This window comes from Halovulum sp. GXIMD14793, assembly GCF_054457435.1.
The window spans coordinates 1-55,968 of record NZ_JBTLNE010000019.1 but is presented as its reverse complement, the minus strand read 5'-3'; the positions used below and the strand labels follow the sequence as shown (position 1 = coordinate 55,968).

55 protein-coding genes and 1 pseudogene (1 of these 56 only partly in view) are annotated in these 55,968 nt (G+C 58.5%); 28 read left to right on the top strand and 28 right to left on the bottom strand.

The genetic code is table 11. The features are described from left to right. On the top strand, positions 1–910 hold the 3' portion of the coding sequence (locus ACW9UQ_RS07290; RefSeq protein WP_458930346.1) for a hypothetical protein. The gene continues 1,067 nt to the left of window position 1, outside the view; the window shows 910 of its 1,977 coding nt (coding positions 1,068–1,977); the start codon falls outside the window, past its left edge; its stop codon occupies positions 908–910. Positions 911–1,079: 169 nt separating this feature from the next. Here the strand turns inward: ACW9UQ_RS07290 and ACW9UQ_RS07285 are convergent, their stop codons facing one another. The 4 genes from ACW9UQ_RS07285 to ACW9UQ_RS07270 form a co-directional block, all read right to left on the bottom strand. Continuing rightward, a complete protein-coding gene (locus tag ACW9UQ_RS07285; protein WP_458930345.1) occupies positions 1,080–1,307 on the bottom strand; it encodes a DUF2842 domain-containing protein in 228 nt (75 codons plus the stop codon). Beyond that, complete coding sequence (locus ACW9UQ_RS07280) at positions 1,307–2,599, bottom strand: adenylosuccinate synthase (RefSeq protein ID WP_458930344.1); 1,293 nt, start codon at positions 2,597–2,599, stop codon at positions 1,307–1,309. The genes ACW9UQ_RS07285 and ACW9UQ_RS07280 overlap by 1 nt, the downstream gene beginning before the upstream one ends. Before the next feature lie 139 nt (positions 2,600–2,738). Next, positions 2,739–4,331 carry a phosphoglycerate dehydrogenase gene (gene serA / locus ACW9UQ_RS07275; RefSeq protein ID WP_458930343.1) on the bottom strand — a complete coding sequence of 531 codons (1,593 nt, stop codon included), beginning with the start codon at positions 4,329–4,331 and terminating at the stop codon, positions 2,739–2,741. Between the two features lie 68 nt (positions 4,332–4,399). Further along, positions 4,400–5,566 carry a phosphoserine transaminase gene (locus ACW9UQ_RS07270; protein WP_458930342.1) on the bottom strand — a complete coding sequence of 389 codons (1,167 nt, stop codon included), beginning with the start codon at positions 5,564–5,566 and terminating at the stop codon, positions 4,400–4,402. Positions 5,567–5,781: 215 nt separating this feature from the next. On the opposite strand from ACW9UQ_RS07270, the gene ACW9UQ_RS07265 reads away from it, so the two are divergent. Then, positions 5,782–6,690 carry a DMT family transporter gene (locus ACW9UQ_RS07265; RefSeq protein ID WP_458930341.1) on the top strand — a complete coding sequence of 303 codons (909 nt, stop codon included), beginning with the start codon at positions 5,782–5,784 and terminating at the stop codon, positions 6,688–6,690. Between the two features lie 144 nt (positions 6,691–6,834). After that, a complete protein-coding gene (locus ACW9UQ_RS07260) occupies positions 6,835–7,296 on the top strand; it encodes a hypothetical protein (protein ID WP_458930340.1) in 462 nt (153 codons plus the stop codon). 247 nt (positions 7,297–7,543) lie between these two features. Here ACW9UQ_RS07260 and cobT read toward each other — a convergent pair whose 3' ends face one another. Beyond that, positions 7,544–9,445, bottom strand: coding sequence for a cobaltochelatase subunit CobT (cobT, locus tag ACW9UQ_RS07255; protein WP_458930339.1), 1,902 nt, complete (start codon positions 9,443–9,445; stop codon positions 7,544–7,546). A gap of 165 nt (positions 9,446–9,610) precedes the next feature. Between cobT and ACW9UQ_RS07250 the strand changes: the two genes are divergently transcribed. Next, on the top strand, positions 9,611–10,060 hold the full coding sequence (locus ACW9UQ_RS07250; RefSeq protein ID WP_458930338.1) for a hypothetical protein: 450 nt from the start codon (positions 9,611–9,613) through the stop codon (positions 10,058–10,060). Positions 10,061–10,126: 66 nt separating this feature from the next. Here the strand turns inward: ACW9UQ_RS07250 and ACW9UQ_RS07245 are convergent, their stop codons facing one another. Then, entirely contained in the window at positions 10,127–10,579 is a 453-nt protein-coding gene (locus ACW9UQ_RS07245) for an Lrp/AsnC family transcriptional regulator (RefSeq protein WP_458930337.1), read from the bottom strand. Between the two features lie 74 nt (positions 10,580–10,653). On the opposite strand from ACW9UQ_RS07245, the gene ACW9UQ_RS07240 reads away from it, so the two are divergent. Beyond that, positions 10,654–11,250, top strand: a complete 597-nt coding sequence (locus ACW9UQ_RS07240; RefSeq protein WP_458930336.1) for a LysE family translocator — start codon at positions 10,654–10,656, stop codon at positions 11,248–11,250. A gap of 10 nt (positions 11,251–11,260) precedes the next feature. Here ACW9UQ_RS07240 and ACW9UQ_RS07235 read toward each other — a convergent pair whose 3' ends face one another. The 12 genes and pseudogenes from ACW9UQ_RS07235 to ACW9UQ_RS07180 form a co-directional block, all read right to left on the bottom strand. Further along, positions 11,261–11,485 carry a hypothetical protein gene (locus ACW9UQ_RS07235; RefSeq protein WP_458930335.1) on the bottom strand — a complete coding sequence of 75 codons (225 nt, stop codon included), beginning with the start codon at positions 11,483–11,485 and terminating at the stop codon, positions 11,261–11,263. After that, on the bottom strand, positions 11,485–11,775 hold the full coding sequence (locus ACW9UQ_RS07230; protein ID WP_458930334.1) for a hypothetical protein: 291 nt from the start codon (positions 11,773–11,775) through the stop codon (positions 11,485–11,487). The genes ACW9UQ_RS07235 and ACW9UQ_RS07230 overlap by 1 nt, the downstream gene beginning before the upstream one ends. Then, a complete protein-coding gene (cobS, locus tag ACW9UQ_RS07225) occupies positions 11,775–12,758 on the bottom strand; it encodes a cobaltochelatase subunit CobS (RefSeq protein ID WP_458930333.1) in 984 nt (327 codons plus the stop codon). The genes ACW9UQ_RS07230 and cobS overlap by 1 nt, the downstream gene beginning before the upstream one ends. A gap of 102 nt (positions 12,759–12,860) precedes the next feature. Then, positions 12,861–13,550 carry an ABC transporter ATP-binding protein gene (locus ACW9UQ_RS07220; protein ID WP_458930332.1) on the bottom strand — a complete coding sequence of 230 codons (690 nt, stop codon included), beginning with the start codon at positions 13,548–13,550 and terminating at the stop codon, positions 12,861–12,863. After that, positions 13,547–13,684, bottom strand: coding sequence for an ABC transporter ATP-binding protein C-terminal domain-containing protein (locus ACW9UQ_RS07215; RefSeq protein ID WP_458930352.1), 138 nt, complete (start codon positions 13,682–13,684; stop codon positions 13,547–13,549). The genes ACW9UQ_RS07220 and ACW9UQ_RS07215 overlap by 4 nt, the downstream gene beginning before the upstream one ends. Before the next feature lie 99 nt (positions 13,685–13,783). After that, positions 13,784–14,230 (bottom strand): annotated as a pseudogene (locus ACW9UQ_RS07210) (ATP-binding cassette domain-containing protein); the annotation flags it as partial. Between the two features lie 64 nt (positions 14,231–14,294). Next, entirely contained in the window at positions 14,295–15,278 is a 984-nt protein-coding gene (locus tag ACW9UQ_RS07205; protein WP_458930331.1) for a branched-chain amino acid ABC transporter permease, read from the bottom strand. A gap of 1 nt (position 15,279) precedes the next feature. After that, a complete protein-coding gene (locus ACW9UQ_RS07200) occupies positions 15,280–16,197 on the bottom strand; it encodes a branched-chain amino acid ABC transporter permease (protein WP_458930330.1) in 918 nt (305 codons plus the stop codon). A gap of 57 nt (positions 16,198–16,254) precedes the next feature. Then, positions 16,255–17,391 (bottom strand): ABC transporter substrate-binding protein, encoded by a 1,137-nt coding sequence (locus tag ACW9UQ_RS07195; protein WP_458930329.1) that lies wholly within the window; start codon positions 17,389–17,391, stop codon positions 16,255–16,257. A 72-nt stretch (positions 17,392–17,463) separates the two neighbouring features. After that, on the bottom strand, positions 17,464–17,868 hold the full coding sequence (locus ACW9UQ_RS07190; protein WP_458930328.1) for a MarR family winged helix-turn-helix transcriptional regulator: 405 nt from the start codon (positions 17,866–17,868) through the stop codon (positions 17,464–17,466). A 206-nt stretch (positions 17,869–18,074) separates the two neighbouring features. Then, on the bottom strand, positions 18,075–18,893 hold the full coding sequence (locus ACW9UQ_RS07185; RefSeq protein WP_458930327.1) for an alpha/beta hydrolase: 819 nt from the start codon (positions 18,891–18,893) through the stop codon (positions 18,075–18,077). Continuing rightward, positions 18,890–20,035, bottom strand: a complete 1,146-nt coding sequence (locus ACW9UQ_RS07180; RefSeq protein ID WP_458930351.1) for an acyl-CoA dehydrogenase — start codon at positions 20,033–20,035, stop codon at positions 18,890–18,892. Before ACW9UQ_RS07180 ends, ACW9UQ_RS07185 begins: the two co-directional genes overlap by 4 nt. A 229-nt stretch (positions 20,036–20,264) precedes the next feature. Here ACW9UQ_RS07180 and ACW9UQ_RS07175 point away from each other — a divergent pair, with 229 nt between their 5' ends. The 11 genes from ACW9UQ_RS07175 to ACW9UQ_RS07125 all read left to right on the top strand — a co-directional run bounded on the left by ACW9UQ_RS07175 (position 20,265) and on the right by ACW9UQ_RS07125 (position 31,232). Then, entirely contained in the window at positions 20,265–22,574 is a 2,310-nt protein-coding gene (locus ACW9UQ_RS07175) for a bifunctional salicylyl-CoA 5-hydroxylase/oxidoreductase (RefSeq protein ID WP_458930326.1), read from the top strand. Continuing rightward, entirely contained in the window at positions 22,571–23,290 is a 720-nt protein-coding gene (locus ACW9UQ_RS07170) for an SDR family NAD(P)-dependent oxidoreductase (RefSeq protein WP_458930325.1), read from the top strand. Before ACW9UQ_RS07175 ends, ACW9UQ_RS07170 begins: the two co-directional genes overlap by 4 nt. A 21-nt stretch (positions 23,291–23,311) precedes the next feature. Then, positions 23,312–24,112, top strand: a complete 801-nt coding sequence (locus ACW9UQ_RS07165) for an enoyl-CoA hydratase family protein (protein ID WP_458930350.1) — start codon at positions 23,312–23,314, stop codon at positions 24,110–24,112. Positions 24,113–24,207: 95 nt separating this feature from the next. Further along, positions 24,208–25,362, top strand: coding sequence for an acyl-CoA dehydrogenase family protein (locus ACW9UQ_RS07160; protein WP_458930324.1), 1,155 nt, complete (start codon positions 24,208–24,210; stop codon positions 25,360–25,362). A 3-nt stretch (positions 25,363–25,365) separates the two neighbouring features. Beyond that, on the top strand, positions 25,366–26,985 hold the full coding sequence (locus ACW9UQ_RS07155; protein ID WP_458930323.1) for an AMP-binding protein: 1,620 nt from the start codon (positions 25,366–25,368) through the stop codon (positions 26,983–26,985). Beyond that, the gene (locus ACW9UQ_RS07150; RefSeq protein WP_458930322.1) at positions 26,982–27,821 is read left to right on the top strand and encodes a tryptophan 2,3-dioxygenase; all 840 of its coding nucleotides are present in this window, start codon (positions 26,982–26,984) and stop codon (positions 27,819–27,821) included. Before ACW9UQ_RS07155 ends, ACW9UQ_RS07150 begins: the two co-directional genes overlap by 4 nt. A 2-nt stretch (positions 27,822–27,823) precedes the next feature. After that, positions 27,824–29,011, top strand: coding sequence for a kynureninase (kynU, locus tag ACW9UQ_RS07145; RefSeq protein ID WP_458930321.1), 1,188 nt, complete (start codon positions 27,824–27,826; stop codon positions 29,009–29,011). A 17-nt stretch (positions 29,012–29,028) separates the two neighbouring features. Then, complete coding sequence (locus ACW9UQ_RS07140; protein ID WP_458930320.1) at positions 29,029–29,265, top strand: Lrp/AsnC ligand binding domain-containing protein; 237 nt, start codon at positions 29,029–29,031, stop codon at positions 29,263–29,265. Positions 29,266–29,270: 5 nt separating this feature from the next. Next, positions 29,271–29,678 carry an acyl-CoA thioesterase gene (locus ACW9UQ_RS07135; RefSeq protein ID WP_458930319.1) on the top strand — a complete coding sequence of 136 codons (408 nt, stop codon included), beginning with the start codon at positions 29,271–29,273 and terminating at the stop codon, positions 29,676–29,678. Then, the gene (locus ACW9UQ_RS07130) at positions 29,675–30,088 is read left to right on the top strand and encodes a RidA family protein (protein ID WP_458930318.1); all 414 of its coding nucleotides are present in this window, start codon (positions 29,675–29,677) and stop codon (positions 30,086–30,088) included. Before ACW9UQ_RS07135 ends, ACW9UQ_RS07130 begins: the two co-directional genes overlap by 4 nt. A gap of 124 nt (positions 30,089–30,212) precedes the next feature. Then, on the top strand, positions 30,213–31,232 hold the full coding sequence (locus tag ACW9UQ_RS07125) for an alpha/beta hydrolase (RefSeq protein WP_458930317.1): 1,020 nt from the start codon (positions 30,213–30,215) through the stop codon (positions 31,230–31,232). 574 nt (positions 31,233–31,806) lie between these two features. Here the strand turns inward: ACW9UQ_RS07125 and ACW9UQ_RS07120 are convergent. From ACW9UQ_RS07120 to mazG, 6 genes are all read right to left on the bottom strand, one after another. Then, a complete protein-coding gene (locus tag ACW9UQ_RS07120) occupies positions 31,807–32,229 on the bottom strand; it encodes a cupin domain-containing protein (protein ID WP_458930316.1) in 423 nt (140 codons plus the stop codon). 4 nt (positions 32,230–32,233) lie between these two features. Then, positions 32,234–33,511 (bottom strand): phosphopyruvate hydratase, encoded by a 1,278-nt coding sequence (eno, locus tag ACW9UQ_RS07115; protein ID WP_458930315.1) that lies wholly within the window; start codon positions 33,509–33,511, stop codon positions 32,234–32,236. Positions 33,512–33,862: 351 nt separating this feature from the next. Beyond that, complete coding sequence (locus ACW9UQ_RS07110) at positions 33,863–34,231, bottom strand: hypothetical protein (RefSeq protein ID WP_458930314.1); 369 nt, start codon at positions 34,229–34,231, stop codon at positions 33,863–33,865. A gap of 20 nt (positions 34,232–34,251) precedes the next feature. Continuing rightward, positions 34,252–35,499, bottom strand: coding sequence for a cation:proton antiporter (locus tag ACW9UQ_RS07105; RefSeq protein ID WP_458930313.1), 1,248 nt, complete (start codon positions 35,497–35,499; stop codon positions 34,252–34,254). A 35-nt stretch (positions 35,500–35,534) separates the two neighbouring features. After that, entirely contained in the window at positions 35,535–36,074 is a 540-nt protein-coding gene (locus ACW9UQ_RS07100) for a hypothetical protein (RefSeq protein WP_458930312.1), read from the bottom strand. Positions 36,075–36,315: 241 nt separating this feature from the next. After that, positions 36,316–37,134 (bottom strand): nucleoside triphosphate pyrophosphohydrolase, encoded by an 819-nt coding sequence (mazG, locus tag ACW9UQ_RS07095; RefSeq protein ID WP_458930311.1) that lies wholly within the window; start codon positions 37,132–37,134, stop codon positions 36,316–36,318. A gap of 97 nt (positions 37,135–37,231) precedes the next feature. Here mazG and ACW9UQ_RS07090 point away from each other — a divergent pair, with 97 nt between their 5' ends. Continuing rightward, positions 37,232–38,398 (top strand): M20 aminoacylase family protein, encoded by a 1,167-nt coding sequence (locus tag ACW9UQ_RS07090; RefSeq protein WP_458930310.1) that lies wholly within the window; start codon positions 37,232–37,234, stop codon positions 38,396–38,398. A 74-nt stretch (positions 38,399–38,472) separates the two neighbouring features. Here the strand turns inward: ACW9UQ_RS07090 and ACW9UQ_RS07085 are convergent, their stop codons facing one another. Together ACW9UQ_RS07085 and ACW9UQ_RS07080 are read right to left on the bottom strand one after the other, a co-directional pair. Then, positions 38,473–39,657: a calcium-binding protein gene (locus ACW9UQ_RS07085; protein WP_458930309.1), complete on the bottom strand. Its 1,185-nt coding sequence runs from the start codon at positions 39,655–39,657 to the stop codon at positions 38,473–38,475. Between the two features lie 387 nt (positions 39,658–40,044). Further along, complete coding sequence (locus ACW9UQ_RS07080) at positions 40,045–41,199, bottom strand: trans-sulfuration enzyme family protein (protein WP_458930308.1); 1,155 nt, start codon at positions 41,197–41,199, stop codon at positions 40,045–40,047. 174 nt (positions 41,200–41,373) lie between these two features. Here ACW9UQ_RS07080 and ACW9UQ_RS07075 point away from each other — a divergent pair, with 174 nt between their 5' ends. From ACW9UQ_RS07075 to ACW9UQ_RS07065, 3 genes are all read left to right on the top strand, one after another. Then, positions 41,374–42,372 carry a DctP family TRAP transporter solute-binding subunit gene (locus ACW9UQ_RS07075; RefSeq protein ID WP_458930307.1) on the top strand — a complete coding sequence of 333 codons (999 nt, stop codon included), beginning with the start codon at positions 41,374–41,376 and terminating at the stop codon, positions 42,370–42,372. A gap of 79 nt (positions 42,373–42,451) precedes the next feature. Next, positions 42,452–43,135 (top strand): TRAP transporter small permease, encoded by a 684-nt coding sequence (locus ACW9UQ_RS07070; RefSeq protein WP_458930306.1) that lies wholly within the window; start codon positions 42,452–42,454, stop codon positions 43,133–43,135. 3 nt (positions 43,136–43,138) lie between these two features. Next, positions 43,139–44,527, top strand: a complete 1,389-nt coding sequence (locus tag ACW9UQ_RS07065; protein ID WP_458930305.1) for a TRAP transporter large permease — start codon at positions 43,139–43,141, stop codon at positions 44,525–44,527. 3 nt (positions 44,528–44,530) lie between these two features. Here the strand turns inward: ACW9UQ_RS07065 and gpt are convergent, their stop codons facing one another. Beyond that, positions 44,531–45,037 (bottom strand): xanthine phosphoribosyltransferase, encoded by a 507-nt coding sequence (gene gpt, locus ACW9UQ_RS07060; protein WP_458930304.1) that lies wholly within the window; start codon positions 45,035–45,037, stop codon positions 44,531–44,533. A gap of 155 nt (positions 45,038–45,192) precedes the next feature. Here gpt and ACW9UQ_RS07055 point away from each other — a divergent pair, with 155 nt between their 5' ends. Then, the gene (locus ACW9UQ_RS07055) at positions 45,193–45,921 is read left to right on the top strand and encodes a L,D-transpeptidase family protein (protein ID WP_458930303.1); all 729 of its coding nucleotides are present in this window, start codon (positions 45,193–45,195) and stop codon (positions 45,919–45,921) included. A gap of 117 nt (positions 45,922–46,038) precedes the next feature. Then, positions 46,039–47,211, top strand: a complete 1,173-nt coding sequence (locus tag ACW9UQ_RS07050) for a glycosyltransferase family protein (protein WP_458930302.1) — start codon at positions 46,039–46,041, stop codon at positions 47,209–47,211. Between the two features lie 5 nt (positions 47,212–47,216). Here ACW9UQ_RS07050 and fabI read toward each other — a convergent pair whose 3' ends face one another. Then, a complete protein-coding gene (fabI, locus tag ACW9UQ_RS07045; protein WP_458930301.1) occupies positions 47,217–48,041 on the bottom strand; it encodes an enoyl-ACP reductase FabI in 825 nt (274 codons plus the stop codon). A gap of 85 nt (positions 48,042–48,126) precedes the next feature. On the opposite strand from fabI, the gene pdxH reads away from it, so the two are divergent. From pdxH to ACW9UQ_RS07015, 6 genes are all read left to right on the top strand, one after another. Beyond that, on the top strand, positions 48,127–48,735 hold the full coding sequence (pdxH, locus tag ACW9UQ_RS07040; RefSeq protein WP_458930300.1) for a pyridoxamine 5'-phosphate oxidase: 609 nt from the start codon (positions 48,127–48,129) through the stop codon (positions 48,733–48,735). A gap of 283 nt (positions 48,736–49,018) precedes the next feature. Next, entirely contained in the window at positions 49,019–49,567 is a 549-nt protein-coding gene (locus tag ACW9UQ_RS07035) for a cold-shock protein (protein WP_458930299.1), read from the top strand. Beyond that, entirely contained in the window at positions 49,564–50,034 is a 471-nt protein-coding gene (locus ACW9UQ_RS07030; RefSeq protein WP_458930298.1) for a DUF192 domain-containing protein, read from the top strand. Before ACW9UQ_RS07035 ends, ACW9UQ_RS07030 begins: the two co-directional genes overlap by 4 nt. A 123-nt stretch (positions 50,035–50,157) precedes the next feature. Then, on the top strand, positions 50,158–51,168 hold the full coding sequence (locus tag ACW9UQ_RS07025) for an aldose epimerase family protein (protein ID WP_458930297.1): 1,011 nt from the start codon (positions 50,158–50,160) through the stop codon (positions 51,166–51,168). A gap of 469 nt (positions 51,169–51,637) precedes the next feature. After that, on the top strand, positions 51,638–55,273 hold the full coding sequence (locus tag ACW9UQ_RS07020; protein ID WP_458930296.1) for a vitamin B12-dependent ribonucleotide reductase: 3,636 nt from the start codon (positions 51,638–51,640) through the stop codon (positions 55,271–55,273). Between the two features lie 498 nt (positions 55,274–55,771). Then, positions 55,772–55,968, top strand: a 197-nt coding sequence (locus tag ACW9UQ_RS07015; RefSeq protein WP_458930295.1) for a transposase, incomplete at its 3' end; no start/stop codon positions are given.

The window sequence follows — 55,968 nt, the reverse complement described above, 5'->3', positions numbered from 1 at the left end:
ACCGCTGCAGCTTACACCGGCTGAGGAAATTCCTGAGGCACCCGCAAAGCCCCGAGGTGTTGAAGAAACGGTTGCCGATCGGGCCGAAGAAAACGCCCGACGCCGCCTGCGTATCATACGTAACGATGAGCCGCCGGAGGTCGCAGCTGATCCCGTAGCACCGGCCGAGCCGGTGGTAGAACCGCCGGCACCAAAGCCTGCGGCTGCAGAACCGCAAGCTCCACAGGCCCAGCCGCCGCAGCCTGCGCCGGTGCAGCCACAACCTGCACCCGCGGCAGAAGCGCCTCTGACGCTTACTCCTGCCGCTGCCGCTCAGGCCGAGGCACCGGCTGCCGAGCCACCACTGACGCTGACCCCGGCGGTCGCCGCACAGCCAGCGCCTGTTGCTGAACAGCCGCTGACGCTGACACAGGCCGCCCCAGCCCCAGCACCTGAGCCGGCCCCGGAACGCCAGCCTGCGCCCAAGAAAGCCGAGCCAAAGGTGGAGGCCAAAAAGCCTCGGGGAAAGGATGCTGGCGGCGACGCCATGGCTGATCGCCTGCATGCATCCTTTACCCATGAACCGCAATCGTCTCAGGTCTCGGTCGATCTGGGTAATGCTGGTTTCATCGACGATGGCGAGATGAACTTCCGCAACTTTGTCCACCGGCTTGGCGCATCGTCACTGCCGGAACTGATGGAGGCCTCGGCAGTCTATCTGACATTGATCGACGGTCAGTCCAGCTTTGATCGCAAGGCGATTATGTCGATGGTCGATGATGTTGCCAGCGGCCAGACCTTCAGTGCCGAGGCGCGGATCAAGTCTTTTGGCAAACTGGTTCGGGGCGGCCAGATCATCCGCATGGATGGCGGTGCTTTCGCGCTGTCACCGGAATTGCAGGCGAACTACGCGGCCGAGATCAACGGCTGACGTATGATACAGTTGATTTGCGGCGGCTCTTTTTGTGGCCGCCGCAAACCATTATCGCGTCTCGCGAAATACCTGAGACATCCAGTTACATCAAACGCGTTGAAATCTATGATTTCAGGCAGCGTTGGATGTGCGTTACCCTCTACCCTTGGTCAGTTCGGATTTGCAGCTATCGATCAACATCTTCGTTCGGGTCTGCCTTGCCAACCCCACGGAACACTGCCGGAAAGGGTAGGGCCCACAGAAACCCGAGCGCGACATAGATCAGCAATTCCGCCCATATAGGCGGGCGTCCAAACATCGGTACCACGGTCACAGCCACAATCACATAAAGCGGCAGCCAGACCAGCAGCAGGACCAGTGACCACCGGCGCCGCGCTTTGTAAGACATCGGCATCAGTCGGCAAATGGATCAGTGACAAGGACGGTGTCATCCCGCTCGGGCGAGGTGGACAACAGCGCCACGGGGCAGCCGATGAGCTCTTCGATGCGCCGGACATATTTGATCGCCGCCGCAGGCAATTCTGCCCAGCTGCGCGCGCCTTCGGTGCTTTCGCTCCAACCTGGCATGGTTTCATAGATGGGCGTAACCCTGGCCTGCTGGTCCGCAGCAATGGGTAAATAGTCGATACGCGTACCGTCCAGCTCGTAACCTGTGCAGATTTTCAATTCAGAAAACCCATCCAGCACGTCCAGTTTTGTCAGGGCGATACCGGACACCCCGCTTGTGGCACAGGTCTGCCGCACCAGCGCTGCATCAAACCAGCCGCAGCGTCGTTTGCGTCCGGTGACAACACCGAATTCATGGCCCCGCTCGCCCAACCGCTGGCCGTTTTCATCGTTTAGCTCGGTTGGGAACGGGCCTTCGCCGACCCGCGTGGTATAGGCCTTGACGATCCCCAAAACGAAGTCGATCGCACCCGGACCCATGCCCGAACCGGTGGCGGCCTGACCCGCAATAACATTGGACGAGGTGACAAACGGATAGGTCCCGAAATCAATATCCAGCAACGACCCTTGCGCCCCCTCAAACAGAATGCGCCGCCCGGCGCGCCGTGCCTCGTTCAGCACTTTCCAAACCGGTCCGGCATAAGGCAGCACCTGGTCTGCAATTTCGGTCAGCTGAGCCATCAATGCGCCCCGGTCAACCGGTGCGATCCCAAGTCCCGCGCGCAATGCATCATGATGCACCAGCAGCCTGTCCACGCGTTTTTCCAAAGTCGCAGCATCGGCCAGATCCGCGACACGGATCGCGCGGCGTCCGACCTTGTCCTCATAGGCCGGGCCAATGCCACGGCCCGTTGTACCGATCTTGGCAACGGAATTCTGGTTTTCCCGCGCCCGATCCAATTCCCCATGCACTGGCAGGATCAGTGGCGCGTTCTCAGCAATCATCAGATTGTCTGGGCTGATCTCAACCCCCTGTCCGCGCAGCTTGGCAATTTCCTCGACCAGATGCCACGGATCCAGCACCACGCCATTACCAATCACGCTCAGCTTGCCGGGGCGCACAATGCCGGAGGGCAGCAGTGACAGCTTGTAAACCTCTCCGTCGATCACCAGCGTGTGACCGGCGTTATGCCCGCCCTGAAACCGCACGATGACATCGGCGCGCTCCGACAGCCAGTCGACCAGCTTGCCCTTGCCCTCATCGCCCCACTGGGCACCGACCACGCAGACATTGGCCATCACATTCTCCCGCTCAGCCGAAAACCGCCCCTTCCTACGCCAAGCACCGCCAAACGGAAAGCGGTTTCCCCGCTTTCATTGTTCCAAAAATATCCCCGCCGGAGGCACCAGACCCACAAGCCAAGTGCCTCCGCTGGGGTCAGAAGCGCAGCGCTTTGGCCTGACGCACCTGCGGCAAGGTGGTGATGTCGGCCAATGCAGCCTCGCTGATAGTCTCATCCACACCCAATAGCGCAATCGCCTCATCATCCTTGGCGGATCGGCCAAGCGCAAAGGTGGCGATATTGATCCCCAACGCGCCCAGCTTGGTTCCCAGCGCCCCGATATAGCCCGGAGTGTCGGTATTGGTGGTGTAAAGCATGTGCGTTGTCGGCTCCGCTTCAAGGTTGATGCCCTTGATCTGGATAAAGCGCGGCTTGCCGTCGGAATAGATCGTCCCGGCAACCGACCGTGTCTGGCTTTCGGTGATCACCATCAGCCGAACATAAGAGCCAAACGCCCCTTGCGCATCCTTGCGCGTCTCGGCGATCTGAATACCACGCTCGCGCGCCACAACCGGGGCCGAGACCATGTTGACGCTGCCCTCACCCACCAAAGGCCGCAGCAGGCTGGCTGTGATGGCCGAGGTCAGTGGCTTCAGGTTCAAGTCGCCAACCTGACCGACATATTCGATCTCGATCTCCTTGATCGGGCTTTCGGTGACCTGCCCGGCAAACCCGCCCAAAAGCTCGCAAAGCTCAATCCAAGGCTTCAGCACCGGGGCTTCCCCGGCAGTGACCGATGGCGCGTTAAGCGCATTCGAGATCGCCCCATCCATCAAATAGGCCGACATCTGTTCCGCCACCTGCAAAGCAACGTTTTCCTGCGCCTCGCTGGTTGCAGCACCCAGATGCGGGGTGCAGACGACATTCGGTGCGCCAAACAGCGGGTTATCCGTCGCCGGTTCCTCAGCAAAGACATCAAAAGCGGCGGCAGCCAGTTGTCCGGATGTCAGCGCTTCTGCCACAGCAGCCTCGTCCACCAGACCGCCACGGGCGCAGTTGATCAGCCGCGCGCCGGGTTTGATCTTGGCGATCTTCTCCGCGCTCAGCAGATTGGCGGTTTTTTCGGTTTTGGGCAGATGCAGGGTGATGAAATCGGCGCGCGCCAGCAGATCGTCCAATTCTTCGATCTTTTCGATGCCCAAATCGACGGCCTTTTCCGCCGACAGGAACGGATCATAGGCGATCACCTTCATCTTCAGGCCAATAGCCCGTGCCGCCACGACCGAACCTATATTGCCTGCCCCGATCAAACCCAGCGTCTTGCCTGTGATCTCGGAGCCCATAAACTTCGACTTTTCCCATTTGCCCGCGCGGGTCGAGGCATCGGCAGCAGGGATCTGCCGCGCACAGGCAAACATCATCGCAATCGCATGTTCGGCAGTGGTGATAGAGTTCCCAAACGGCGTGTTCATCACCACAACCCCTTTGGCTGAAGCAGCGGGGATATCGACATTATCCACCCCGATCCCGGCCCGGCCCACAACTTTCAGGTTGGCAGCCTTGGCGATCAGATCAGCGGTGACCTTGGTCGCCGACCGAATGGCCAGACCATCATATTGACCGATCACCTCGACCAGTTTTCCAGGGTCCTTGCCAAGATCAGGCTGGAAATCGACCTCCACCCCTTTGTCGCGGAAAATCTGCACAGCGGCGTCGGACAGTTTATCAGAAATCAGTACCTTGGGCATACTTGTGATCCTTTGGAATTATATGCAGCGCACGCCCTTTCCCGTTACGGAAAAGGGGCGCTATGTTGTCAGAGATCGGCCTTGGTCGCGGCAAAAGCCCAATCGAGCCAGGGTGTCAGCGCCTTGATATCGCTTGTATCCACCGTCGCCCCGCACCAGATGCGCAGGCCTGCCGGGGCATCGCGATAGCCGTTGATGTCATAGGCGGCGGCCTCGGCCTCCAGCCGTTTCACCATCGCCTTGGTAAAGGCGCGCTGGGCTGCATCGTCCAGGGTCGCGATCGCCGGATCGGTGACTTTCAGACAGACGGAGGTGTTCGACCGAAGGGCCGGATCGGCGGTCAGGTTTTCCACCCAATCGGTTTGATCAACCCAATCCTGTAGGGCCGTGAAATTGGCATCAGCCCGCGCCATAGAGGCATCCAGCCCGCCGATTTCTTCCAGCCAATCCAGCGCGTCAATGGCATCGGCCACCGCCAGCATAGACGGGGTGTTGATTGTTGCCCCCTCAAAAATCCCCTCAATCAGCTTACCGCCCTTTGTCAGGCGGAAAATCTTCGGCAAGGGGTGGTCTGGCGTGTAGCTTTCCAGCCGCTCCACCGCGCGCGGGCTAAGGATCAGCACGCCATGCGCAGCCTCCCCCCCCATCGCTTTTTGCCAGGAGAACGTGGTGACATCGAGCTTGTCCCAGTCAAGATCTTGCGCGAAAGCGGCGGAGGTTGCATCGCAAAAGGTCAGACCAGTGCGATCTGCCGGGATCCAGTCCGCATCGGCTACCCGCACGCCGGATGTCGTGCCGTTCCAGGTGAAACAGATATCCGCATCGGGGCGTATGGTCGTTAGATCGGGCAATGCGCCATAAGGCGCTTCCAGCACCCGCGCATCATCAAGCTTCAACTGCTTGGTGACATCGCTGGCCCAGCCAGCGCCAAAGCTCTCCCAGACCAGCATATCCACCGGGCGGGCGCCCAGCATGGACCACATTGCCATTTCAAAGGCACCGGTATCCGAGGCCGGAACGATACCGACCTTGTAGCCATCGGGCACATTCAGGATGCGCGCCATGCGGTCGATAGCATCCTTTAGCTGTGCCTTTGGCGCGGCCGCCCGATGCGAGCGGCCCAGAAAGGCAATCTCGGCAATCGCGGCGGCGTTCCAGCCGGGGCGTTTGGGGCAGGGACCAGACGAAAATTCGGGGCGCGCAGGCTTGACCTGCGGCGGGGTAGGGAGGCTCATGGACGGCTCCGACGTCAGGGCGAAATTCCTGAGCGCGCCACCGCTCGCCCTTAACCCGGCGACGTGCCCACGGATCAGTTAGGCGATTGCGACCACGTCGCCAAGCTGCAAAATTGCGTAAATCGCGCATATTCGATTTCCCATCGGAAACCCGTGTTCCGCCCATCACCAATTTTGATGTTTCATTTCCCGCCCGCTGCGATAGGACGGTGGTTATGCCCAAACCAACCTTACTTAGCTGGATGCTTCTGACCTTTCTCGGCCTGATCTGGGGCGGGTCTTTTCTGGCTGTAGAGGTCGCGCTGGAGGGGTTTACCCCCGCCTGGATTGCCGCGATCCGTATCTCGCTGGCTGCGGTGATCATCACCATCGCCAGCTACGCGATGGGCCATGGCCTGCCGGATCATCGCACGAAAGAGGGCCGTCGTCTGTGGTTGCATTGTCTGGGTATGGCCCTGTTTTCCAACGCTATCCCCTTCACGCTGTTGTCCTGGGGGCAGACCGAGGTGACGGCAGGTTTCGCCGGGATCACGATGGCGATTGTGCCCCTTTTGGTTCTGCCGCTGGCGCATGTCTTTGTCCCGGGTGAGGTGCTGACCAAACGCAAGGCGCTGGGCTTTGTCATCGGGTTTGCCGGTGTTGTGGTGCTGATCGGGCCTGACAGCATCCTGAAGGCAGGGCAGGGCGATCTGGTGGGGCTGGCAAGACTGGCCTGCATCGCCTCCACCCTTTGCTACGCCACCGGCTCCATTATTACCCGCCGTGCGCCGCCCGCCCATTCCATGACGTTCAGTGCAGCGGCCTTGCTGCTTGCCACTGTGACGCTGGTGCCATTTGCCTGGATGACAGAGGGGATTCCTACTTCGACAGGTGCCGCCCCCTGGCTGGGCGTGCTGTACTTGGCGCTTTTGCCGACTGCAGCTGCAACCCTGTTGCTTGTCTATGTAATCAAAACTGCTGGCCCCAGCTTTCTGTCGATGGTGAATTATCAGGTGCCGGTTTGGGCTGTCCTGCTGGGCTTTATATTTCTGGACGAAACCTTACCTCAGGCTTTCTTTGGCGCGCTTGCGCTGATCCTTACGGGCCTTGCCATCGCTCAGGCTCGGTTTCGTGGAAGGTACTGATAGCATCGAGGCCACACGCCAGGATGCTATCAGTATGATAACTGGCAATCCTTAGCTTGGTTGTGGTGCCCGGCGCTTAACAACAAGAAGATGATCTAGGTCGGTAACGGCATAAGAGCCGGCAATCACCCCAAGGTAAAGCGAATGCTCCAGAAGCTCTGCGCGGTCACCTGCGATGACGTCCATAATAATGAATCCAAGGAAAACCACGAATGCGGCGATAAGCCCCTTATGCATGATATTCGCCCCTCTCAACCACCGGTCGGGATGAGCAGAGAGCAGCAGCGGGCCGCAGATCAGGAAGGGCACGGCAACGAGCAACTCTACAATTCCGGCGAAAGCCAGCAGCCCGTCAATCGGGGCATCAGGCATGCCGATATTGCTAAAGTACCGGTCAAACTGTTCATTCCGGTCTTTGCCGGCCCATCGAAACAGGCCCAGATCAGAGCCGTAGAAGAATTTATCCAGACCATTCAACAGCCAGAAAGTGAACCAATATGCAGCGAAAGCAGGGGCTTAAAGCGTTTCGGGATAAACCTGAGACAAAAGATTATCCTGAAACGCAGTGATAAGCCTATATGGTGTACGCGTTTCGATTTTATGTGATGTCTCAAGGTAAACTCGAAACGCTTTAAATTGCACGATGATCTCCGATGATGTTAGCGCTCACATTTTCGTGATTTCTAACTTTCCATTCAAGCTTGTCAATGATGCTATCTAACCACGGCGTGCATGTATGGAGCCTTGGTGACAAGTCCCGCAGGATTGTGCTGCCCGAATTACCTGCGTGTTGGTTGCTGACACGACCCTGATATGTCTCTCGATGACAGAAAATGTCGCTTCAATCAGGGGATCAAGGCGTTGGGGTTGGTAAGAACAACCAGTACCATTCCTGCCCCGCTTTAACTCGCCCTGCGCAGCCGGTTGTGGTGTCTTCGAACAGGGCGGCGAGTTGTTCGGTCATGGCACCGGCCAGTTGCTCGATATCGGTGATGGTGACGGCGCGGGCGTACCATTTGTTCACATCGTGACCGATGCCGATGGCGATCAGTTCCACCGCGCGGCGGCGTTCGATCATGGCGATGACGTCGCGCAGGTGTTTGTCGAGATAGCTGGCGGAGTTCACAGCCAGCGTGGAATCGTCCACCGGCGCGCCGTCTGAGATTACCATAAGGATGCGGCGTGCCTCGGGCCGGGAGGTCAGGCGGCGGTGGGCCCATTCCAGCGCCTCGCCATCAATGTTTTCCTTCAGAATGCCCTCTTTCATCATCAGGCCCAGATTGGGGCGGGCGCGGCGCCATGGCATGTCGGCGGCCTTATAGATGATATGGCGCAGATCGTTCAGGCGGCCAGGGCTTGCGGGGCGGCCTTCGGCCAGCCAGGCCTCGCGCGTCTGGCCACCCTTCCATGCGCGGGTGGTGAAGCCCAGGATTTCGCATTTGACCTGGCAGCGTTCCAGCGTGCGGGCCAGAACGTCGGCGCAGATTGATGCGATCGAGATCGGGCGTCCGCGCATAGAGCCGGAATTGTCCAGCAGCAGGGTGACGACGGTGTCGCGGAACTCTGTATCCTTTTCCTGCTTGAAGGACAGCGGGGTGGTTGGGCTGACGACAACCCGGGCCAGGCGTCCGGCATCCAGCGTGCCTTCCTCCAGATCGAACTCCCAGGACCGGTTTTGCTGCGCCTGCAGACGCCGTTGCAGGCGGTTGGCCAAGCGCGAGACAGCGCCTTTCAGCGGCTCAAGCTGCTGGTCGAGATAGGCGCGCAGGCGCTCCAGCTCCAGCGGATCGGCCAACTCCTCGGCAGGGATGATCTCGTCAAAGCGGGTGCTGTAGACGCGATATTCCGGATCGGCATCCGAGATCGGCACCTCTGGCCTGTCTTGGGGTGGTTCGCCGTCCTCCGCATCCATATCCTCAACCATTTCGGCATCGGCGTTTTCGTCGACTTCGACGCTGGCCTCCATCGCTTCGGATTGGTCGGAAGTTTCCTGCTGATCGTCGGTCTGGGCGTCGTCGGAACTGTCCTGATCTTCACCACCGGTATCGTCAGCGCTGTCTTCGGTGCTGTCCTCTTCGGCGGTTTCATCTTCCTGATCCTGGCTTTCGTCCGGGTCATCGCCCAACTGATCGCCATAGCCGAGGTCAGAGATGACCCGGCGAGCCAGACGCGAAAACGCCGCCTGATCGTCGAGCAGGTGGTCGACATTATCGAATTCTTCGCCCGCCTGCGCCTGAAAGTGATCGCGCCAGAGGTTCATGACATTGGCGGCATCGGGTGGCAGGTCGCGACCGGTGGCCAGATGGCGCACGAGATAGCCAGCGGCGGCAGCCAGCGGGGCCGAGGATTGCTCGGATATTTGGCCAAAGCCCAGTCGCTTTGCTTCTTCCGCGATCTTGGCGTCGATATTGCCCGCCGTTCCCGGCATGACACGGGCACCCAATGCCTCGCAACGGGCGGTTTCCATGGCTTCGTAGATTTCGGCCGCAAGCTCGCCCTGCGGGGCATAACGGGTGTGGGTTGCGGGGTTATGGAAACGATGGCGCAGGGCATAGGCATCTGCGGTGCCGCGGGCCTGCAGTACCTCGTCCCGTGTCATGCGCCGTGTGACCTGAGGCAGGCGCGCGGCAGCATTGGTCAGCGAGGGCGGGTCAACCGAATAGCTGACCTCAAGCTCGGCATCATTGGCAATGGCGCGAGTCGCTTCGGACAGCGCCTTTTTGAACGGGTCGGCCGGGTTGTCGCTTTTGGTCATGAAACGGCGGTGTCCTTGCGCTGTCGGGATGCCCGGCCCCCTGAATACGCCGTCGGGCCGGGGGGCGCAATGCGGCACTGCGATTACAGGCTTTGCGGATATCTGGCAGAAGATAACATTTTAGTGACACTTTTATGATACCCTAGACCGGGAAAGGAGTATCAAATGCGTTTTGTTGTTCTGTTGGTGTCTCTGGTTGTCGGTTTTGCAGGGCCTGCAGCTGCCCGTGATTTTCAGAAGACCTGCGATTACTTTACGAATGTTGCATTCAATGACCTGCATACCCTGAAAGAGGAAACATTTCGGGTGGCCCTGGCAAAAGACTGTGCGGCAGCTCTTGACCTTTATCACACGTCACGAACGGGCAGTGATGGCTGGACACGGGCCGAAACCTATCTGGTTACATTACAAAGCTACCGGCAGGCGCTTATGGATATGGCCAGCGCCCGGTTTGAAATTGCCCGTCCCACCGGTGGCAGAACAGATGGTCTATATGGGCGTCTGATGGTGCGTCAGGTCAGTCGGACAGGTGCTTATCTGATCGCCCGATCCATGGGGCTGGTGGGTGTGCAGCGGGACTGGCGGAATTGGATGGCGGCGCAGCTGGCGGACTAGCCACAGACCATCTTGTAGGTGGTGCGCCTCCTTCAAAGACGACCGGCGGCAAGCCCGGTCACGTCCTCAGGCGCGCATATCTTTGGGCGAGCCCATGACCACATAGGTTATGATCGAATTTACCTGGGGAAGGGTGCCCAGAACCTCGGTGTGAAAATGCTTGTAGGCGGCAAGGTCGGCGGCCTCTACCCGCAGCAGATATTCGATGCTGCCGGTGATGTTGTGACACTCCGTCACCTCGGGTGAGCGCGAGATGGAGCGTTCAAACGCCTCCTGCGCTTCTTTCGTATGCACCGAAAGGCCAACGCATATATAGGCGGTGAAGCCGATACCGCGTTTGATTGGGTCAAGTACGGCGCGATAGCCGGTAATGATGCCGCAGCGCTCAAGCTCCTGCACGCGGCGCAGGCAGGCGGATGGCGATAGGCCGACACGGTCGGCTAAGGCGGTATTGCTGATCCGTCCCTCGGTTGAGAGGGTTTGCAATATTCGGTCGTCAATTTGGTCTGTTGCAATCATATCGTGTGAATTTTTCGCTATATGCACACAGATTGCAAGGACATTGCTCTGCAATCAACACTAATCTACGCCTTATGACCTATGATCTGTTGACCGCCCTTATCGCCTTTGCCTTCGTCACCTCTGTCACCCCGGGGCCGAACAATCTGATGTTGATGGCCTCTGGCGCAAATTTCGGGTTTCGCCGCTCGATCCCGCATATGCTGGGTATTTCGATTGGCTTTGTCGGCATGGTGGCGCTGATCGGGTTGGGGTTGGGCCGTATATTTGATATCTTTCCGGTAAGCTACGTCATCCTGAAAGTCCTGAGTGTGGCCTTTCTTTTGTATCTGGCATTCAAAATTGCGACCGCCGCACCAATCGAAGAGGGCGCTGCAACGGGACATCCCCTAACATTCCTTCAGGCGGCGGCGTTCCAATGGGTCAATCCCAAAGCTTGGGCGATGGCGATCGGGGCGATCACGGCCTATGCTGCAGAGCAAAGCTGGCAGTCAGTGCTGATCGTTGCCGCTGTGTTTGGGGCAGTGAACCTGCCCAGCATCACCTTATGGACAACACTGGGGCGGGAGGCGAAACGGGTGCTGACCAGCCCAGAGCGTTTGCGGCTGTTCAACTGGACCATGGCCGGACTGCTTGTCGCGTCGTTGTGGCCTGTTTTAACTGGCTTATAACCCGTTTGATCTAAAGCTGAATAGCGTCTGACCGCCAGGCTTCTGCGGCGATCTGTTGCGGTGTTGGTTCAAAGTTTGTTGGCGTGGTGTCTGGCGCAACCTCTCCTGCGTCGATCAAACGGTCAATCCATGCTTGTGGCGGGTAGAAAACCAGATCACCCGCGCTGGAAAGTTTGGCGTTGCGCCGAAATAGGCGGAACCAATAGTCAAACCGGCCATTCAGAAGATTGTCCATCATGTGCGCGCATAGTTCTTCGAAATCGTCGAAGCTGAGGCCTTCAATCTTTCTTGGCTCAGGACAGAAGGCCAGCAAGGCCGCATCGCCATATCCGTTAGACCAGAAACCTCATGATATTGCTCGACGGTAAGCCGCGGGTTTGCTGTCAGATCACGCAGCTCCTGCAGTGCAGGAGACGAGAAGTCACCTTCGTCGCACGCATGCTCAAGCGTTTTGATCAGGTCGGAAGCCCTATCAAGTGCGGCCTGATCCGGGTCGGCTGGAAAGATGTCTGGCGGCAGCGCCATCAGCCAAGGCTGATGCTGGCGGCACTTTCCGGCAGTTCTTCGTCAAAGCAGCGCTGGTAGAATTCTGCCACTGTTTGGCGCTCCAACTCGTCGCATTTGTTGAGGAAGCTCAAGCGGAAGGCAAAGCCGACATCGCCGAAGATCTGGGCGTTTTCAGCCCAGGCAATCACGGTCCGTGGGCTCATCACGGTTGAGACATCGCCATTCATGAAGGCGGTACGCGACAGATCGGCGACGGTGACCATGCGGCTGAGCGTCTTGCGGCCCTCGTCCGAGGCGTAATGCGGGTTCTTGGACAGCGCGATATCAACCTCGGCGTCATGCTCAAGGTAATTCAGCGTTGCCACCAGCGACCAGCGGTCCATCTGGCCCTGGTTGATCTGCTGGGTGCCGTGGTAAAGCCCAGTGGTATCGCCGAGGCCAACGGTGTTGGCGGTGGCGAACAGGCGGAAATAGGGATGCGGGTGGATCACCTGGTTCTGATCCAGAAGGGTCAGTTTGCCGTCGCGCTCCAGCACGCGCTGGATCACAAACATCACATCGGGGCGGCCTGCGTCGTATTCGTCAAAGACAATCGCCACGGGATTGCGCAGGGCCCAGGGCAGGATGCCTTCCTGAAACTCGGTCACCTGCACGCCGTCGCGCAGCTTGATCGCATCCTTGCCGATCAGATCGATCCGACTGATATGGCTGTCGAGGTTGACCCGCACACAGGGCCAGTTCAGGCGGCTGGCAACCTGTTCGATATGGGTGGATTTCCCGGTGCCGTGATAGCCCTGGATCATCACCCGGCGGTTATGGGCAAACCCGGCCAGGATCGCCAGCGTCGTGTCGTGGTCAAAGCGATAGGCGCTGTCGCGTTCCGGCACGCGATCTGTGGCTTCAGCAAACCCTTTGACTGTCATGTCCAGATCAATGCCGAATGTCTCGCGCACATTGATGTCTACGGTGGGTTCACTGGGCAGATCGACAGTACCGTCCATGGCCTTAGTCCTTTGCTGGTCCGACCGATCTTTTGGAGGAAAGCCCGCGTGGGTGCAAGGGGGCTTTGCCGGATAAGGTGACATGGCGGGGGGCGCCGGGGATTATATGCCCAGATACTGGTCAGTGATCGCGGGTGTCAGGTCGCCGAATGGGCCGGCCCAGACCGATTGCCCCTTTTCAAGGATCACCGCCCGGTCGGCCACTGTGCCGAGTTCACGCAAGGATTTGTCGACCACTAGAATGGCCAGCCCGGCAGAGGTTTTCAGCTCTGCAATCGCGGCCCAGATTTCCTGCCGCACCACTGGGGCAAGCCCCTCGGTCGCCTCGTCAAGAATCAGGAGGCGCGGGTTGGTCATCAGGGCACGCCCGATGGCCAGCATTTGCTGCTCTCCCCCTGACAGGGAACCGGCCAGTTGGTTACGCCGCTCTGCCAGCCTTGGGAACAGGCGGGTGACGGCGGCGAAGTCCCAGGCACCGAGCCGCGCGGCGGCGATCAGGTTTTCGTGGACGGTCAGATTGGTAAAGCAGCGCCGCCCCTCGGGCACCAGCCCTATCCCGGCCTGTGCAGCCTTGTAGGACGGCAGCGGTGCAAGGTCCTGACCGTCAAACAGGATAGAGCCGCCGCGATGTTGCAACATGCGGCAGATCACTTTGACGGTGGTGGTTTTGCCCATGCCGTTGCGGCCCATCAGCGCCATGACTTCGCCGCTGTTCAGCGTCAGATGGACGTCGAACAGGGCTTGCGAGGGTCCGTAAAAGGCCGAAATATGCTCCAGACGCAAAAGGCTCATGCCGGGTCCTCCTCGCCCAGATAGGCGCTGCGGACCTCGGGGTTGGCGCGAATTTCGTCAACGGTGCCGGTCGCGATCACCGTGCCATAGACCAAGACGCTGATCCGGTCGGCTAGGGCAAAAACAGCATCCATGTCATGTTCCACCAAAAGGATCGGGGCGCGGTGGCGCAGATCGTCCAGGAACCCGATCAGCCGTTGCGAGCCTTCGGCCCCCAAGCCAGCCATGGGTTCATCCATCAGGAAGGCTTTGGGCTGCAAGGTTAGGGCCACGACGACCTCCAACTGGCGGCGTTGGCCATGGGACAATTCTGCGGTGCGGAAGTTTCGGAATTCCTCCAGCCCGACCTGTTGCAAGGCATCTTCTGCCGCTGTGACAAGCGATTGGTTTCGCATGGGCCTGTCCAGCAGCCGGAACACCTTGCCACTATGACCCAACGCGCCCAGTACGGTGTTTTGCAGAACCGTGTAGTCCATCGGCAGGGCCGAGATTTGAAAGGTCCGCCCCATGCCCATGCGCACGCGGGCAGCGGTCGGCAGGGTAGTGACATCGCGCCCGTCGAAACGAACCGTGCCGGCATCGGGGCGCAACTCCCCGACTATTTGCTTGATCAGAGTTGATTTCCCGGCCCCGTTCGGTCCGATCAGGGCGTGGATTTCGCCCGGACGCAGGGTCAGCGTGATGTCCTTGCTGGCCTGCAGCCCGCCAAAGCTTTTGCTGATGCCATGAATGTCGAGGATCGGCTCAGTCATGCGCACGCTCCTGTCCGGCAAGCAGGCCGTACAGCCCGCCACGGGCAAACAAAACCACGCCCAAAAGAATTGCGCCAAGATAGATGTGCCAGAAATCGGACAACCCGCCCAGAAGGTGTTCCAGCAGGATAAAGAACGCAGCCCCGGCAACCGGGCCAAAGACACGGCCAACTCCGCCAAGGATGACGAAGATCATGATCTCACCCGACATTTGCCAGCTAAGCATCGAAGGGCTGACGAAACGGTTGAGATCGGCTGACAGCGCCCCGGCCAGTCCGGTGATGGCCCCGGAAATGGTAAAGGCCATTAGGTACAGGCGATAGGGCACCTGACCAACGGCCAGAACCCTCGATTCGTTTTGCATTGCCGCGCGCAGCATCAGCCCGAACGAGGATCGGGCGGCGCGGGCGACAAACAGCAGGACCAGAAGCAGCAGCACATAGCAGATGGCAAAGAACTGGATCGGGTCCATGGTGTTGAGGCCCGGAAACTCGTTCCTGACATAGATCGACAGGCCGTCCTCGCCGCCATAGGCGGGCCAGGAGATGGCGAAGTAAAAGAACATCTGACCAAAGGCCAGCGTGATCATGATGAAATAGGCCCCGGTGATGCGCACAGATAATGCTCCGATGATCAGGGCAGCAAAGGCGCTGACCACAATGGCCACCAGCCAGATCACCGGCATGGATTTCGTGCCTTCGATAACAAACGGCCATTCCATCAGTGGCGTGTAACTTTGCGCGTGATAGGCCAGAACGCCCATGGCATAGCCGCCCAGCCCGAAAAACGCGGCATGGCCCAGGCTGACCAGACCGCCAAAGCCCAGGGCAAAGTTCAGCCCGACACCGGCAATCGCCAGAATGACGGCGCGGGTGGTCAGGGTGATCAGAAACGGCTCGTCCCAGATCCAGGCCAGCAGTGGAAACACCAGCAGGACCAGCAGCAGAGCCGTATTCAGTATGGTTTCGCGGGTCACCTCATGCGCCTCCGAACAGGCCCTTGGGGCGGAACAGCAGAACCAGCGCCATCAGGACGTAAATCGACATGGAGGACAACGACGATCCGACAGATGTTGCCGCCGACGGCTCCATGAAAGTTGCGAAAAGCTGCGGCAGCAGGAACCGGCCCAGCGTGTCGGTCAGGCCGACCAGAATGGCCCCGATAAAGGCCCCCTTGATGGAGCCGATGCCCCCGATAACAATGACGACAAAGGCTAGGATCAGAACTGGTTCGCCCATGCCGACCTGCACGGATTGAATGGCCCCGATCAGCGCCCCGGCCAGCCCAGCCAGCGCTGCGCCCAGGGCAAAGACCATCGTGTAAAGCTGGGCGATGTTGACGCCGAGCGCTGCGATCATTTCCCGGTCATTCTCACCCGCGCGGATACGGATGCCGATGCGGGTATAAGCAATCATTGCGAACAACCCGCCTGCGACCAGCAGACCGGCGACGATCAGCGTGAGCCGGTACAGCGAATATTCGATCCTCAACGGCAGGGAGACCGTGCCCGACAGCATGGCAGGTTTGTCGAGGTAAAGGGGGAACGAGCCGAATGCCCAGCGGGTCGCCTCGGAAAAGATCAGGATCAGGGCAAAGGTGGCCAAAACCTGATCCAGGTGGTCCCGGTTATAGAGCCTGCGGATCACCGTGACCTCAATCAAAACGCCTGCTATCGCAGCTGCGGCCAGACTGGCAGCAAGGGCCAGCGAAAATGAGCCGGTGGCCTTCGCCACAGCCGCTGCGGCAAAGGCCCCAACCATATAAAGCGAACCGTGAGCCAGGTTGATCAGCCCCATGACACCGAAAATCAGCGTCAGACCTGCGGCCATCAGGAACAGCATCACGCCAAGCTGCAGGCCGTTCAGCGCCTGCTCAACAAAAAGGGCAAGGGACATCCGGTGAACCCAGTGTTATCTGCGCCGCCCCGGCAGACCCGGGGCGGCCAGAAAATCTTACATCTTGCACTCAGCCGCATAGGCGTCGGCGTGATCCTCAAGACCGGTGGCGATGATCTTGTTGGTGAACACGTCACCTTCCTGGATCACCTCGCGCACATAGATATCTTGAACCGGATGGTGGTTCGGGCCGAACTTGAAGCCGCCGCGGGTGGAGGCAAAGTCAGCGGCCTCAAGCGCTGCGCGGAACGCATCCTGATCGGCCACATCCGCCTTTTCCATAGCCGAGATCAGCAGAAGGGCCGTGTCGAACCCCTGCGAGGCATAAAGCGATGGCAGACGTCCGTATTTTTCCTGAAAGCTGGCAACGAAGGCTTTGTTGGCCTCGTTATCCAGATCCTTGGACCACTGAGAGGTGTTCTTGATGCCCAGAGCCGCTGCGCCGACAGCCTGCAGAATGCCTTGATCAAAGGAAAATGCCGGGCCGACTACGGGCAGGTCAACGCCGCTATCGGCATATTGCTTCAGGAAGGAAATCCCCATACCGCCAGGCAGGAAGAAATAGACACTATCCGCATCCGAGGCGCGGATCTGCGCGATCTCTGCTGCATAATCGGTCTGACCGAGTTTTGTGTAAAGCTCACCGGCCAGCTCGCCTTTGTAAAAGCGTTTGAACCCGGTCAGCGCGTCCTGACCTGCAGGATAGTTCGGGGCAAGGATGAAGGCGTTCTTAAGCCCGGCATCATTGGCATAGGCCCCTGCGGCTTCGTGCAGGTTGTCATTCTGCCAGGCCACATTGAAATAGTTCTTGTGGCAGCCCTTGCCCGCCAGCGGCGACGGCCCAGCATTGGGAGACAGGTAAATCTTGTCCTGCGCAACGGCCCCCGGCACCACGGCCATGGCCAGATTGGACCAGATGATCCCGGTCAGCACATCGACCTTTTCCGACTGGATCATCTTGTCGGCCAGCTGCACCGCGATATCGGGTTTGCGCTGATCATCCTCGATCACCACTTCGATATCGTCACGCCCCGACTGTTCCACCGCCAGCATAAAGCCGTCGCGCACATCGATGCCAAGCCCGGCGCCACCGCCCGACAGCGTGGTGATCATGCCAACCTTGACCCCCTCGGCCTGCGCCAGTCCGGCCACCGCTGTCAGCGCGGCACACAGCATGAGTGATTTGAGTTTCATGTCTCTCTCCCGTTGTACATCACGGCCTTCAAGGACCGCGTTTGAACATGCCGTCGTTGCGGCATTTATTGTTTAGGCTCCTGCAAGCTGGTTTTCCATTTTGCTCTCGGCCAGTCTTATGATCTCTCTGATCTGGTCCAGTTCCTGATGCCCAAGCCCGGAAAAGAGCAGGCCGACCTCGCGCTCATGCGCGGTGGCCATGGTTTTGAACCAGTCTTTGCCGGTTTGCGTTAGTTCCACCAGAAAGACCCGGCGGTCGGATTTGCTGACGGTACGCTTGACTTGACCTTCCTTTTCAAGCCGGTCGACGATGGCGGTGGTATTGCCGTTGGACACCAGAAGCATCTGGCTCAGCTCGCTCATCTTCACCGGGCCTTCCTGCCGGTAAAGGGCGGCGGCAACATCGAAGCGGGGCAGGGTGGTGTCGAAATTGATGCGCAGAAATTCCCGCAGATGGTTTTCCGACCGACGCGTCATTCTTAGCAAGCGCAGCCAGGTGCGCAGACGACATCGGTCCAGCGGCATTTCATCTGGGGGCGTATCATGGCGCTGTTTCAGTTTTCCGATCCCTTTGTCGCGTGTCTAGTCGCACGCCTTTGCGTCTTGGCTACCATATTATGAAATTTACTTCAAACTTAAAGTAATTTTGTCAAGCCTATTGATGCGGAGTCTAGGGCCGTGCCTCAGCAGCCGGTAAAAGCCTGCGCCAGAGGATGCGCGGGATCTTTCAGGCCGTCGATAACGTCGAAATGATGCCGTCCCGGATCTGCTACGATTTCAGTGTTCACGCCTTTGCCGCCCCAGGCTTCGGCCAGCAGGGCGGATTGGCGCAGGAATTCAGGCCGTTCGCGGGCGCCGACCCATATAACAAGGTCTGTTTCCGAGCGCGGAGTTTGCAGTGCTGGGCTTTCGGCAGCGGCGGTGTCAGGGGTCAGCCGCAGCCCCTCATTCATCGAATGCAGCTGCAGAGGGCGCAGGTCATGCACGCCACTGATCGAAACGACGCGTTCGATGCGCCCGGCCAGTGTATCGCTCAAAGGGGTATCATCGCAGACCATCCGGGTCACAAGATGCCCGCCTGCGGAATGACCTGCAAGGTGAATCGGACCGGGTATTTGTTCCGCTGCGGCGGTCACGGCTTGCCCGATCTGGCCCGTCATTTCGGGTATCGTCGCCTCGGGTGCCAGAACATAGCTGGGCATGGCGACGGTCCACCCGTGGGCGATTGCGGCCGCCGCAAGATCGGACCAGCTGGACTTGTCGAAATTCAACCAGAACCCGCCATGTACGATGACGGCAAGGCCGCGCGGGGTTCCTTCGGGTCGAAAAAGGTCGAACCGTTCGCGCGGATGATCACCATAGGGGATATCCAACTCCCCGGGCGTTGCGGCGCGAAACTCTGCCGCGCGCGCGGCCCATATCTCCGGATAGCGCATGCCATCGGGGATATAGGTCGCATTGGCAAAGGCATCTTCCCAGTCGATGCCGGTCAGATCCGTCACTGAAACGCCTGCAGCCCGGTCTGGCCCCGGCCAAGGATCAGCGCGTGAACGTCATGCGTGCCCTCATAGGTGTTGACGGCCTCAAGGTTCATGACGTGGCGGATGACGCAGTATTCATCCGATACGCCATTGCCACCGTGCATATCGCGGGCTTCGCGCGCAATCGCCAATGCCTTGCCGCAATTGTTGCGCTTCATCAGGCTGATCAACTCGGCCGAGTTGGTATGCTCGTCCATCATCCGACCCAGCCGCAACGCGCCCAGAAGGCCAAGGGAAATTTCGGTCTGCATATCGGCCAGCTTTTTCTGGATCAGCTGGGTCGCAGCCAGTGGCTTGCCGAATTGTTTGCGCTCCATCGTGTAGTCGCGTGCGGCATGCCAGCAGGCCTCCGCCGCACCCATAGCGCCCCAGCTTATGCCATACCGGGCGCGGTTGAGGCACCCGAATGGCCCGGCCAGCCCTTCGGCATTCGGCAGCAGGTTTTCCTCGGGCACAAAGACCTCGTCCATATGGATCATGCCGGTGATCGACGCACGAAGCGAGAATTTGCCCTCAATCTTCGGCGCGCTCAGCCCTTGCATGTCTTTTTCCAGAACGAATCCCCGGATCTTGCCGCCATGCGCGTCGGATTTGGCCCAGACGACGAACACATCTGCGATGGGGCTGTTGGTGATCCAGTTTTTGGCACCCGAAATCTGATAGCCCCCATCGACCTGCTTTGCGCGCGTGACCATGGAGCCCGGGTCAGAGCCGTGATCCGGTTCCGTCAGGCCAAAGCAGCCGACCCATTCGCCGGTTGCCAGTTTCGGCAGATATTTTCGCCGTTGATCTTCGGAGCCATAGGCAAAGATCGGGTGCATCACCAAAGAGCTTTGCACCGACATGGCAGAGCGGTAGCCACTGTCGATCCGCTCCACCTCACGCGCGACCAGACCGTATGCGACGTAATTGGCCCCGACGCAGCCGTAATCCTCGGGGATGGTCATGCCCAGAAGGCCTAGCTCGCCCATTTCGGACATGATCTCGCGGTGAAAGACCTCGTGGCGGTTGGCATCCACCACGCGCGGGGCCAGCTTGCCCTGACAGTAGCTATGGGCGCTGTCGCGGACCATGCGTTCTTCGTCGGTCAGCAGGCCGTCCATCAGAAACGGATCGTCCCAGACCAGGGCGGCGGGTTTGGCCCGGGCGCTTTCTGGTGTTGCCTGATGATGCTCGGACGCTTCGCTCTGGCCCATTGTGAATCCCTCTTTGATGATTTGATCTAATTTTGACGGCTTTAGAGTCGAGAGTCAATTATTTCAAGCTTGAAGTAAATTGCCCGCTCGGTTACCCTTAGCTCAAACGACGCGGAAGTCGAAGGGGAGGATTGAATTGCGTATTGCATGTCTTGGTGGCGGTCCAGCGGGCCTGTATTTCGCGATTTCCATGAAGCTGCGCGATCCCGCGCATGAGGTCGTGGTGCTTGAGCGCAACCGGGCCAATGACACCTTTGGCTGGGGCGTGGTTCTGTCCGACGATGCGCTTGATAATCTTGAACAGAACGATCCGCAAAGCGCCCGCGCGATCCGCGAAAACTTTGCCTATTGGGATGATATCGCGGTGATCCATGACGGGGTTCGCACCGTCTCGGGCGGGCATGGCTTTGCCGGGATCGGGCGCAAGAAGATGCTTGTTCTGCTGCAGGAGCGTGCGCGCGAACTGGGTATCGAGATGCGCTTTGAGGCAGAGTTCGAAAGCGCTGCTGACTTTAAGGATGACTACGATTTGGTTGTGGCTTGCGACGGCATCAACTCCAGCACGCGCAATGCTTATGAGGAGCAGTTCCGGCCCGACATCGACGTGCGCGAATGCCAGTTCATCTGGCTGGGCACGCATCAGAAGTTTGACGACGCCTTTACCTTCATCTTTGAGAAAACCGAACATGGCTGGCTGTGGGCGCATGTCTACCAGTTCGACGACAACACCGCGACTTTCATTGTCGAATGCCAGCAGGACACCTGGGACGCCTGGGGGTTCAAAGATATGTCCAAAGAGCAGATCGTTGAGACCTGCCGCAGCATCTTTGCTGATCATCTGGGCGGGCATGATCTGATGTCCAATGCTGATCACCTGCGCGGCTCTGCCGTTTGGATGCGGTTCCCAAGGGTGATTTGTGAAACCTGGTATCACGACAATATCGTGCTGATGGGCGATGCGGCGGCGACCGGGCATTTTTCCATCGGCTCGGGCACGCGGCTGGCTTTTGACAGCGCAATATCGCTGGCGAACTATCTGCATTCCGAACCGGATATGGAAGCAGCGTTTCAGCGCTATCAGGAGGAGCGGCGGCTAGAGGTGTTGCGCCTGCAGTCGGCAGCCCGCAACTCTTTGGAATGGTTCGAACAGGTGGAGCGGTACCTGGACCTTGATCCGGTGCAGTTCAATTACTCGCTGCTGACAAGGTCGCAGCGGATCAGCCATGAAAACCTGCGTCTGCGTGATGCCAAATGGCTTGAAACGGCGGAAAAATGGTTTCAGGACAGTGCTGGCGCGCCTGCCGATGCGCCCGTACGCCCGCCGATGTTTGCGCCCTATCAGCTGCGCGATATGGCCCTAAAAAACCGCATCGTCGTGTCCCCAATGGCGCAATACAAGGCCGTTGATGGCGCGCCGACGGACTGGCACCTGATCCATTACGGCGAACGCGCCAAGGGTGGCGCCGGGCTGGTTTATACCGAGATGACGTGTGTGTCCGATACGGGCCGCATCACGCCGGGATGTCCGGGGCTGTATAAGCCCGCGCATGAAACCGCCTGGAAACGGCTGACGGATTTCGTGCATGATGAGACTGATGCGAAAATCTGCTGCCAGATTGGTCATTCCGGCCGCAAGGGCTCGACCCGGATCGGCTGGGAAGGCATGGACCAGCCGCTGGAGGAGGGCAATTGGGAGCTGATCTCGGCCTCTGCCATTCCGTGGTCGCCGGACAACGCAACACCGCGTGAAGCTACGCAGGCGGATATGGATCAGATCAAGGCGGAGTTTGTGGCCGCTGCTGAAATGGCCGAGCGTGCAGGGTTTGACATGATCGAACTGCATGCCGCGCACGGGTATCTGATCTCGTCCTTCATCTCGCCGGTGTCGAACCAGCGCAGCGATGCTTATGGCGGCAGCCTGGAAAACCGGCTGCGCTATCCGCTTGAGGTGTTTGCCGCGATGCGCGCGGTCTGGCCTAAGGGCAAGCCGATGTCGGTTCGTATCTCGGCCAATGACTGGGTCGGCGATGATGGTGTGACACCGGAAGAGGCGGTTGAGATTGCGCGCGCTTTCCGTGCCGCAGGGGCCGATATCATCGACGTGTCCGCCGGGCAGACCACGATTGATGCCAAACCAGTTTATGGCCGCATGTTCCAGACCCCGTTTTCTGACCGCATCCGCAATGAGGCGGGGATTTCCACCATGGCGGTGGGCAATATCTACGAGGCGGATCATGCCAACTCGATCCTGATGGCGGGGCGTGCTGATCTTGTGGCGGTGGGCCGCCCGCACCTGTCCGATCCCTATTGGACACTGCATGAGGGGGCGAAGATCGGGGATCGCGCCGAACCGTCCTGGCCGCTGCCCTATCTGGCAGGCCGCGATCAGGCCTGGCGATTGGCCGACCGGGAGGCGGAGATGGCCGCAGCGGAGATCCGTGTATGACGCGGGTTCTGGTCACGGGTGGCGGGTCTGGCATTGGGCGCGTGGTGGCACGGGACTTTGCGGCAGAGGGCTGCGATGTGGTCGTCGCAGGGCGCCGGATGGAACCGTTGCAGGAAACCGCCCAAGGGACAGCGATCACCTGCCGCACGGCGGACATGACGGATGAAACGGCTGTTGCCGCCCTGTTCGATCAGCCTTTTGATGTGGTGGTGGCCAATGCTGGCTCTGGCAAGGCGGCAAAGGTCAGGGATACCAGCTTGCAGATGTGGCAGGATACACTGGCGGTTAATCTGACGGGCGTGTTTCTGACCTTTCGCGCGGCCTTGCAGGATATGGGACCGGGTGGGCGGCTGATTGCCGTTGCCTCGACCGCCGGGCTTAAGGGCGGGGCGAATATCGGGGCTTATGCGGCCTCTAAACACGGGGTGATCGGGCTGGTGCGTTCTATCGCGCATGAGGTGGCGGGGCAGGGTGTGACCTGCAACGCGGTTTGCCCCGGCTTTGTCGATACGCCCATGTCCGAAGGTGTGATCACTGGGTTGATGCAACGCTTTGATATGGATCGGCAGGCGGCAATTGATATGGTTGTGGCGGACAACCCGATGAAACGGATGATCGACCCTGCAGAGGTGTCTGCCGCAGTGCGCTTTCTGGCCTCACCCGGTGCGTCTATGGTCAACGGCCATGCGCTGGCGGTAACTGGCGGAGAGATTTGAGTGGGACAGGAGCAGGACAAGATACGCAGCGACGTGAAACATTTCAATTGCGAGATTGTCAACGGGATTGCGACCGTGTCGCTGAACCGGCCAGAGCGTAAGAACCCCCTGACATTCGACAGCTATGCCGAACTGCGCGACTGGTTTCGCGATCTGCATTATGCCGATGACGTTAAGGCGGTGATCTTTGCCGGGACTGGCGGCAATTTCAGCTCCGGCGGGGATGTGCATGAGATTATCGGCCCGCTGACCAAGATGAGCATGAAAGAGCTGCTGGTCTTCACCCGGATGACCGGCGATCTGGTCAAGGCGATGATCAATTGCGGCACGCCGATCATTGCGGCGGTGGACGGTGTGTGCGCCGGGGCCGGGGCGATCATTGCCATGTCATCGGACCTGCGGATCGGCACGCCGGGCAGCAAGACCGCGTTTCTGTTCAACCGTGTTGGGCTGGCGGGCTGCGACATGGGGGCTTGTGCGATCCTGCCGCGCATCATCGGGCAGGGCCGCGCGGCGGAACTGCTGTATCTGGGCCGGTCGATGTCCGGGCAGGAAGCCCATGACTGGGGCTTTTTCAACCGTTTGGTAGAGCCTGACGCGCTGCTGGACACCGCACGTGATATGGCCGGGCGCATCGCGGCGGGGCCGGGCTTTGCCAATATGATGACCAAGACGATGCTGGCGCAGGAATGGTCCATGGGGCTGGATCAGGCGATCGAGGCCGAGGCGCAGGCGCAGGCGATCTGCATGCAGGGGCAGGATTTCCACCGCGCCTATCATGCCTTTGTGGCCAAAGAAAAACCGGTGTTTGAGGGGGATTAAGGTGACGGTCGTGCAAGTGATGTCTGCATCTATTCCCAGTCCGGCTGGGGGCTGGACAGCAACCGGCGCAGTCGCAACCAAGGGGGGCACAAGCCATGCCTGATCGCACGTTCCTCAATTGGCCGTTTTTTGAGGATCACCACCGCGCGCTTGCCGATGACCTTGACCGGTGGGCTGAGACTGCCCTTGCCGATATTGATCACTCCGACACCGATGCCGCCTGCCGCGCCCTTGTGGCCGCGCTGGGTGAGGCCGGGTTTGCTACGCATTCTGCCGCGCTGGACGGAAAGCTTGACGTGCGCAGCCTTTGTCTGATCCGCGAGACGCTGGCCCGCCATGATGGTCTGGCCGATTTCGCCTTTGCCATGCAGGGGCTGGGCACCGGGGCGATTACCCTGTTTGGGACCGAGGAACAGAAACAGGCCTGGTTGCCCAAGACCCGCGCAGGTGAGGCGATCTCGGCCTTTGCTCTGACCGAACCGGCCTCTGGCTCAGACGTGGCGAATTCCACCATGACCGCGACCCGCGACGGCGACGACTATGTCCTGAATGGTGAGAAGACCTGGATTTCCAACGGCGGCATCGCGGATGTCTATACGCTGTTTACCCGCACCGGGGAGGCTCCGGGGGCCAAGGGCCTGTCGGCGTTTGTGCTGCCTGCAGGTCTGCCTGGCTTTGAGATTGTGGAACGGCTGGAAACCATAGCCCCCCACCCGCTGGCCACCCTTCGCTTTACCGATTGCCGCATCCCGGCCAGTGCGATGCTGGGCCAGCCGGGGCAGGGGTTCCGCATTGCGATGTCGGTGCTGGATGTGTTCCGCTCTACCGTGGCCGCGGCGGCCCTTGGCTTTGCCCGCCGCGCGCTGGATGAGGCGCTGGACCGGGCGACAACCCGTCAGGTGCAGGGCGCACCGCTGTTTGATTTGCAGATGGTGCAGGGGCATATCGCCGATATGGCGCTGGATGTGGATGCCGCTGCGCTGCTGGTCTATCGCGCCGCATGGACCAAGGATAGCGGCGCACCGCGCGTGACGCGCGAGGCGGCGATGGCCAAGCTGTTCGCCACCGATCAGGCGCAGCAGGTCATCGACAAGGCCGTGCAATTGCATGGCGGCGATGGGGTGAAATCCGGCGAGACGGTGGAAAAGCTCTATCGTGAAATCCGCGCCTTGCGCATCTATGAGGGCGCATCAGACGTCCAGCGTGTGGTGATTGCCCGCCAGTCACTCGCGGCATTTCAGGGAGGTTAAGCGATGCTCAGACCCTCAGCCCATACCGATACGTTCACCCGTGATAACCTGCCCAAGGCTGAGACCTGGCCTGCGTTTCTGCTGGACGGATTTGACTACCCGGACCGTTTGAATGCCGCAGTAGAACTGACCGACGCGATGGTGGCCAAGGGCTTTGGCGATCATACCTCTTTAATCGGAAATGGGCGCAGGCGGACCTATAAGGAACTGACCGACTGGACCAATAAGCTGGCGAATGCGCTGGTGGATGACCTGGGGGTGAAGCCCGGCAATCGCATCATGATCCGATCGGCCAATAACCCGGCGATGGTGGCCTGTTGGCTGGCCGCGACCAAGGCGGGTGCGGTGGTGGTCAACACGATGCCGATGCTGCGCGCCGGGGAGTTGATCAAATACGCAGAAAAGGCAGAGATCACCCACGCCCTGTGCGACACACGCCTGATGGACGAGATGGTAGCCTGCGCCAAAGGCAGCACGTTTTTGGATACCGTGGTGGGGTTCGACGGCACCGCCAATCATGACGCTGAACTGGATCGGCTGGCATTGGAAAAACCGGTGACATTCGATGCGGTTGATACGGCACAAGACGATGTGGCGCTGATTGGGTTTACGTCAGGCTCGACCGGCAACCCCAAGGCCACGATGCATTTTCACCGTGACTTGCTGATCATCGCGGATGGCTATGCGCAAGAGGTGCTGAATGTGCAGCCCGAGGATGTTTTTGTCGGCTCGCCCCCACTGGCCTTTACCTTTGGGCTGGGCGGGCTGGCGATTTTCCCGCTGCGTTTTGGGGCGACCGCAACCTTGCTGGAAACTGCAACGCCGCCGAACATGATCGAGATTATTGAGAAATACCGCGCCACCGTCTGTTTCACAGCCCCGACCGCCTATCGCGCGATGCTGCGGGCGATGGATGAAGGGGCGGATCTGTCCTCGCTCCGGGCGGCGGTATCGGCGGGCGAAACCCTGCCAGCGCCGGTCTATGACGAATGGCGCCAGAAAACCGGCAAGCCGATGCTCGATGGGATCGGCGCGACAGAGATGCTGCATATCTTTATCACCAACCGCTTCGAGGATCACAAACCCGCCTGCACCGGCAAACCTGTCACGGGTTATCAGGCCAAGATTGTCGGACCGGATGGTGCGGATTTGCCGGTCGGAGAGGTCGGCCGCCTTGCCATGCGCGGGCCGACCGGATGCCGCTATCTGCATGGGGAAAAGCAGGCGGAGTATGTGCAGGATGGCTGGAACATCTCGGGCGATGCGTTCAGCATGGATCAGGACGGCTATTTCCACTTTGCCGCCCGCAATGACGACATGATCATATCCTCTGGTTACAATATCGCCGGACCAGAGGTTGAGGCGGCGCTACTGGCGCATGAGGCTGTGGCGGAATGCGCGGTCATTGGTGTGCCTGATGCGGAACGCGGCGCAATCGTTCAGGCCCATGTGGTGCTGGCTGAGGGCAAAGCCCCCGGTGATGAGTTGATTCAGACCCTTCAGGATCATGTGAAAGCCAGTATCGCGCCATTCAAATACCCCCGCTCTGTCATCTTTACAGATGCACTGCCGAAGACCGAAAGCGGCAAGATCCAGCGGTTCCGCCTGAGGGATAAGCCATGACCGAGACACCGTTTGATCCTGAAGGTGATGGCGCAAAGATGCGCTTTGCCGGGGCTATGTCCTATGGGGATTACCTGAAGCTGGATAGCATCCTGTCGCAGCAGCACCCGCTGTCAGATGCGCATGACGAAATGCTGTTCATCATTCAGCACCAGACCAGCGAGCTTTGGATGAAGCTGGCCATCCATGAACTGTCCGCCGCGCGTGAGGCGCTGATCGCCGGGGACATGACGCATATGTTCAAGATGCTGGCGCGTGTCAGCCGCATCTTTGAGCAGCTCAACAATGCCTGGGATGTGCTGCGCACCATGACGCCTGCGGATTATACGCATTTCCGCAATACGCTTGGGCAATCCTCGGGTTTTCAGTCCTGGCAATATCGGATGATCGAATACGTCTTGGGCAACCGAAATCCCAAAATGATGGGGCCGAATGAGCATGTGCCAGAGGTACATGCGCTGCTGGCCCAGGAACTGAAGCGCCCCAGCTTTTATGACGAGGTGATCCGCGTACTTTACAAAGGCGTGGATGGCGATGATCGCAACATGCCGCCACCGCAACTGGATGGCCCGCATGAGGCAGTGCCAGAGGTGCAGGGGCGCTGGAAAACTGTCTATGAGAATGTCGATCAATTCTGGACTTTGTATGAACTGGCCGAAAAGCTGATGGATCTTGAGGATTATTTCCGCCGCTGGCGTTTCAACCATGTCACCACTGTGGAACGCGTGATCGGCTTTAAGCGCGGCACCGGCGGGACCTCTGGCGTGCAATATCTGCGCCGTATGCTGAGCGTGGAACTGTTCCCCGAGCTTTGGCATCTGAGGGGGGAGTTGTGACGATGACCTTGTCCAGAAAACATCTGTTCGATCTGCCCGATGGGGTGATCTATCTGGACGGAAACTCCCTTGGCCCGCTGCCGGTCGGGGCTGTCGAACGGGCGCAGGACGTCTTGCGCGACGAATGGGGGCAGGAGCTGATCCGCGCCTGGAACAGCAAGGATTGGATGGTGCTGCCGCAGCGGGTGGGCAACCGGATCGGGCGACTGATCGGGGCACCCGAAGGTTCGGTTGCGACGGGCGATACGCTGTCGATCAAGGTCTATCAGGCGCTGGCTGCCGCGTTGCAGATGCGCCCTGATCGCAAGGTGATCCTGTCGGACAACGGCAACTTCCCGACCGATCTTTATATGGCGCAGGGTCTGATTGATCTGCTGGCGCAGGGCCATAGCCTGCGTACGCCCGCGCCGCAGGATGTGGCTGATGCCATTACCGAGGATGTTGCCGTAGTGATGCTGACCCAGGTGGATTACCGCACGGGCCGGATGCATGACATGCAAGCAATCACGGAAAAGGCCCATGCCGTGGGTGCCGTGATGATCTGGGATCTTGCCCATAGCGCGGGGGCGGTGCCGGTGGATATGGCAGCCTCGAATGCGGAATTTGCGGTTGGTTGCAGCTATAAATATCTGAACGGTGGTCCCGGCGCGCCCGCCTTCATCTATGTTCGTCCCGACATTGTTCTGGATGTAAAACCGGCTTTGGCAGGCTGGCTGGGGCACGAGGCCCCCTTCGCCATGGACCCGGATTATCGCCCTGCGATGTCCACTGAACGCCTGCGCGTCGGCACGCCTTCCGTGGTGCAACTGGCAATCCTTGACCATGCGTTGGACGTTTGGGAGGGGGTGGATATGGCAGAGTTGCGCGCCGCCTCGGTCGCGCTGTCGGATCTGTTCATTCAGAAGGTTGAGGCGCGTTGCCCCGCGCTGACCCTGGCCTCACCCCATGATGCTTCGCAACGCGGCTCTCAGGTCTCATTCGCTTTTGAAAACGGCTATGCGGCCATTCAGGCGTTGATCGACCGCGGCGTGATCGGTGATTTCCGCGAGCCTGACATCATGCGCTTTGGCTTCACCCCGCTTTATCTGGACCGTGACGATGTGGTTGCAGCCGTCGACATACTGGGCGATGTCATCGGAAACGAGCTTTGGCGTGATCCGAAATACCAGATCCGGTCGCGCGTGACCTAACAAACAGGAGCAACCCTATGACCTGTCTTTTTGTTCAAATCCGTTGCCGTCCGGGTACGGCCTATGACGTGGCCGACAAAATAAGCCTGCGCGAGATCCACTCAGAGCTCTACTCCGTCAGCGGCGAATACGACCTGTTGATGAAGCTCTATGTGCCCGAGGGCGAGGATATCGGCCGCTTTATCAACGACAAGCTGCTGGATATTGACGGGATCGAACGGACCTACACAACACAGACCTATAAAGCGTTCTAGGTCTTATGAATTTCAGATTTTCCCAAAAGGTGCTGTTCAAGCATTGCGATCCGGCCGGCATCGTTTTCTATCCGCGGTATTTTGAGATGATCAATGACGCGATAGAGGTGATGTTCAGCGATCTGTTGAACTGGCCGTTTGAGGATATTCACCAGAACGGCGCCGTGCCGACCGCCGCCTTTGACGTCAATTTTGATGCGCCCAGTCGTCATGGGGAACTGCTGGATCTTGATCTGACTCTGCTGGTGATCGGCGGCAGCAGCCTAACCTTACGCACCGAGGCCCGTTGCAAGGCCGAGCTTCGCTTTATCGCGGGGCAGACCCTTGTCTATGTCAATTCAGACGGTCGGCCGCAGAAATGGCCAGAGAGCATCCGTGAGAAGATCAATAAACTGATTGAGGGGAACACATGAAGCCGCGCACAATTCACCCTGACGGCTGGGCCCCGGCCCTGGGCTATGCAAATGGTATGCTGATGCCGGACGGAACTCTGCATATCGGTGGGCAGATCGGTTGGGACAAGGATAAGAAATTCGTTCTGGGGGGGCTTATTCCACAGATGGAACAGGCCTTGCGCAACATCGCCGAGATTGTCGAGGCAGCGGGCGGTGAGGTTGGCGATGTCGGGCGGTTGACCTGGTTCGTAAAGGACAAGGCCGAGTATATGGCAAACCAGCGCGAGGTTGGCGCTGCCTATCGTCGCGTATTTGGCAAGCATTTCCCGGCGATGTCGCTGATCGTCATCAGTGAATTGGTCGAAGATGAGGCCGTGATCGAGATAGAGGCCACGGCCTATATCGCCAATGCCACAGGAGCGCCGTAAATACGGCCCATCTGCCCCCTAGATGTGCAGCCTGTTGTGACAATGACCCAGGGTGGCGTGGGCAACTCGCTTGCTTTGCCCTGTTGGTCTGGGTATCAGGCATTTTATCAGATGCGGGTGTCCAATGCGGTCTGTTGTCATCTTACTGGTCTTGCTGTTCGCAGGGTGTAGTCCCCGCGGGGAATTGATCTTTGCCAAGGCCATACCCGGCACGCATATCCAGCCGGTCCATACCGTCGATGCGCGCAATCCGTTGTTAGGCAACAATGCCTTTGGCGCAGAGCGTGCGCTGACCCTGCGATATTCCCGGATTGATGTATCCATTCCGCCCAGCCATGAACCCGGCAATATCGAGTGGGCTCGCAATCGCCCGCTGCCCGCAAAGCACTTTGCCGCAGTGGGGCAGGCTGATTTTGATGGCCCTGCAAGCTTCCTCAGATCGGTGGCTGGGGCGGATACCGATGGCCTGAAAGAAACGATCCTCTTCGTTCACGGCTATAACACTACCCATGGCGAGGCGGTCTATGAACTGGCCCAGATGGCCAAGGATTTCGAGGTGACCGCGCCGGTTGTTTTGTTCTCGTGGCAGTCGGCAGGTGATGTGCGCGGCTATGTCTATGATCGCGACAGCACCCTGTTTGCCCGCGATGATCTGGAACAGGTTCTGCGCGATCTGACCGGGCAGGGGCGCAAGGTTTTTCTGGTCGGGCATTCGATGGGCAGTTCGCTGATCATGGAAACTCTGCGCCAGATCGCGGTCTCCGGTGATCGTGCGTTGCTGGACCGTCTGAGCGGCGTCAGCTTTATGGCACCGGATATTGACCCTGATCTGTTCCGCAGACAGGCCTTGCGGATCGGGGAACTGCCGCAGCCTTTCATCATCTTTGTTGCGGAAAAGGATGAAGTTCTGGGCATCTCGGCTTTCCTCACCGGGCGCCGGAATCGTTTGGGCACAATCACTAATCCCGAGGATCTGGGCGGTTTGCCCGTCATCCTGATCGACCTGACCCGGTTTGCTGAGGACAGCAAGCTGAACCATAATATCGGCACTCAGTCGAAAGCTGCCATCGCAATGATCCGTAATCTGACGCGTGACAATGTCATACGCGCCTCGCCACGCCCCAATTTCCCGGCAGTGCAGTGACCGCCTTTGCGCTCGCGGGCACGATAAGGCGCAGAGTGATTTGGGGTTAGCTTGTTGGCGACGGACCACAGGCATGCGGCGCATTAGAACTGGCTGGCACGACATTGAAGGAAACGCGATATAGCATTCATCGCCTTCCATCGCTTCGAATGTCCAGACGCCCGGCACCATCTCGTAGCCGTAGTCAAAGCTGAACAGGCGGTCTACGCCGTCGGTGCCGACAAAGTTAGAGGCGTCAATCTCGACCGTTGTCTTGTCTTCGTTCAGGAAGGGTGGGTGCGTGATCCTTGTGGTTGCGGCCGCAACGTCAGAGGGGTCGGCCAACTGCACATAGATGCCAAACGTGTTATCGGGACGCAGCTCGATCACTCGCGAATCGCTGATTAGCGCCGGTCTGCCATCATAGGGGTCTGTATATCCCGCAGATGTCCCGGGCGCTGCCCTGCGGTTGACCGAAAAGGTCGGGCAGTATTGACCGACCTCAAGATATCCAACCCGCGGTGAAGTGTAATCATCCTCCGCCGCTAGCGCGGTGGAGACCGCAGCGGCGATCATAACTAACGCTGTTAATAGCTCACGCATCCGGGACCCATCCTTCCGGGGCCATCTCGAGCCCCTCAAATCTAAACCCGGGTGAGACAGTACAGCCGACCAGTGTCCAGCCTGCCTGCGCCTCAGCCGATTGCCAGTGCCCGGCGGGCACGATGATCTGCGGGCGGGCACCGTTGGTCAGATCGGGGCCAAGGATCGCTTCGGTCACCGGGCCCTGATCCGTTGCGGCCTGCAGCAGCCGCAGGGGTGCGCCAGCGTGAAAATGCCAGATCTCCGCCGCATCGACCCTGTGCCAGTGCGACCGTTCCCCTGCCTTCAGCAGATAGTAGATCGATGTGCCGGTTGGTCGGTCACCGTCGCTCTCCGCAATCCATGTCTGCTTATACCAGCCGCCCTCGGGATGTGGCTGCAGGTCCAGCATGTCGATGATATCTTGCGGGGTCACGGGATCAGCCTTTAAGGACGGTTTCGCCAGCGTAAATCGAGTTCTCGCCCAGCTCTTCCTCGATCCGGATCAACTGGTTGTATTTGGCCATCCGGTCAGATCGGGACAGCGACCCGGTTTTGATCTGCCCGCAATTGGTCGCGACGGCCAGATCGGCGATGGTTGCATCCTCGGTCTCGCCTGAGCGGTGCGACATCACGCAGGTAAAGCGCGCGCGATGCGCCATATCGACGGCTTGCAAGGTCTCGGTCAGGCTGCCGATCTGGTTGACCTTGACCAGCAGAGAATTGGCGCAGCCCCTAGCGATGCCATCCGACAGACGCGTGGTGTTGGTCACGAACAGATCGTCGCCGACCAGTTGGCATGTCGCGCCGATCCGGTCGGTCAGGGCCTTCCAGCCGTCCCAGTCATCTTCGTGCATGCCATCCTCGATGGAGATGATCGGATAGTTTCCGACCAGCCCGGCCAGGTAGTCAGCGTTCTCAGATGAACTCAGCTTGCGGCCTTCGCCCTTCATGTCATAGACGCCGTCCGCATAATATTCCGACGCGGCACAATCGAGTGCCAGATACACGTCTTGTCCCGGCGCATAGCTTGCCTTTTCAATCGACTTCATAATGAAATCGAGCGCGTCCGTGGTGGAGTTCAGGTTCGGCGCAAAGCCGCCCTCATCCCCGACAGCGGTGTTATGGCCTGCGGCGGAGAGTTCCTTCTTAAGGGTATGAAACACCTCCGCCCCGACGCGGATCGCTTCGCGCATGGAGCCTGCGGCGACCGGCATGATCATGAATTCCTGAATGTCGATCGGGTTGTCGGCATGTTCGCCGCCATTGATGATGTTCATCATCGGAACCGGTAGGACGCGGGCCGAGGTGCCGCCGACATAGCGGTAAAGCGGCATGCCCAGACTGTCCGCTGCCGCTTTGGACGCGGCCAGCGATACGCCCAGGATCGCATTGGCCCCAAGCCGCCCCTTGTTTGGCGTACCGTCCAGCGAGATCATTTCCGCATCAATGCCGACCTGATCGGTGCAGTCAAAGCCGATGATCGCATCGGCAATCTCGGTATTCACGGCCTCGATGGCTTTCTGCACGCCCTTGCCCAGATACCGCGACGCGTCGCCATCGCGCAGCTCCACCGCCTCATGCGCGCCGGTCGATGCACCCGACGGCACTGCCGCCCGCCCGACAGAGCCGTCATCCAGCAGCACATCCACCTCAACGGTCGGATTGCCCCGACTGTCAAGGATTTCCCGGGCGGTGATATCGATGATCGAACTCATGGCTGCTTTCCCTTTCACGCTGCTGGATATTACTGGCTTTGTAGCCAAGCTGGCGGTATGGGGGAACAGGTAATTGATGCGTCAATGCGGTCGCACAACCTCACACCGATACAAGCTGAACTGTTTCGCCATGCCTGCCTCGCGCAGTGCGGCGGCTAAACGTTCGGATACAAAGAACGCATAGCGAAAATTTGGGTTCGCCCATAGGTCAGCCCCGTCCAGAGCGCGTACATGCACCGCATAGTCATCGTCTCGTGGCGATAACTGCATTCTCCAACGATCAGGTACATCCTGGCCAAATTTGTCGATCAACTCGGGACGCTTTGAAGCCTCAGGCAGCAACGCATCCTTCTATGAATCGAAATTCAGAAAGAAATGCCGGTTTCCAACCTGGGTCTGCCGGTCATTCTGAAAAACCTTGACCTCGCAAAGCTTGGTTCCACCAAGATCAAACTGTCGTAAGATCTCAGCGCAGGGTTCGGAAATGCACAAGAAGCCGCTTGCAGAGAATATATGCTGAGAATCTCCAATATTGTCTTCTGCATGCTCTGCGTAGATTTCTTTTGGGAAAAATTCGCACGAAGCAGGTCGCATTTGTTTGTGCTCTCTTAATACCGTCAGAGTCCGCTCTTTTTTTGTATCCGGCAGATCAAACCAGTAGCCTTTCATAAGTTGAACATCCGAAATCGCATCGCTTACCCAAATCGCGTTTTCAGACATCAAATACTCCCTCGGCATTGTCACAACAGATCCGGTGCACGGCCCAGCCGGTTGGCCAGTGGGGCGATGGTCAGGCCCTGGATGATGATGGAGAAGACGACGACGATATAGGTCGTGGTCAGGATGACGGGTTTCCATTCACTCTCGGGGAGGGACAGGGCCAGTGCGACAGAGATGCCGCCTTTCAGGCCGCCCCAAGTCATGATGGGGATGACGTCGCGTGGGATGGTCTGGAAAGGTCTCAGCATCAGGATCGGTACGGCCACTGCCACCAGTCTGGCGACCAGCGCCAGCGCAATGGCCATCGCACCCGTTGTCAGGGCGTCGGTGCTGAAAGCGATGGCGAAAACCTCAGCCCCGATCAGCAGGAACAAAACGGCGTTGAGAATCTCGTCTATCAGCTTCCAGAAGGCGTTTAGGTATTCGCGGGTCTGCGCAGTCATGCCGTGTTTCATGCCGACATCGCCGATCAAAAGGCCGGCAACCACCGCCATGATCGGGCCGGAGACATGCAGGTAAACCGCCAGTTCATAGCCGCCAAAGGCCAGACCGAGAGAAATCAGAACCTCCAGCGAATAGTCGTCGATCCGGCGCATCACCCGAAAGGTCAGCCATCCCAGCACGGCCCCCAGCAGCGCGCCGCCGACAGCCTCCTGCACGAAAAGTTGCAGGGCGGCCATCACGCCTGTGCCGTGGTGATCACCGGTAGGAAAGGCCAGACCAACAAGGATCAGAAAGACCACATAGCCCACACCGTCATTGAACAGACTTTCGCCAGCGATCTTGGTTTCCAGCGTCTTGCGCAGGTCCGCCTCGCGCAGCACGCCCAGGACCGCGACAGGATCGGTGGGTGAGATCAGCACGCCAAAGACCAGCGCGATCATTATCGGCGTGCCGGTCAACCAGCTGAAGCCGACACCTGCGATCACCGTGGACAAGGCGACGCCGATGGTGGCCATCAGGGCAACCACCCACGCCTCGGCCTTCAGGTCGGAGATTTTCACATGCAGCGCACCTGCAAACAGCAGCAGGCCCAGCATCCCCTCCAGCAGGGCTTCGGAAAAGTCGAGATCGCTAACAAAGCCTTGCACCTCTTGGCGTAAGGTGAGGGTCGGAAACATGTAATCCAGCCCGATCAGCGCCATAGAGGCGATCAGGGCGACCACCAGAATGCCGATGGCTGAGGGCAGTTTCAGGAACAGGTAGTTGATGGCCCCAAAGGCCCCGGCAAGGACAATCAGAAGTGCGGTGATCTGAAGAATGGTCATTGGGGCCTGCTTGCTTTACCGGATACGCTCGGTGTTCAGCGATTCAGTGAATCTGTAGGTGCGCATCCCGGAGCATTTATCGCGTCAATACATGTTTCAAGCTGGCTAAAGTACTTGATGAGGATGCTTTCAGCAGAAATCTCTTCTTGCTGAGCCTGGGCCAGAAACGCTCTGGCTTCGTCGTTGCGATCAGAAAGGGCCATAGCGTAGGCCAGAATTGCCATCAGGAATGGCCGTTCCGCAGAATTGGCACGCTCAAGCTGGGCAGTAACCTCAGTCATAAAAGCATCCTGCAGCGTGCGGTTAGCCCTAAAATTCGATGTCTCGTGCCAGAAGAGACCCAATGTGACACTGAACCCCTCCTCGGTGCCCAACTGTCCCAGGTGCCGGGCAACTTCATAGGCGCGATGCCATGGGGAAAGCGCTTGCAGCTCCGCATATCGGTCCGTGGTGACAAAGGTTTCCAGCTTCGCGATTTGGTCGTCGTTGAACTTGCTATAAAGCGGCAGCCCGTTGGACGGGCAGACCGGAAGGTGCGTTACGAAATCACAGCTGGTGATCCGGCGAAGGGTCATATAGATGCCCATATTTGAACAACTGGTCGTTCCGACGACTTTGAACTCTTCACCCCCGACTGGGCAGGTTTCAGTGGCAACGGTCGGCTGTCCGGCGGTGGCAATCGACGCCCAGATCAGGCTGGTGGAAATTGCAAAAAGACGAAATCGCACGGGCTGAGTCCTTTCCCTTTTGGGACAGTATGAGGGCATAGTGTTGCATCAAATGCCGCAAACGAAAACACCATCTGACCGGTGCATTTTAGCGCGAGGTTTTTTCTGCCGATTTCGCGGCATCCCAAAGCATATCCATTTCTGTCAGGTCTGCTTCTGTTGGGGTTTTGCCCTTCGCCCTTAGCGCGGCTTCAATGAATGCGAAGCGCCGGATAAACTTGGCATTGGTCCGGCGCAGTGCAGCCTCGGGGTCGATGTTCAGGTGCCGTGCCAGGTTCGCTGCGACAAACAGGAAATCGCCGAATTCGTCTTCGATGGCATCCGTATCGGTGCTGGCCTTCGCCTCGACCAGTTCGCGGGCTTCTTCCTGCAGTTTGTCCAGGACCTGATCAGTGCTGGGCCAGTCAAAACCGACCCGTGCAGCCTGGTTTTGCAGTTTCAGCGCGCGTGTCAGGGCGGGCAGGCCGGCGGCAACGCCGTCCAGCACCGCGGCAGGTGCGTCCGTGGCGCGCTCGGCGGCCTTGATCTTTTCCCAATCCTCGGTCTGTTGTGCGGCGGTCTTGTCGCGGCTTTCGTCGCCAAAGACATGCGGATGGCGATGCAGCATCTTGTCGGAAATCGCCTCTGCTACATCGTCAAAGGTGAAAAGCCCGTCCTCTGCCGCCATCTGGGTGTGATAGACCACTTGCAGCAACAGATCGCCCAACTCGCCCTTCAATTCGTCCATCGCCCCGCGTTCGATGGCATCGGCGACCTCATAGGCCTCTTCGATCGTGTAGGGCGCGATGGAGACGAAATCCTGCTCGATGTCCCAGGGGCACCCGGATTGCGGATCGCGCAACCGGCGCATGATTTCCAGAAGGCGGGGCAATCCGCCACCCTTGCGGTAAACGATGTCATCTGTCATGTCCGCGACCATAGCCGCGATGCCGCGTGTTGCAATTTGATATTGCAGAGCCCGCGCACATAAGGTCGGATAGCCCGACCAAACAGGAGAGCCAAAGATGCCCGTAATCAACCGTATCGCCGAATATTATGACGAGATGAAGGGCTGGCGCCAGCATCTGCATGCGAACCCGGAACTGCTTTACGATACGGTGGAAACGGCGGCCTTTGTGGTCAAGCAGCTGGAAGCCTTTGGTGTTGATCAGATCGAAACCGGGATTGGCCGTGTCGGTGTTGTAGGCATAATCAAGGGGCAGGGGGATGGCTCGGTGATTGGGTTGCGTGCCGATATGGATGCGCTACCGATCCAGGAGGTGCGCGATCTGCCCTATAAGTCGAAGAACGAAGGTAAGATGCATGCCTGCGGCCATGACGGGCATACCACGATGTTGTTGGGGGCGGCCAAGTATCTGGCGGAAACGCGGAACTTTGCCGGGTCTGTTGCGCTGATCTTCCAACCGGCTGAAGAAGGCGGCGGCGGTGCGCGTGAGATGTGCCAAGATGGGCTGATGGATCGGTTCGGCATTGCGCAGGTCTATGGGTTGCATAACTGGCCCGGTCTGGCCGAGGGAGAGATTTCCATGAACCCCGGGGCCACGATGGCGGCGGCGGATCAGTTCGATATCGTGATCAAAGGGTATGGCGCGCATGCGGCGTTTCCCCAACTGTCGATTGACCCGATCGTGATCGGGACCCAGATCGTGCAGGCGCTGCAGAGCATCGTGTCGCGCAATGCTGATCCGATGGAAGCGGCGGTCGTCTCGGTCACGCAGTTCCACGCTGGGTCTGCCTATAACGTCATTCCCGAAGATGCGCGTTTGACGGGAACCGTGCGGGCGCTGTCCGAAGACGTGCGCAAGATGATCCAGCACCGTATCGGCGAGATCGCCCCGGCGATTGCCGAGGGTTTTGGCGGCACGGCTGAGGTGGATTATCGCCCGGGCTATCCGGTTACTGTAAATGATGCTGATGCAGTGGCATTTGCGGCCGGTGTGGCCGCAGATGTCGTAGGAGAGGCCAAGGCCTCAACCGATTGGCGGCCGCAGATGGGGGCCGAGGATTTTTCCTTTATGCTGAATGAACGTCCGGGTGCCTATGTGTTTTTGGGGCAGGGTGATACGGCTGGGCTGCATCACCCGGAATATGACTTCAACGATGACATCGCCCCGATTGGTGCGTCCTATTTTGCTCGTCTGGTTGAGCGCGCTCAACCCATCATGCGCTGAAGGTGGCCAAGGTGGGTTAAAACCCACCCTACTGGCGCTTACCCTGTAGGGTGGGTTTTAACCCACCCTTGCTTCTAGAATATGAAGTCCGAAGCTTCGAATGCGTTTGTCAGGTTGTTCTCGACAGTGAATGTAACGTCAACGACGCCATCGCCATTGTGATCAACCTGAACCTCTACATCATCGCCGATATCGACAACACGGACCTCACTTGCCCCTGAGCCGGAAAAGCTGCCCTGACCGACAAAGTCGGCACTGCCGCCTGTCAGCACATGAAGATTTATGCGGTCACCTTCTGCCCGGTCAAAATCCGTGATCACTCCGCCATTTCCGGTACCTTGATCATAACCGGTGAAGGCAAAAGTGTCGGCACCGGATCCACCCTCCATTGTATCGAAACCAGCACCGCCATGCAGGTAGTCGTTTCCATCATCGCCGCGGAGCGTGTCATTGCCCGATTCACCGTCCAGCGTGTCGCGACTTGATCCACCGGAAAGCAGGTCGTTACCGGAACCGCCCTTGAGTTGATCTATGCCACTGCCACCATAAAGCTCGTCATTCCCGGCATCACCAAACAGCAGGTCATTGCCGCCGCCGCCCATTGCGATATCATTGCCGCTCTCGCCGTGGAACTCGTCCCCGCCGGCGCTGCCGCGGAAAACGTCGTTATAGTAGGTGCCGGAAAACCGCTCGATTCCGGTAAAGGTTGCAGCCTCCCCGCCCGCAAAATAGTTGGCGCGACCGGCGCTGACGTCGATTTCCACAGCCTGGCGTCCAACAAAGTTCAAAAGATCGATACCGCTGCCACCATCGACAAAGTTGTTCAGGCCCTCGACATAGATCGCATCATTGTCGGCGCCGCCATAGATCTTGTCCGTGCCTGTGCCGCCATAAAGAGTGTCATTGCCCGCGCCGCCGTAAATGAAGTCGTTGTCCCCTTCGCCCCGGATACGGTCATTACCTGCACCACCGACAAGAACGTCATCGCCAACCCAACCGCGCAGTTCATCATTGCCCGCGCCTCCGGTGACCAGATCATTGCCGTCCCCGGCATATATTTCGTCGTTCCCGTTGTCACCGTTCAGGATATCGTGGCCGGAGGTGCCCCAGATGCGATCATTCCCGTCGCCGCCATAAACCAGGCCGCTTAGCGCACCGATCAGGAATATGGTGTCATTGCCGCCATTCCCCCAGACCTTCGGTCGCCCCTGTGTCAAAAAAAACTCGTCTGCATCGTTAGTTCCATAGTAGTTAGGCATAACCAAGTCCTCCCTTCGGTTTGAGACTGAAAGTCAGTCGAATAGCGGTTTAGGATGGTTCAATTTTTGTGCGAAGTGCTGGTCGAAATTTTAATCAAGGACGATAGAAGTTAGCAGCGCTCATCCCGGACCGTGTTTCAGGCCTGTGAAAAGGTTCTTGATGTCATCAATGCCCACCGATTTATGCAAGGGTTTGTGCAGAGGATTTTCCGTGTTCAAACAGGCTTTCGACTTCGCCCGGCGGGGCCATGTGAAAGTAGAGCGTTATGCGAAGAAATGTCTCGTTCCACCCGTGAAAACCCCTGAGCGGCTCACTGTCCGTTTGATTGCGATAGATCCGGCTGTCGGCATGAGACCGCCAGTCTGATCCTGCTGCTCAGCTATGGCTCAGGCAGGTTTGCCACCAAGCGCTTGTTCCAGATCAGAGATCAGGTCGTTGACATCCTCGACCCCAACCGAGAGCCGCAGCAGGTCGTCAGGCACCTCAGACTGTGGACCTTCGATGGGTTTTCGGTGCTCGATCAGGCTTTCGACGCCGCCCAGCGACGTGGCTGGCACAAAGACACGGCAGGCGCGTACGGTTTGGGCCGCCGCGTCAAAACCACCCGTCAGGCGCAGTGACATCATGCCGCCGAATCCTCCGATCATCTGTTTGGCTGCAATGTTGTGACCGGGATGCGTGGGCAGACCGGGGTACAACACACTGGCAATCTTGGGATGGGTTTCGAAATGCCGGGCGATGGCCAGGGCATTTTCCGAAGCGCGTTCATAGCGCAGAAACAATGTGCGTATCCCGCGGATCAGCAACCATGCTTCAAAGGCGCTGAGCACGCCGCCTAGCATATAGCGAACCGATTTGATTTCCTGGGCCAGATCGTCGTCCTTGCGCAGGCTGAGGACGCCCGCAGTCAGGTCAGAATGGCCACCAAGGTATTTGGTTGCGGAATGAAAGGCGATATCCGCGCCAAGGCCAAGGGCTGTACTGGTGCAGGGCGGGGCGGTCGTACAGTCGACCGCAAGCAAAGCGCCCGCCTGATGGGCAAGGTCGGCCGCAGCGGTGATGTCGACCACATCCCAGGTTGGATTGACCGGCGTTTCGATCCAGACGATGCGGGTTTTCCCGGGGCGTATCGCGTCTTTCAGCGTCTCTGGCTGGCTTGTATCGAACAGCGACAGCTCAATTCCATGCCGTTCCACTTTGCGGCGCAGCCAGGCGAGGCCCCCGTGATACATGACCTTTTGCGCAACGACGTGATCGCCGGGACGCAAAGTCTCCATCAACGCGACCAATGCAGCCATACCGGATGCGAACATGAAGCTTTGCGCCGCCCCGTCCAGCGATGCCATCACCGCCTCGGCATGTTCTACGGTTGGGCCGCCATCACGTCCATAGATATAGGCCTGGCGAGGGGCATAGTCGTGATCACGGGCGAATGTTGAGGCGAGTTCGATACCCGGAACAACGGCACCAGTGCGCTCATCAATCAGACGCAGGGCCTGGGCAGCGCGCGTCGACGGCGAAACATCGTTTTTTCGGCCCATGGGACTCTCGGATTTATGGCAGGTCAACGGACGCGAAACCATCGCAGCCGTCAAGTGGTTATGCGCGGCTGTGTCAAACAGCACTCTTGTGAATTCCTGCACCTTTTGCTCTAAATTGGTCCGCAACATTGGCGGGACCTCAAAAGCGGGCTCGCTTCACAGGGAGATATATCTATGAAGACGTTTACGGCAGCACTTGCCCTGGCCTGCACTGCGTTCACAGCGCCGGTTCTGGCGAATTGTGACGAGGGTGAGATCGTTATCAAATTCAGTCACGTTACGAACAGCGACAAGCATCCCAAAGGGATCGCTGCAAGCCTGCTGGCAGAGCGGGTGAATACCGAGATGAACGGCAAGGCCTGTATGGAGGTCTATCCGAACTCGACCCTTTATACGGACGAGAAGGTTCTTGAAGCTTTGCTGCAGGGCGATGTTCAGATGGCAGCCCCGTCGCTGTCGCTGTTCGAACCGATCACCAAGCAGTTCCGTCTGTTCGATCTGCCGTTTATGTTCAAAAATATCGACGCCGTTGATGCATTCCAGGCGTCTGAAACAGGTCAGGCCATGCTGACATCAATGACCCGGCGCGGCGTACTGGGCCTGGCATACTGGCACAATGGCATGAAGCAGATTTCGGCCAACAAGCCGCTGGAAATGCCAGGCGATGCGGATGGGCTAAAATTCCGCGTGCAGCCGTCGGATGTTCTTGTTGCCCAGATGAACGTGCTGGGCGCGACCGCGCAGCCAATGGCCTTTGCCGAGGTTTATGGTGCGCTGCAGACTGGCGTTGTTGATGGACAGGAAAATACCTGGTCGAATATCTACGGCCAGAAGTTCTTTGAGGTTCAGGACGGCATCACCGAGACCAACCACGGGATCATCGACTACATGGTCGTGACCTCGGTTGATTGGTGGGACGAACTTGATGCGGATGTTCGCGATCAACTCCAAACAATTCTGATGGAAGTGACCTCAACCCGCAACGGCGAGTCGACCAAAGTCAATGAAAGCGCAAAGCAGTCGGTCATTGATGCTGGCGGTGTGGTTCGCCAGCTGAGCGCCGAACAGCGTGCTGCCTGGGTCGAAGCGATGAAGCCCGTATGGGACCAGTTCGCCGAAGAAGTCGGCCAAGAGAACATTGACGCCGCACAGGCGATCAACGACTCGATGTAAGCGACCCCCAAAAGCTATCACCACCTCCGGGCCAGTGTGTCCGGGGGTGCAACTTTAACTGGTCAGGGAGGGTAATCTCGTGTCTGGCAGCAAATACGAGCCTAAAGGTGCCTTCGCCCGGTTTGTTCACGCATTCGAAGAAACGCTGATCGCCGCACTTCTGGGGCTAATGGTCCTACTGACCTTCAGCAACGTGATCCTGCGCTACGTTTTCAACTCTCTGAACATCTGGAGCCTGGAGGTCGTTCTTATTCTGTTTTCCTGGCTGGTCCTTTTCGGGATCGCTTATGGTTTCAAGATCACCAGCCATCTGGGCGTCGATGCGATTTTGAACCTGTTGTCAAAACGCGGCCGCTACATCATGGGGATTTTGGCGGCAGTCCTGACACTGGCCTATGCCTTGTTGCTTTTGAAAGGCGCTTGGGACTATTGGGCGCCATTCGCGGGCCTTCAGGAAACAACCGGGCGCTGGTTCCCGACCGGGTTTGACCCGGACACAAGGGACCGAGCCTTTTTTGAAACTGACCAGGTGCCGATGCTGCCGTTCTTGCGTTGGTTGGAAGATGCCATCAACCAAGGCGAAGCCTATTCCAAACTGCCGCGCGTTATACCTTATGTGATCCTGCCGGTGGCGGCGCTGCTCATGCTTTGGCGCGTGACCGAGGCGACAGTCCGGATATTTCGGGGCACGCAAGACAGCCTGATCGTCAGCCACGAAGCCGAAGATGCGGTGGAAGACGTCGCCAAGCAGAACGAGGCCTGATCAATGGAAGTCGTATTCCTTTTTGCCCTTGTGATCGGGCTTTTGTTCGTTGGCGTTCCGATTGCGGTGTCGCTGGGTCTGTCATCCATGGTGTTTCTGCTGCTGTTTTCGGAGACCTCGCTCGCCTCGATCGCGCAGTCTCTTTATAACGGGATGGCTGGGCACGCGACGCTGCTGGCGATCCCATACTTCATTCTTGCCTCATGCTTCATGTCCACCGGTGGTGTGGCGCGCAGGATCATTCGGTTCTCGGTCGCCTGTGTAGGGCACCTTCGGGGCGGCCTGGCGATCGCCGGTGTGCTGGCTTGCATGATGTTTGCTGCTTTGTCGGGGTCCTCTCCGGCCACGGTCGTTGCCATTGGGTCGATCGTCATCGCGGCGATGAAACAGTCTGGTTATACAAAGGAATTCGCGGCGGGCGTTATCTGTAACGCGGGCACGCTCGGGATTCTGATCCCGCCCTCTATTGTCATGGTTGTCTATGCCTCTGCGACGGACGTTTCCGTTGGCCGGATGTTCCTTGCAGGCGTGATCCCGGGCCTGATGGCGGGCCTGATGCTGATGATCGCGATCTATGTGATGGCACGGCTGCGCAACATGCCCAAGGGTGAATGGCAGGGCTGGGAGGAGGTCTTCGCCTCGGGGCGAGAAGCGCTTTGGGGCTTGTTGCTGATCGTCGTTATTATGGTCGGGATTTATGGCATTCCGGGTGTAACGCCCGCGATTTTCACCCCGACCGAGGCTGCTGCTGTCGCTGCCGTCTATGCCTTTCTTGTCGCTAGCTTTATCTATCGTGATATGGGGCCGCTGGCAGCAGAGGACGGACCGGTGCCACTGCGCAGCAAGCCCCATGCGCTGCTAACGGCGTTTTGGCATAAAGATACGCGTCAAACGCTTTTAGATGCAGGTAAATTGACGATCACGCTGATGTTTATCATCGCGAACGCCCTGATCCTGAAACACGTACTGACCGACGAACAGATCCCGCAGCAGATCGCCGGTGCGATGCTGGATGCCGGGTTTGGCAAGATAATGTTCCTTGTGATCGTCAATGTGATTCTGTTGATCGGCGGTCAGTTCATGGAGCCTTCGGGCCTGATCATTATCGTCGCGCCGTTGGTTTTCCCAATCGCGATCGATCTTGGCATAGACCCGATCCATCTGGGCATCATCATGGTGGTGAACATGGAACTGGGCATGATCACGCCGCCAGTTGGTCTGAATCTGTTCGTCACCTCGGGCGTTGCGGGGATGTCGATGATGGCCGTTGTGCGCGCAGCCCTGCCATTCCTGTTGGTGCTGTTCGTCTTCCTGATCCTGATCACCTATGTCCCGATACTATCCACCTGGCTGCCCACGCTGATGATGGGGCCCGAGGTCATCGTGCGCTGACGATCAGTCCTGTCCGCGATAGGGCTCTACATATTGCAGGGCCATATCCCAGGGGAAGAAAATCCAGGTGTCCTGGCTGACCTCGGTAATGAAGGTATCCACCATCGGGCGGCCTTTGGGCTTGGCATAAACGGTGGCACAATGAGCGTTGGGATAAAGGCGGCGGACCAGTTCCAGGGTCCGCCCGCTGTCAACCAGATCATCGACGATCAGGATGCCGGTCCCATCACCCATCAGATCCGCATCGGGTGATTTTAGCACCTGCGCCTCGGACTGGTTCTGGTGATCGTAAGATTTCACACTGATCGTATCGACCGTGCGGATGTCCAGCTCACGGGCAACGATCATGGCCGGGGCCATGCCGCCACGGGTGATGGCCACAACAGCGCGCCACCCGCCACCTGCACCGGGGCCGTCATTTTCCAGCCGCCAGGCCAGCGCACGCGCATCGCGATGCATCTGATCCCACGATACGTGGAACCCTTTTTCATGTGGCAGGCGATCAGTCATTCGGTCCTCCTTCAGCCGGTTCGGGTCCGGTCGGGTGTTTGTCGTTTTTTGCAGGCTGCAGCCCGGTGTCCCGCAATTCCATACAGCCAGGGGGCCGTGTTTGCCAATGCTTTGGGACTGTTCCGTCGAGGCGAGTTCTGGCTTAGGTTGGTTCTATGTTGCGATTCGCGTCCACCCTTTTCACACTGCTGGTTCTTGCCGGTCTGGCTGTGATCCTCTTCCCCGAGCTGCGATGGTGGGACCAGACCCGCCCGCCACGCGATATTGCTGAGATAAGGGCGCGGCAGGCGCCCCTGCTGCGAGCAGCGCTGGCGCAGGATAATCTTGAATATGGTTCGCCGGTGTTTATCCGGATCTTCAAGGAAGAGGCCGAACTTGAGCTTTGGGTCAAAGACGGGTCCGCCTATCGCTTGTTCCGCAGCTATCCGATCTGTGCCTATTCCGGTGATCTGGGGCCGAAGCTGAAAGAAGGGGATCGTCAATCGCCTGAGGGATTTTATCGCGTTAGTGCCGATGCCCTTAATCCGAACTCAAGCTATTACCTGTCGTTCAACCTTGGCTTTCCCAACGCTTTTGACCGCGCGCAAGGGCGCACCGGCAGTTTCCTGATGGTTCATGGCAGCTGCGTCTCTATCGGTTGTTATGCGATGACCGATCCCGTGATCGAAGAGGTCTATGTGCTGGTCGAGGCAACGCTGACTGCCGGGCAACCCCATGTCCCGGTCCACGCCTTTCCTTTTCGGATGACCAAGGCCCGAATGGAGGCCGCAAGCGACCATCAGTGGTTCGGCTTCTGGCAACAACTTGCGCCGATTTATGCGGCCTTCGAGGAAGATTTTCGCGTGCCAGAGGTCGCGTTGCGGGATGGGCGCTATAGTCTTTAGGCTGGAAAGTTCGGTGCCTGCAGTCTATCCAGTGCCAATTCGTGCGGCTTTTTTTTAATGATGACCGGCTGTTGTCCGATCTTCTATTGAATTCCATTCGGACCCAGGAAGGCCCCAATGCTCATCATCGCGGAACGGATGCTTCATATCGTCAACGGCCATGAGCATTCTCAGATCAAAGCGATCCGCTCCTTTATACCGAACGCACCAGTCGAAGTTCTAGCGTCGCGCGCGTTTGACAACGCGGGTCAGTTTGGAGAATTGGTCGTACAGCCCAAGCTTTCAACCAGTGCCGATCTAAAGGAATCACCCGAAACGGCACTGGCCGGCGATGTCTCGGCGCTTGTTGAAACCCTGTTGAGTGCCGACAGCCCGCCGTCCCTTTTGGTGCCATCGGGTAATGTCCATGAAATGCGCGTGGTGCTCGGGGTGGCAGAAAGACTGCCCAACATTCGCATTGCGGCCCGCGTTTTTCGGCCCGATCCGATCGAAAGCTTAGCCAAGGTGGAACTTGATACCTTGCGGGAGTTGACCCGATCTGGACGGGTGTCGCTTCACTCTGAAACGGTTGAAGTCTCAAACTACTTTAAGAAATGCCATGATTTAATCTGCACGGACAATTTACTGCTGCCCTGTTCTATTGATCCGGCCACTGAACGCTTCCGAGAGTGGGCCGCAGAGGCCAGCAAGGATCTGCGTGTCGGCTATCTGGGGATTGCGCGAAAAGAGAAAGGTCGCAAGTCGCTGCATTTGATTGTTGCAGAGTTGGCCCGGCAACTCCGTTCTGCGCCGGGCGGGGATAGGGTCGAACTGATCCTGCAATCCCCGTTTCGTGGCCGTTTCAAGCTGTCTAACTATATCTATTTGCTTCGACTGAAAGCCATCGAAGCCTTTGGTCGCCACAAAGGCCGCCTGAAATTGACATGGTATCAGGGAAACCTGTCACCAGATGCATTTCAGGATATGGTCCATAGCCTGGATGTCTCTTTGTTGCCTTATGACGTGGAACAGTACCGGCATCGGGGGTCAGGGCTTGTTCTGGACAGCGTGTTGGCCGGGGTTCCGATTGTGCATAGCGCAGGCATCGGCATGTCGCGGTTTCTAAGCGAAGGAAATGCGATTGCGGCCTCTGATCCATCAGGTTTTGCGGCTGCTATCCTGCAGATCGGCGCACAACGCGACACACTGGACAGTAACCTGCTGGCTGCGCGCGATGTGCTTCTCGGCGAACTTAAGCGAACGCAGAGTTTTCTGAATGACCTGGTGAATAGCGGTTCGCGTGAAACCTAAGACTGTCAGTCGCTTTTGCGGCCCGAGATAACGTCGATATCGGGCGCATCCTCGGCCTTCATGCCAACGACGTGATAGCCTGCATCGACATGGTGGCACTCGCCGGTCACACCTGCAGACAGATCAGACAGCAGATACATTGCGGATTTGCCGACATCGCCCTGGGTTACGTTCCGACGCAGCGGGGCGTTCAGTTCGTTCCACTTCATGATGTAGCGGAAATCTCCGATGCCCGAGGCCGCCAGCGTCTTGATCGGTCCCGCCGACAGAGAGTTCACCCGGATGCCTTTTGGCCCCAAGTCCATCGCCATATATTTGACGGAGGCCTCAAGCGCCGCCTTCGCAACACCCATGACGTTGTAATGCGGCATGACCTTCTCGGCACCGTAATAGGTAAGGGTCAGCATGGAGCCGCCTTCGCCCATCATCTTCTCGGCGCGCTGGGCGACCGCAGTGAAGGAATAAACCGAGATATTCATCGCCATCTGGAAATTCCCTGGCGATGTGTCGACATAACGACCGCGTAACTCGTTCTTGTCGGCAAAGCCGATGGCGTGAACCAGAAAATCCAGCTGACCCCATTTGTCACGCAATGTGTCGAAAACCGCATCCATCGATGCTGCGTCCGTCACGTCACAAGGAAGCACAACGTCCGAGCCGATTTGATCGGCCAGTGGTTTCACCCGTCGTTCCAACGCCTCCCCCTGATAGGTAAAGGCCAGTTCTGCGCCCTGCTCGTGGCAGGCTTGCGCAATGCCCCAGGCGATGGACTTGTCGTTGGCGACGCCCATGATCAGGCCGCGCTTGCCATTCATCAGTCCCAGAGACATGCCTTCCCCCTTGCGATCGGACTTTTCAGTTCTGTGGGTCTAGGCCATTATCTGCCTCGCATCAAGACGCAGAAGGATGAGAGACATGAGCAACGACCGCAGTGGAATATTCGCCGGGGATGATCCGGTGGGCATCATCAAGGCATGGCTGGCCGAGGCTGAGGCGCAGGAAACGAATGATGCCAATGCGGCCGCGCTGGCCACCGTAGATGCAGATGGCCTGCCGGATGTGCGTGTTGTTCTGGTAAAAGAGATCGGCGCTGATGGCTTTGCGTTTTACACCAATTACAACAGTGCGAAAGCGCAGGAACTGGATGGTGCCGGAAAGGCGGCGATCAACTTTCACTGGAAATCATTGCGCCGTCAGATCAGGGCGCGCGGGATGATCACCCGTGTCGAAGGTGCGCGCGCTGACAGGTATTATAACAGCCGCGCGCTGGCCAGTCGCTTGGGTGCCTTGGCCTCGCAACAATCGCAGGTGCTGGATTCGCGTGCAACGCTTGAGGCGCGTGCTGCAGAAATGGCGGAGACCCATGGCGACGCTCCAGAGCGACCGGCCTTCTGGGGGGGCTACCTGCTAACCCCGCAAGAGATTGAATTCTGGGCCGATGGTGAGCATCGACTGCACGACCGGTTTCGCTGGCGCAGGAATCAACCGGGCGATGATTGGATCATAGAGCGGCTTTATCCATGAGGAGGTTTGTTATCGTGACAACCTGTGGATAACTCTGGGGATAAACAAGCGATTTTCCGCCGACTGTTTCCCGGATTGTTAAAATATTCAGTATTTGAAATGAACCTCGAAAAAAGCACGTGCGTCCGCCGCCTATTTGCGCCAATCTGATCAGGCACCCATTGTGCTGGCTTTGGGTGTGTGTGAACCGAAGGGCCCGATGTCCGGGCCTGATCCGTTTTGTCTAAGTTCCTGATTGCGCGCTGTGTGACTGGCCGCAACCGGGAAGATCACGGACCGGAGCATGCTGGGAGAACTTTTGTGCAGGGCTGGGTTGTACATGATCAAGGGTCAAGTGAAGTGGTTCGACTCCACTAAGGGTTACGGTTTTGTCGTTGTTGACGACACTGAAGGTGATGTTCTGTTGCATGCCAATGTACTGCGGAACTTCGGGCGCAGTTCAGTCGCCGAAGGCGCGACGATCACGATGAAGGTGCAAGGCACCGATCGCGGACGTCAGGCGGTTGAGATTCACGACATCGAAGCCGTTGTCGATAATTCCATAGAAATAGCCGAACAGCCGGAGGAGAAGACCGTTCCGGTTGATGCGCCTATGTTGCCGGCGCGGGTGAAATGGTTCGACAAGGCCAAAGGCTTTGGTTTCGTCAATGCATTTGGCGATCCTGAAGATATTTTCGTCCATATGGAGGTGCTGCGCCTTTTTGGGTTGTCAGACCTGCAGCCTGGCGAAGCGGTTTGCGTGCGCTGTAAGCGCGGCCCGCGTGGCAAAACGGCGGCTGAGGTGCGGTCCTGGGATCACGCCAATCTGGTGACGGCGAACATAACTCAATGACGCGGCAGCTGCTTGCGATAGCGATTGCTTTGTTTGGCGCGGGTGCCGCAATGGCGGAATGTCGGCCTGATCTTGTCGATATCCGCTACGGCAGCGGACAGCTGCAGTTCGAGGTTGAGGTCGTCGATACATTTGAGGGGCGTGCCAAAGGCTTGATGCACCGTGAGCACATGGCGCGCTTTTCCGGCATGTTGTTTGTCTATGAGCGTCCGCAGTCGGTGTCGTTCTGGATGCGCAACACGCTGATCCCGCTGGACATGCTTTTCATTGATGAAACCGGCACGGTGCAAAAGGTCCATGCCAATGCGATACCGTTGGACGAAACACCGATCCCCGGTGGGGACGATATTCTGGAAGTGCTGGAAATCAATGGCGGGCTGGCGGCGCAACTGGGCATCAAGCCAGGGGCAGAGATTAGGCATCCATCGCTGAACTCCGAGATTGCAGCGTGGCCCTGCGGCGACTGAGTCTGTCCGATTTAGTGGTGCCGATTGCCTAACCTTGCGTAATGTCTCATGATCTTTGAATAGCTCGCAAGTTGCACCGGCCTTTTGGCTGGGCTTTTAACAGCGACAAGCACGGGGTGGGGCATGGGAACAAAGCAGCGCTTTGGCAAACATGATGGCAAAGCTGTCGAAGAGGTAACGCTTGATAGCGGTGCTGCGCGGGTCACGGTGATGAATTATGGCTGCGCCATCCGCGACTGGCGGGTAGAGGCGGTCGGGCGCGAGGTTCCATGTGTGTTGGGCTTCGCCGAGTTTGACCACTACCTTAAATTCGGCAAGGCGCATGGCGCGATTTGCGGGCGGGTTGCCAACAGGATCAGCAATGCGGGATTTCGCTTAGGCGGCAAGGACTACAAACTGACTGCCAATGAAGGCACGCATCATCTGCATGGCGGGCCTAAGGGGCTGCACACCCGCGTCTGGGACATGGAGACCGACGGCGATCAGGGGGTTGAGTTCCGTTATCACAGCCCCGAAGGCGAAATGGGCTATCCCGGCGCGGTCGAGTTTCGCGTGACCATGGAATTGACAGGCACGACTCTGGTCATCGAAATGCACGGCAAACCGACCGAGAAGACGCCTATAAATCTGGCGCAGCACAACTATTACAACCTGAATGGCGAAGGCGATGTGCTGGGGCAGGTGCTGCAGGTAGACGCGTCGATGTATACGCCAACCGACGATCAGATGATTCCCCTTGGCGATATGCTGCCTTTGGGCGGGACACACATGGATTTCCGTACTCCGGTTCTGGTCGGAGAGCGGGATCATGGACTGGTCGGGATAGATGCCAATCTTGTGCTGCTGGACGGACATAACCGGGAAAAACCCGTTGCCAGCCTGTGGTCTGAGGATACTGGGCTGGAACTGAAGGTCTGGAGCGATCAGCTGGCGATGCAGGTTTTCAATGCGCCAAAGATGCAGGAAAGCGTGCCTGGGCATGACGGCGTGACCTATGGGCCTTTTGCCGGAATTTGCCTCGAAGCGCAGGGCTTCCCTGATGCGGTCAACAAGGTCGATTGGCCTTCGGTCATCGCCTCGCCCGAGAAACCGTATCATCAACGCCTTGAGCTCGACATCTCGCGGCAGTTTTGACGAATCAAGTTTTGGAGCGGGCCAAGGCCAGTCGCTGATTGTGAGAATCTGGGGCGCTACATCTTGTGGGTAACTTTGAAGATGCCGGTCTGACAGCTCTGTGCGATCCACCAGTGTAAATCTTTGAAAAAATTCGATTTTTTTCCAAAGAGTGTATTCTAGCAGAATTTCTGCTCTGTGGATATTAATGTTCGCTTAACTTCTATTATTCAGCGCTGAAACCACTGGATTTAGTGGCGAAATCACAGTCAACTACAATTTGTGACGGCATTGTGAAAATATTCGTTGACCCAGTGATCCGGCTCGGCCAGTTTGTATGAGCACGGATTGACGAACACCAAATATAGCGTTCATCACCAAATCTGGGCACTCACCGATCTAACGGTTTCGGCAGCTGCCGGGACCCGGCACTGGCAACGACCAGAGCTGAAAACAGCAACGATTCAAGGGCGCAGGTCCAGGGGCGACTATGAAGATTGAACGGAAATTCACCAAAACGAAAACCGGAGCTTACGGCGAGATAGAGTTCCGAAAGACCGCGTCAGAAATCAGAAATCCAGACGGGTCCGTGGTGTTTTCCTGCCCCGACCTTGAGGTGCCCCAAAGCTGGAGCCAGGTGGCTGCAGACGTTCTGGCACAAAAATACTTTCGTAAAGCAGGTGTTCCCGCGGCGCTGAAAAGAGTGCGTGAAAAGGGCGTTCCGAGTTTCCTTTGGCGCTCCGTCGCTGACGACGCTGCATTAGCCGACCTCCCCGTCGAGCAGCGGTACGGCGGCGAGGTCTCGGCCAAGCAAGTCTTTGATCGCTTGGCCGGGGCCTGGGCATATTGGGGTTGGAAAGGTGGATATTTCACCACCGAAGCCGACGCCAAGACCTACTATGACGAAATGCGCTACATGCTGGCCCGCCAGATGGCCGCGCCCAACAGCCCGCAATGGTTCAACACCGGCCTGCACTGGGCATATGGCATCGATGGACCAAGCCAGGGTCATTACTATGTCGACTACAAGACTGGCAAGCTGACCAAATCGGACAGCGCCTATGAGCACCCGCAGCCGCATGCCTGCTTTATCCAGTCGGTCAGCGACGATCTGGTGAATGATGGTGGCATCATGGATCTGTGGACGCGTGAGGCGCGTCTGTTCAAATACGGCTCCGGCACCGGCACCAACTTTTCCAGCCTGCGTGGCGCGAACGAATCCCTGGGTGGCGGCGGCAAATCCTCTGGCCTTATGTCCTTCCTCAAGATCGGCGACCGGGCGGCTGGCGCGATCAAATCGGGTGGCACCACACGGCGGGCGGCCAAGATGGTGATCTGCGATATGGATCACCCGGATATCGAGGAATTCATCAACTGGAAGGTCATCGAAGAGCAGAAAGTCGCCTCGCTGGTCGCTGGATCGAAACTGCATGAACAGCAGCTGAATGCTATCTTTGCCGCGATCTGCAGCTGGGACGGGGCCGAGGCGGATGCCTTTGATCCCAAGACCAACAGCGATCTGAAAGCGGCCATCCGCGCTGCGAAAAAATCCATGATCCCTGAGGCTTACGTCAAGCGCGTGCTGCAATATGCAGAGCAGGGCTTTGCCTCGATCGAATTTCCGACCTATGACACAGACTGGGACAGCGATGCCTATCTGACCGTGTCGGGCCAGAACTCCAACAACTCGGTCCGGGTGACAGATGCCTTCCTTCAGGCCGTCAAGGATGACGCCGATTGGGAACTGATCCGCCGCACCGATGGCGGCGTCGCCAAGACGGTCAAGGCACGCGATCTGTGGGAGCAGATCGGCCACGCAGCATGGGCCTGCGCCGATCCCGGCATCCAGTTTCATGACACCGTGAATGCCTGGCACACCTGCCCGGAAGATGGTGCGATCCGTGGGTCCAACCCGTGCTCTGAATATATGTTCCTAGATGACACGGCCTGTAACCTTGCGTCCATGAACCTGCTGACCTTCCTCAATGGTGGCAAGTTCGACGCCGAAGGCTACGTCCATGCCACGCGTCTGTGGATGATCACGCTGGAAATCTCGGTCCTGATGGCCCAGTTCCCCAGCCCTGCGATTGCCGAACTGTCCTATAAGTTCCGGACCACAGGGCTGGGCTATGCCAATATCGGCGGCCTGCTGATGAATATGGGCCTTGGCTATGACAGCGACGAAGGCCGCGCATTGTGCGGGGCACTGACCGCGATCATGACCGGCGTCTGCTATGCCACCTCTGCCGAGATGGCAAAGGAACTGGGAGCATTCCCCGGCTATGACAAGAACGCCAAGCACATGCTGCGGGTGATGCGCAACCACCGCACCGCCGCTTATGGCAAGACCAAAGGTTACGAAAAGCTGGCGGTCAAGCCGGTGGCGCTGGACCATGAGAACTGCCCGGATCAAAGCCTGTTGGACCTGGCCCACGCCGTCTGGGACGAGGCGCTGACCATGGGCGAGGCACATGGCTACCGCAACGCGCAGGCGACGGTGATTGCGCCCACCGGGACCATCGGTCTGGTAATGGATTGCGACACCACGGGGATCGAACCGGACTTCGCCTTGGTGAAATTCAAGAAGCTCGCCGGTGGTGGCTATTTCAAGATCATCAATCAGTCGGTTCCTGCCGCCTTGGCAAAGCTGGGCTATGGCGAGGCCCAGATCGCCGAGATCGTATCCCACGCGGTCGGCCACGGCACGCTGGGCAATGCGCCGGACATCAACCCGACCAGCCTGATCGGCCATGGCTTTGGCCCTGATGAGATCGCCAAGATCGAAGAAGCGCTGCCAACAGCCTTTGATATCCGCTTCGTCTTCAATCAGTGGACCCTGGGCGAGGAGTTCTGCTCGCAGGTTCTCGGCATTCCGGCGGCGCAACTGAACGATCCGGGCTTCGACCTGCTGCGCCATCTGGGCTACAGCAAGGACCAGATCGACGCGGCCAACAACCACGTTTGCGGCACCATGACGCTGGAAGGCGCGCCGCATCTGAAGGAAGAGCATTACCACGTCTTTGACTGCGCCAATGCCTGCGGCAAAACCGGCAAGCGGTATCTGTCGGTGGACAGCCACATCCGCATGATGGCAGCAGCGCAGAGCTTTATCTCGGGGGCGATCTCCAAAACGATCAACATGCCGAATGAGGCCACGATCGAGGATTGCCTGGCCGCCTATGACCTCAGCTGGTCGCTGGGCACCAAGGCGAACGCGCTGTACCGCGACGGGTCGAAACTCAGCCAGCCTTTGTCGGCCTCTCTGATTGAGGATGATGAGGATCTGGAAGAAACCCTTGCCGAAGCCCCGGACGGGGAGCGCGCGCAGGTTCTTGCGGAAAAGATCATCGAGAAAGTGATCGTGAAAGAGGTCGCCCGGGGCCGCGAAAAGCTGCCTGAGCGCCGCAAGGGCTATACCCAGAAGGCCGTGGTCGGCGGGCACAAGGTTTACCTGCGGACCGGTGAATACCAGAACGGCGAGTTGGGCGAGATCTTCATCGACATGCACAAGGAAGGTGCCGCTTTCCGCGCGATGATGAACAACTTTGCCATCGCGGTGTCCGTGGGCCTGCAATATGGCGTGCCGCTGGAAGAGTTTGTTGAGGCCTTTACCTTCACCCGGTTCGAACCGGCTGGCATGGTGATGGGCAACGACTCGATCAAAAACGCGACTTCCATTCTGGATTACGTGTTCCGCGAACTGGCGGTCAGCTATCTCGACCGTACCGATCTGGCGCATGTAAAGCCCGAGGGAGAGCGGTTTGATGAGATCGGCCGCGGCGAGGAAGAGGGCGTATCAAATGTCCGTCCTGTCGAGGAGGAGGTGGCGCAAAGCTCCATCAACATGATCCGTCAGGTCAGCTCCACCGGCTATCTGCGCAAGCGTTTGCCGCAGGAATTGATGGTTCTGCAGGGCGGGGCGACCGCTGCGCTGGATACGGGCGTGGAAACCGCCGCAGTTACAACGGTCGAGGCGGTCACAGCCACGGTGATGGATGAGCGGGCCAAGGCAAAAATGCAGGGCTACGAAGGCGACCCGTGCGGCGAGTGTGGCAACTTCACCCTGGTGCGCAACGGCACCTGCATGAAGTGCAACACCTGCGGGGCGACCAGCGGATGTAGCTAAAGGGATGCCCGGATGACCGGGCAACGCGTTCAGGCCGCAGGCAATAAACCGAGCGGTAAACTATAAGAGCCTGAAATTGCGAGAACTTGGGGGATGGTTCGCCATCCCCCTTTTTTATGCATGCTCCGCCAACAGCTAACAGAGACAAATGCGACGCCTGACCTGCGCGGAGCAAAGGCCGCAGGCCGCCGCGCATCGCCGAGCCGTCCCGTCGGCACGGCGATTGGGTTGGTCTTGGCGCGTCGAATGGGTGGTGCGCGCCGGTGGCTGGGATAAAGCAAAAAGAATGGCCACCAGATCGCCGCGCTACGGCTCGTCGCTGCACGGCTTGCACTCGGTGGCGCGTTTCGGCGATGAAGTCGGCTTCTTCCGGGTCATCCGGGGGGGCGAAGCTTAAAACTTAGGTCGTGCCAAACTAGGCAGCGTACCCACAAAGGGCTTTATACTCCCAATGACTTGTGATTTTTTTCGCGCCAAACAAGCGGCGGGAGTAGTCACATGGCGCGATCAGACATGAGCGATTTGGAATGGGCATTCATCAAAGCGGTTCTGCCGAACAAGAGCCGCGGCAAAAACCGTGTGGATGACCGGCGCGTCATCAATGGCATCTTCTATGTCCTGCGCACGGGCATCCCGTGGCGGGATTTGCCCGAGCAATACGGCCCCTACACGACGATCTGCAACCGCTTCAACCG

What these genes read in the sequence shown, in the direction of transcription:
- ACW9UQ_RS07285 (WP_458930345.1), bottom strand. Translation starts at nt 1,307, where the DNA reads ATGCCGATGTCTTACAAAGCGCGGCGCCGGTGGTCACTGGTCCTGCTG.
- ACW9UQ_RS07280 (WP_458930344.1), bottom strand. Translation starts at nt 2,599, where the DNA reads ATGGCCAATGTCTGCGTGGTCGGTGCCCAGTGGGGCGATGAGGGCAAG.
- serA (WP_458930343.1), bottom strand. Translation starts at nt 4,331, where the DNA reads ATGCCCAAGGTACTGATTTCTGATAAACTGTCCGACGCCGCTGTGCAG.
- ACW9UQ_RS07270 (WP_458930342.1), bottom strand. Translation starts at nt 5,566, where the DNA reads ATGAGCCTCCCTACCCCGCCGCAGGTCAAGCCTGCGCGCCCCGAATTT.
- ACW9UQ_RS07265 (WP_458930341.1), top strand. Translation starts at nt 5,782, where the DNA reads ATGCCCAAACCAACCTTACTTAGCTGGATGCTTCTGACCTTTCTCGGC.
- ACW9UQ_RS07260 (WP_458930340.1), top strand. Translation starts at nt 6,835, where the DNA reads ATGCTCCAGAAGCTCTGCGCGGTCACCTGCGATGACGTCCATAATAAT.
- cobT (WP_458930339.1), bottom strand. Translation starts at nt 9,445, where the DNA reads ATGACCAAAAGCGACAACCCGGCCGACCCGTTCAAAAAGGCGCTGTCC.
- ACW9UQ_RS07250 (WP_458930338.1), top strand. Translation starts at nt 9,611, where the DNA reads ATGCGTTTTGTTGTTCTGTTGGTGTCTCTGGTTGTCGGTTTTGCAGGG.
- ACW9UQ_RS07245 (WP_458930337.1), bottom strand. Translation starts at nt 10,579, where the DNA reads ATGATTGCAACAGACCAAATTGACGACCGAATATTGCAAACCCTCTCA.
- ACW9UQ_RS07240 (WP_458930336.1), top strand. Translation starts at nt 10,654, where the DNA reads ATGACCTATGATCTGTTGACCGCCCTTATCGCCTTTGCCTTCGTCACC.
- ACW9UQ_RS07235 (WP_458930335.1), bottom strand. Translation starts at nt 11,485, where the DNA reads ATGGACAATCTTCTGAATGGCCGGTTTGACTATTGGTTCCGCCTATTT.
- ACW9UQ_RS07230 (WP_458930334.1), bottom strand. Translation starts at nt 11,775, where the DNA reads ATGGCGCTGCCGCCAGACATCTTTCCAGCCGACCCGGATCAGGCCGCA.
- cobS (WP_458930333.1), bottom strand. Translation starts at nt 12,758, where the DNA reads ATGGACGGTACTGTCGATCTGCCCAGTGAACCCACCGTAGACATCAAT.
- ACW9UQ_RS07220 (WP_458930332.1), bottom strand. Translation starts at nt 13,550, where the DNA reads ATGAGCCTTTTGCGTCTGGAGCATATTTCGGCCTTTTACGGACCCTCG.
- ACW9UQ_RS07215 (WP_458930352.1), bottom strand. Translation starts at nt 13,684, where the DNA reads ATGGATGCTGTTTTTGCCCTAGCCGACCGGATCAGCGTCTTGGTCTAT.
- ACW9UQ_RS07200 (WP_458930330.1), bottom strand. Translation starts at nt 16,197, where the DNA reads ATGTCCCTTGCCCTTTTTGTTGAGCAGGCGCTGAACGGCCTGCAGCTT.
- ACW9UQ_RS07195 (WP_458930329.1), bottom strand. Translation starts at nt 17,391, where the DNA reads ATGAAACTCAAATCACTCATGCTGTGTGCCGCGCTGACAGCGGTGGCC.
- ACW9UQ_RS07190 (WP_458930328.1), bottom strand. Translation starts at nt 17,868, where the DNA reads ATGACGCGTCGGTCGGAAAACCATCTGCGGGAATTTCTGCGCATCAAT.
- ACW9UQ_RS07180 (WP_458930351.1), bottom strand. Translation starts at nt 20,035, where the DNA reads ATGGACGGCCTGCTGACCGACGAAGAACGCATGGTCCGCGACAGCGCC.
- ACW9UQ_RS07170 (WP_458930325.1), top strand. Translation starts at nt 22,571, where the DNA reads ATGACGCGGGTTCTGGTCACGGGTGGCGGGTCTGGCATTGGGCGCGTG.
- ACW9UQ_RS07160 (WP_458930324.1), top strand. Translation starts at nt 24,208, where the DNA reads ATGCCTGATCGCACGTTCCTCAATTGGCCGTTTTTTGAGGATCACCAC.
- ACW9UQ_RS07155 (WP_458930323.1), top strand. Translation starts at nt 25,366, where the DNA reads ATGCTCAGACCCTCAGCCCATACCGATACGTTCACCCGTGATAACCTG.
- ACW9UQ_RS07150 (WP_458930322.1), top strand. Translation starts at nt 26,982, where the DNA reads ATGACCGAGACACCGTTTGATCCTGAAGGTGATGGCGCAAAGATGCGC.
- kynU (WP_458930321.1), top strand. Translation starts at nt 27,824, where the DNA reads ATGACCTTGTCCAGAAAACATCTGTTCGATCTGCCCGATGGGGTGATC.
- ACW9UQ_RS07140 (WP_458930320.1), top strand. Translation starts at nt 29,029, where the DNA reads ATGACCTGTCTTTTTGTTCAAATCCGTTGCCGTCCGGGTACGGCCTAT.
- ACW9UQ_RS07135 (WP_458930319.1), top strand. Translation starts at nt 29,271, where the DNA reads ATGAATTTCAGATTTTCCCAAAAGGTGCTGTTCAAGCATTGCGATCCG.
- ACW9UQ_RS07130 (WP_458930318.1), top strand. Translation starts at nt 29,675, where the DNA reads ATGAAGCCGCGCACAATTCACCCTGACGGCTGGGCCCCGGCCCTGGGC.
- ACW9UQ_RS07125 (WP_458930317.1), top strand. Translation starts at nt 30,213, where the DNA reads ATGCGGTCTGTTGTCATCTTACTGGTCTTGCTGTTCGCAGGGTGTAGT.
- eno (WP_458930315.1), bottom strand. Translation starts at nt 33,511, where the DNA reads ATGAGTTCGATCATCGATATCACCGCCCGGGAAATCCTTGACAGTCGG.
- ACW9UQ_RS07110 (WP_458930314.1), bottom strand. Translation starts at nt 34,231, where the DNA reads ATGTCTGAAAACGCGATTTGGGTAAGCGATGCGATTTCGGATGTTCAA.
- ACW9UQ_RS07105 (WP_458930313.1), bottom strand. Translation starts at nt 35,499, where the DNA reads ATGACCATTCTTCAGATCACCGCACTTCTGATTGTCCTTGCCGGGGCC.
- ACW9UQ_RS07100 (WP_458930312.1), bottom strand. Translation starts at nt 36,074, where the DNA reads ATGACCCTTCGCCGGATCACCAGCTGTGATTTCGTAACGCACCTTCCG.
- mazG (WP_458930311.1), bottom strand. Translation starts at nt 37,134, where the DNA reads ATGACAGATGACATCGTTTACCGCAAGGGTGGCGGATTGCCCCGCCTT.
- ACW9UQ_RS07090 (WP_458930310.1), top strand. Translation starts at nt 37,232, where the DNA reads ATGCCCGTAATCAACCGTATCGCCGAATATTATGACGAGATGAAGGGC.
- ACW9UQ_RS07085 (WP_458930309.1), bottom strand. Translation starts at nt 39,657, where the DNA reads ATGCCTAACTACTATGGAACTAACGATGCAGACGAGTTTTTTTTGACA.
- ACW9UQ_RS07080 (WP_458930308.1), bottom strand. Translation starts at nt 41,199, where the DNA reads ATGGGCCGAAAAAACGATGTTTCGCCGTCGACGCGCGCTGCCCAGGCC.
- ACW9UQ_RS07075 (WP_458930307.1), top strand. Translation starts at nt 41,374, where the DNA reads ATGAAGACGTTTACGGCAGCACTTGCCCTGGCCTGCACTGCGTTCACA.
- ACW9UQ_RS07065 (WP_458930305.1), top strand. Translation starts at nt 43,139, where the DNA reads ATGGAAGTCGTATTCCTTTTTGCCCTTGTGATCGGGCTTTTGTTCGTT.
- gpt (WP_458930304.1), bottom strand. Translation starts at nt 45,037, where the DNA reads ATGACTGATCGCCTGCCACATGAAAAAGGGTTCCACGTATCGTGGGAT.
- ACW9UQ_RS07055 (WP_458930303.1), top strand. Translation starts at nt 45,193, where the DNA reads ATGTTGCGATTCGCGTCCACCCTTTTCACACTGCTGGTTCTTGCCGGT.
- ACW9UQ_RS07050 (WP_458930302.1), top strand. Translation starts at nt 46,039, where the DNA reads ATGCTCATCATCGCGGAACGGATGCTTCATATCGTCAACGGCCATGAG.
- fabI (WP_458930301.1), bottom strand. Translation starts at nt 48,041, where the DNA reads ATGTCTCTGGGACTGATGAATGGCAAGCGCGGCCTGATCATGGGCGTC.
- pdxH (WP_458930300.1), top strand. Translation starts at nt 48,127, where the DNA reads ATGAGCAACGACCGCAGTGGAATATTCGCCGGGGATGATCCGGTGGGC.
- ACW9UQ_RS07035 (WP_458930299.1), top strand. Translation starts at nt 49,019, where the DNA reads ATGCTGGGAGAACTTTTGTGCAGGGCTGGGTTGTACATGATCAAGGGT.
- ACW9UQ_RS07030 (WP_458930298.1), top strand. Translation starts at nt 49,564, where the DNA reads ATGACGCGGCAGCTGCTTGCGATAGCGATTGCTTTGTTTGGCGCGGGT.
- ACW9UQ_RS07025 (WP_458930297.1), top strand. Translation starts at nt 50,158, where the DNA reads ATGGGAACAAAGCAGCGCTTTGGCAAACATGATGGCAAAGCTGTCGAA.
- ACW9UQ_RS07020 (WP_458930296.1), top strand. Translation starts at nt 51,638, where the DNA reads ATGAAGATTGAACGGAAATTCACCAAAACGAAAACCGGAGCTTACGGC.